Below are 57,671 nucleotides of genomic sequence, written 5' to 3' on the forward strand. Positions count from 1 at the left end.
GTTTTTGAAACGTCTACTTAGATTTGGCGTGATTGAGCAGCCAAAGTTTGACTTGCAACCAGAAGTTATTTTCAAAGAATACGGAGACGCATATTTTGAACGCTAAAATCTTTTTTATGTTTATATTTTTTTCTTTTAACGCATTTTCTAGCACTAATTGTGCATCAGGCCGAGTATGCTTTGAGTTTGATGAAAGAGCCATCGAACTTCCTGAAAGCTACAGTTTGGATACGAGGTACTCAGTAAAAGGTGAAGGTATTCGCTTTAGTAAATATGACGGCGAAATACTCTATAGTTCACCTGTGAGTCAATTCTTAATCTCAACAGTAGCAGAATGTGGAGAAGTATGTGATGTGCTATTTGAAGGATCAGACTTATTCGATAAGTTGCATACATATACAGATGGAAACGTAATTGCCTACTCATGGCAATTGAATAAGCTAGAGCCTGATAATTGGGTTGGAGTGATTTTTACGAAAACAATTGCTATTACTGTCTTTTTTGACAAAGAACAATGGCACAAGTGGGTGACGGAGCTAAACCTTAAAAAAGTGCCACATTGAACATATATATACCAGCTGCAGTACAATAGCGCTCACTGACAGCTTTAGCTCCAGTGAATTTGCGCCTAGTCTGTCTAGAAAATCACATTAGTCAATGGCAGTTACACAAAGCCTGTTGCAGGCTCGGCTATAGTGTAAATTTGGCTAATGATCTGCGTACCCGCCTAAAATGCAATTTTATTCTAGTGGAACATATGTCATATATCCATGGAATAAAAACCAATGCATGAAACAGCATGGAAAGAAATCATCTTATTTTGACTTCTTCATAAACCGTTTCTTTACCACCAAAGTTACCATTTGGGTTACACCATATAAAAAGTATAGGCTCACCACCATAGCCAACGATTTCAGAAAAAACACAACCCAAAACCAAATCGGCCGGCTATCTAAAAGCAACCTGTTCCCAGTTCTAAGGTCTTGCATTTCCTTCATATAAATACCCGACCAAAGCTCTTGTCCAAGCCAATAAACAAGAAAAATACAAATAAATGTCCATAAAAATAGGCTAGGCCGAAGCTTAATTTTCAAAATGAAATTCTCCAGATTAGATTTCAACACGCTTCTCTAGCATATGTCTCCTTAATACCAATGATGAAAATAGGTACTCATTACGTGACCTGGTTTTTTTTATCTCTTGTGCGGAGCATACTTACCTCAGCAAAGCGTGTGAATAAAAGCCCCCACTTATCAACTCGTTTTAGCAAAACATACGAGAAGTTGTCCTGATTTACCTGCGATATCCGCTGCAGCATTAAATCTATTTAACCGAGACACCCTGTTTGAAAAACTTCTTATATAGCCGGTAGCCCAAGTCACCGGCCGAAATAACCATCAAGAAAAAAAGATTGCAATAATCTTTGAGCCCCTAATTTCAACTAATTTTTGTTAAAGGAAAAATTAGGTAATATCCGAGTATATTTTTTATTACCCGCTTGTCCCAATACTCCGCATATACTGATTCAGTTATCGCAATCTCTGTTATATAAATAGTGTTTTTAGACCTTACTAAATCAGAACTATTGAATATTACTGCCTTATCGTACCCTCTTGACCTAATGTCAATTGAAGTCAATGTTAAAACAACAATTCTGGGATTTTTGAAATGTATACACCGGAAATGAACATAGTAAATGATGTTACAACCGTGACTCCACCAATTAGAAATAAAATTTTCTGTTTTGTTGCGCTTAAAACTGAATATCTTTCTTTGATTTCCACCCACTTTTTACTGGTAATAAAGTAACGCCAAGAAATGACGATAAAAACGAAAACTAACCAATGGGATAAGATAATTTCTGGCACTAGAGGGCTGATCCATTGCCCCTTCATCACACTTACTAAATCGGTTAGTAAAAAAATATCAAAGTAATAACACAAGCCGTAAATAAAAAAGTGAATGACAAAAGAAAACATACAAACCGCCCAAACCTCGGGATTTGCGCTAACATACCATGCTTTTTTATCACTGAACTCGTATAGCGAATAAAAAACAGTATCGAGATATTTACTAACCACGGTCACTACTCCTAATAGATAACGTAAGGTGAATTAGAGCGAATTGCGTTGCCCTGTAATTCGGACAGGTAATTAATAGTTTCACCCATAAGTTCTAAACCTCCATTATCTGTTGCAGTTATACCGATTGACATAACAGCGGCTGGTAAGTTAACAATTCCACTGATAGCTATAGTGGTTTTCAGTACAAATGGAGTTGATGTCAGTTCTTCCCGATTCGCATTTTGAATACTACTTGCGAGTCCGACTAAAGTGAAAACGCCACCACCTATTTTTCCCGCTTAGGCGAATGACATTGTTTTCATATGTTGGTTACCAAGCCAACCACTGATGTATGTTCTCAACTCACCAGTAGTAGTGAAACCAAAAGTGTCTGGTTTTAACCCTAAAGCTATAGCTCCTGCGCTTCCAGCCGCGGTAGCGAGAGCTACATCTTCGGCTTTATCACTTTTAGGCTCAGCGTCACTTGTATCACCCTCATATGATACGCCCCCGCACCTTTCTTTATCCTGAAACTTACACATGCCTGTTGGGTCTTTCCCATTAACCGGATCATTCCCCACATAAGCATACCAATTCATCCCATCTTCATAACCAGTGGGGTCGGTCTGCATAAAGCGCCCTAATTCAGGATGATAACCCCGTGCTTTGTAATAAACTACTTTTTAGAATTGAATTCCAACTAAACTTTCTTTAGCGCAACAGCAATTTCTTTTAATAATTGAAGATGCACTTTAAGCATCTCAATAAATCTAGGGTTTTCATTTCTATATTCAATGACAGCCGTTAAGAAAAGCCCTCTTAACTCTGTTTCATCTAAGCCTATCACTTCTTCACTTTCAAAGCAGATTGGAATGGAAAAAGAAAAAGACCACAATAATATATTGCTGAATCCACTTCATTTAGCGATACTGTCTATATATACAGTTTTCGTCTATATGTGAGGCTCACCCATTCACATCTTGGTTTTGTAAAATGCGTAAATTCATTCATATCGACATGGATTGTTTCTATGCTGCCGTGGAGATGCGTGACAACCCGTCGCTGCAGTTTAAACCTATCGCTATAGGTGGTAGTGCGGATCGCCGCGGCGTTATAGCAACTTGCAATTATCCAGCAAGGGAGTTTGGTGTGCGCTCAGCAATGGCAACGGCCACAGCCCTTAGACTGTGTCCCGACCTTGTGCTTGTTAAGGGGAGAATGGACGAGTACAAAAAAGTCTCAGATCATATAAAAGAAATATTCTTGCGTTATACCGACCAGATCGAACCGCTTTCGCTCGATGAAGCTTTTTTAGATGTGACTGATAGTGAGCTCTTCGGTGGAAGTGCAACTTATATTGCAGAAGATATACGCCGCACAATATTTGAAGAAACGGGCTTAACTGCATCAGCCGGTGTCGCGCCGATTAAGTTTGTTGCAAAAGTGGCAAGTGATGAGAACAAACCGAACGGTATATGTGTCATTAACCCTTCGCAGCTCGATGATTTTGTGAAAAAACTGCCATTGAAAAAAATACCAGGCGTGGGCAAAGTCACTTTGGAGAAGTTGAATAAACTTGGGCTTTTCAAATGTGAAGACATTCGTACTTTTCCTATTGAAAAGCTGCACAAGCATTTTGGGAAGTTTGGGGCGTCATTATGGAAGCGAGCTCACGCCATTGATGAGAGGAGATTGTCTACCAATAGAAAGCGTAAATCGATTGGTGTAGAGAGAACCTTAGATAAAGATCTAGTGAGTTTGGATGAATGTAAGGCAGTCATCCTCAAGCTTCTACCAAAATTGTACGAACGAATAGATGCGAAGAAACAGCGACCCATTAAATCGCTAGGTGTTAAACTAAAGTTTGATGATTTTCAACAAACCACTGTTGAGCAACAAAGCGTCGAAGTAAATGAGCAATTATTGATCGATCTTTTGTCTAAAGCTTTCGAGCGGCGAGAAGGCCGAAATGTACGTTTGGTCGGGCTTCACGTGTCATTATCAGAAAAATTAAACACGGATCAATTAGCTTTACCCTTGTTTACCGACGAATAAGTCCTATACTTTGCGAAAAATAATAATAATAAGCTACGTTTAAAAAGGTCTTCCTGTAATTGTGGACGACTTTTTATTCTATATGCATATCCTAACGGAGAAATGAATGCCTTTTCCTCAAGCAGTATTAGAAACAGATATTACCAAATTGACTCACGACTACGATGCCTATGTGCTCGTAAGTAATACATTGTCGAGTCAGCATTACCCCAACATTCAAGCAAGTTTAGAAAGCCAGCAGATTATGGACGCACGTGTTGGCGTTCAGCCTAGCCTTGTAGCTGCTGATGTCGCAGGTAAGCGACTTCTGCATGTTCCTGTTGGTAAATTAGATCGTGACTATGATGATGTGCGTCGCCTTTTTGATGCGACCCGCAATATCGCCCAAACATTATTAGACTCAGGTGTTCGCAAGCCCTTATTAGAAATCAATTTGTTTGGCCTGACAGATGGTCAAACTGCGCAGTTGAAAAATGCTATCGAAGCGGCCTACCTTGGTTTATGTCAAGGTTTGTGGCAGCCACTTGAAGCTCGACAAGCACTTGATGAAAATGAAATTGAGCCAATTGAATTTGTGGGTTTGATGGAAAGTAACGGACAAGTCGATACGCAAAGATTAATTGCCATCGAAGCTGGTAAGCGTGTTGCTAGAGACCTATGTGGCACTGAGCCAGAGCGCATGGCTCCTCCAGGCTTTGCTGACTATTGCGTAGACACGTTCAAAGACTCAAATGTAAAAGTCACTGTCATTTCGGATGACGCGCAAATTCGCCACGAATATCCTTTGTTGCACGCGGTTGCTCGAGCTTCGGTAGAAGTGAAGAGACATCGTCCACGTGTTATCCGCTTGGTGTATCAACCAGAAGGTGAAATCAATAAAACGCTACTATTTGCAGGGAAGGGGATCACCTTCGATACAGGTGGTGCGGATCTAAAAGTCAATGGTCACATGGCTGGCATGAGTCGCGACAAAGGCGGAGCGGCTGGGGTTGCTGGGTTTATGAAGACAGTTTCAATGTTAGCGCCTAAAGGCGTGAAAGTCATTGCTGAAATTGGGGCAGTTCGCAATAGCATCGGTGCAGAAGCCTTTATTCCGGACGAAATAATCACAAGCCATGCTGGTATTAGAGTCCGAGTCGGAAATACAGATGCAGAAGGTAGAATGTTGTTGGCTGATTTGTTATCACACCTGCGTAAGGACGCATTAACAGCGGTGAATCCTGAACTGTTCTCAGTCGCTACTCTTACAGGCCATGCAGCTATTGCTTTAGGTCCTTATACGGCATTGGTTGAGAATAAACCTGCCCGAAACATAGGTGTCTCTCAGAAACTGTTTGCTCAAGGTGAGTTGTGCGCGGATCCTGTCGAGCCATCTTTATCTCGTCGTGAAGACTTTGATTTTATCAAGCCAAGAACAAAAGCTGATGACGTCCTGTCGTCTAATAATGCTCCATCTGTGACAACAATGCGTGGGCATCAGTTCCCAATGGCGTTCTTAACAGTCGCATCGGGTTTAGATAAGCACGAAGCAAATTGTGAACTACCCTTGCCTTATACGCATGTAGATATCGCTGGCAGTGGTGTTGAGAACTTAGATTGGCAGCATGGCAAACCAACAGCTGCGCCAGTTAACGTGTTTGTAAACACTTACTTATAGGTGAACGTTTGAAAACTGGATTATATAGGCACTACAAAGGCAACACTTATGAAGTCATAGGTGTTGCGACGCATTCAGAAGATGAAACAGAGCTTGTCGTATATCGTCCAACTTACGGTGAACGTGGCTTGTGGGTCCGACCGTATGATATGTTCAATGAACAGATCGAAGTAGACGGAAAAGTAGTACAAAGGTTTGCGTTTGTGGGTGACGAGTAGCTTCTATTTTTTACACTGAGCGCTAAGTTCGTTGAAACGAATTGCATAAAAACGAATATTAACAATTGATTATCAAGCGATAAGCCAATAATAACCCAACGATAAACCGAAGGAACAATAGATGAAAAAGATATTGCAAAAAACCTCTATAGCGTTGTCTCTAGCTGCGCTGATGAGTTCAAGTGTATTTGCTCAAGGTCGCTTTGACAATGTAGAAGTCAAAGCTCAAGCCATAGGTGGTTCAGTCCATATGCTTGTGGGTGCAGGCGGTAATATTGGTGTTTCTGCTGGGCCTGACGGTTTGTTAATTGTAGATGATCAATATGCCGATTTAGCTGAAAAAATCGCGACGACCCTCGCAGATATCAGCAAGGAACAAACTCGCTATGTAATCAATACTCATTTTCATGGCGATCATACAGGCTCTAACGCGTTCTTCAGCAAACACAAAAAAGCGACTATCTTTGCTCATGACAACGTACGAGTTCGACTAAGTGCAGGTGAGGAAACGGACCCAGCAATGCTGCCAGTTGTGACATATGATAAAGGCGTTAAGTTTCATATGAACGGCGAAACCGTACATGTGTTTCATTTAGCAAATGCGCATACCGATGGCGATAGCGCTGTGTGGTTTGAACAACCTGACATATTGCACACCGGCGATTTATTCTTTAAAGATTGGTTTCCATTCATCGACCTAAATTCAGGCGGCTCTGTGACTGGTTACATCACGGCTGTTGAAACATTGCTAGGCATGATCGACGGTGGCACTAAAGTTATTCCTGGGCACGGTGCGCTAGCGAATAAGGGCGATTACGAACGCTTTTTGAATATGATAAAGCAGACCTATGCTTATGTTCAGGCCAAAAAGGCTGCTGGCATGAGTGAAGATGACGTGGTGAAAGCTGGCTTAGAAGAAAAGTGGAAGAGTTGGTCTTGGAATTTCATTACTGAAGAAAGATGGATCAGAACCTTATACAAGTAGGTTCTGAGTTAACACTTAAAGCAGCCGCAAGCTCAGACTTTGCGGCTGTTGCCTCCTGGTTTGAGCCCATATCAAGCACTGCTGCAACTCACCTTATTCGCCAATGGGCAGGTCCAAATGTTCCCAAACCCTGTTCCGCTGAACTTTTAGCCGACTACATTTCGTCAGGCAATTACCATTCATATATTCTCCAAGATGAATCCAATATTCTTGGTTTTGGCCAATTTCAATTGGTTAAGCATCGTGTGCATTTGGCAAGACTTGTTATTAGGTCTGAGTTTCGAGGGTTGGGTGTAGCGAAGCGTTTGCTGACCGAATTAATAGAGGCTGCACAAACTTATACTGAGGTAAAAGAAGTCTCTCTATTCGTATACATGGAAAATACTAAAGCGATTCAATGTTATGAAACTTATGGATTTGCAGAGTCTCCAACGCCAGCAGGTGTGAACTTATTGGCTGACTGTCGTTTTATGACTCTGCGTTATTAAGCTAATTCAATTAAGCTATCTCAACTCAGCTATCTCAACTAAGCTATCTCAGTTTCGACGAATTACAATGAGAAAACTTGCTTTCCGTTTATCCATGTTTCGAGAACTTGTGTATCTCGAATGTCAGAAGCGGGTACTTCAAATATATCTCTATCCACAAAGATAAAGTCAGCGCGCTTGCCCACTTCAAGAGTACCAATTTTATCATCCTGGAAGGCAGCGTAAGCAGCGTCCAAAGTGAAGCCACGCAGTGCTTCTTGTCTGCTTACTTTTTCTTCTGGGATCCAACCAGTTTTAGGTTGCATGTTCGCATTTTGACGAGTCACTGCAGCATGAAGTCCATGGAACGCATTTGCTAGCTCGACTGGAAAGTCGGAACCAAATGCGATTCTCGAACCTTGCTCTAAAAATGTTCTCCAAGCATACGCACCTTTGAGCCTTGCTTTACCAATGCGGTCTTCCGCCATGTTCATATCACTAGTCGCATGAGTTGGTTGCATAGAAGGAATAACACCGAGAGTTTTAAATAAAGGAATATCTTCAACGGCAATCACTTGTGCATGTTCAATTCGGTGACGTTCAGTGTTTTCTGGGAAAGTCTTGAAAGTTGAGGCGAAGTGCTGCAATGCTAATCTATTCGCTCTATCACCAATGGCATGGAAGTTTAGCTGGAAGTTTGCACCTAACACTTTATTGAATAAGTTTGGTAGCTCCTCTTGTGGAGTAACCAATAATCCGTGATTGTCTTTATCATCGGAGTAGGGCTCGATTAAAGCAGCTCCGCGGCTCCCTAAGGCACCATCACCGTAGGCTTTTACACTGCGAATACTCAACATGTCATCTTCGGTTCTAATGTGGCCGGTGGCTAACATTGCGTCAATCTGGGGATCAACTGCTGATAACATTGCATAAACTCGCATTCTAAGCTTGCCAGATGCTGCTTGCTGCTGATAAAAGTCATACACCTGTTTGCTGATGCCAGCATCGTGAGCGCTCGTTATGCCTAGTGCAAGTAAATGGTCTGTTGCAGTATCAAGTTGCAGCGACAATTGCTCTAAATTGGGTTTTGGGATCAACCTTGTTACTAAGTCTTCAGCGTTATCTATTAATAAGCCTGTAGGCTGGCCATTTTCATCTTTGACAATTTCGCCGCCAGAAGGAGAGGGAGTGTTAGCATCAATTCCAGCAAGTTCCAGTGCAACGCTATTAACCCAAACTGCGTGTCCATCTACACGGGATAACACCACAGGTCTGTTCTTAATAACGGCGTCCAAACTAGCTTTACTTGGAAACTCTTTACTTGGCCACAATACCTGATTCCAGCCATCGCCGATGATCCATTGGCTTTTATCATCTTTTGTTGAGTCTGCTTCATGCTGGCTAACAAATGCTAAAATACGCTTAACTGCTTCATCTTCACTGCTGCTACCGCGTAAATCAACTTCAAGTAAATTTTGACCAAGACCTAAAATATGGCCATGCGCGTCAATTAAGCCAGGCAACATGACTTTGCCGTTACCATCAATCTTATTTGTAATACCCTTGGGTGCTTGGGGCAAATTAATCCCGACAATAAAGTCGTCTTCAAACGCAATATTTTTGAATGTCACTAACTTGCCATGCTGATTTAAAGTATAACCTTTAACATTTTCAATATACGTCAGTGACTGAGCTGCATACGAGATAAACGTCAGCAATGTGCACAGTAGTATTTTGTGGATCGAATTCATGTACAGTCCTTTTATTCTTGGTTTTGGTAAATTACGTTAAGCATCTGGGTTCATTATGGGCGGTTGCGTCAAGTAGTCTTGCTGCCAAATCTTTTGCATGGAAGCTTGGCTAATATTACCACCTGAAAGTATCACCAATACTTTTTGATTGGCAGGCTTATCGCTTAACCAAGCTGCAACAGCCGCCATAGTCATAGCACATGTTGGCTCTATGTGCAGTTTGAGTAGATGATGCAGCCATTGGGTCCAATAGGCAATTTGTTCTTCTTCTACTTCATAAAAATCATCAATCTGCTGCAGCACTTCAAATGTTAATTCACCAATTGAAGGTGTTGCGGCACCATCAGCTAATGTATTAGGTGTACCTTCTAAACGTTCTATTTTACCGCTTTGCAAACTCCTAGCGGCATCATTTGCATTTAACGGCTCAGCACCTACAACCTCGGCGTTTGGAAGTTTCGCTTTTGTTGCAATAATAGCTCCAGATAGCAAACCGCCGCCACCGCAAGGAGCAAACACAGCATCAGGCGCTACATCAGACGCTTCGAGTTGTTGCAATGCTTCCAAAGTGGCTGTGCCCTGTCCGGCGATGATATCTGGATGATTAAATGGCGGTATCCAAAGTGTACCTTCTTGCTTCCCAGCCTCAGCCACCGCTAGATCTGCTTCATCTCTGGAGGCAAACTTATGTATTTTTGCGCCATAGAACTCAGTAGCAGCAGCCTTTATGGGGGAAATAGTGTCTGCACAATAGATGTCGACAGGTATACCAAATTGCCCGCATGCGAATGCAACTGCTTGCGCGTGATTCCCAGATGAATTAGCAACGACGCGCGATGGTAGTTCATTAGTTTCATGTAGTTTAGCTAGCACGTTCGTTGCACCGCGTAATTTGAACGCACCGGTTCTTTGTAAACATTCAGCCTTGAAAAAGACTTGATGACCAAGCCAGTGATTCAGTAATCTTGATTCATAAATTGGGGTCTGTTTTACGATACTACTAATGCGAGCTTGAGCTGCTTCTATGTCAGCTATAGATACCATCTATGAAAATCCTTCTAAGTAATGAGCTTACGTTATTTCACCTTAGTCTAAACGTATCATCAAGCTATATGAAGAGGGCGACTAAAAAATAAGCATTGCTTGTTTGTGTTCTCCTCCCTATATACGTGCTCAAAACGCTTGGTACATGCTTAATGAAGGGAATTTGTGCATAATATTTGAAAGTTTGTTATTCTTTTCTGAGTTCAACGTTTATAAGGCTAACAGCGTGGGTTTACTTGATGGATTATTAGGCAATGCTTCTGAAGTTGATGTTTCAACCGTAGCAGAAGAGCTCTCACCAATACTTTCTAATTCAGAAACCGTTGTTCAAGCTTACAAAATGGTTCGAGACTTATTTGTGTTTACCGATAAAAGATTAATATTTATCGACAAACAGGGCGTTACTGGCAAAAAGGTCGATTATCTTTCAGTTCCCTACAGAGCCATTACTCAAGTGAAAGTTGAAACTGCTGGCCATTTTGATTTGGATTGCGACCTCAAAATTTGGGTATCAGGACAATCACAACCCATGGAAACTAAATTGAAGTCAGGTTTAGCTCAGGCTGTACAAAAGACCTTAGCTGACATGATGTTTAGTTCGTAGATTAGCACTGGATTATGCAACATTGAGAGACATTTGATGGCAGTTTTGAAAAACAAGTACCTACTATTAGGCACTGTCTTATTTTTGATCTTGTTAGGATCCCTTCTTTCCATAGACGAAGAGTTGAAACCCACAACCCAAGAATGGTTATCTGTATTCGAGCAGAAAATAGATGATGATAACAATGCTTCATTGAGATTGCTGTCGCTTGGAAAGCAAGATTCAGTTCTGTTTGAAAGTATCAAAGACACCTATAACAAAAAGTTAGAGTCTTTCAGATTCGATGGCGTTCTTGTTCACGATAAACCAATGAAGTACCCCAATGTGCTGCAATTTGAAGCATTTTTGGAAAGCCCCCTATTTTGTGACTTTAACCAAGGCGATTGTTTCAGCAAATTGGACGAAGAGTCAGAGTATCTAAATATCGTTATCACTGAATTCCAACCAGAACTAACTGATTTTATGTCGCTAGATGAAGTGGAAAATTTTGAAGCCTTGAACCCTTTTGTTGCTGAATTAAAACTTGAAGATTTCTTCTTTTTGTTCAAATTAAAAGGTACTGAGATCTACTTTGATATTACCAATGGTGAATCGGAAGCAGCTGCAGAAGAGCTCAACAAACTTATTCGAATTAACCGTAAGTTTTTTGCTCAAAGTAATGATTTACTAACGAAAGTTAGTTTTTCAGTAAATACTGAGAATATTTTCCAACCTCTACTGTTGTTATTAAAGAATGAAGGCTACGCAACTCAGCACATATTCGATGATGTTTTGAGCCCTCTTAGCATGGAAGAAATATCAGCTAATAAAATTCAGATTCGTTCGTTTGCAAAGAATGCGAGGTTGATCAAGGCGGGATTAGCTGCTCGAGAGCAAAATAACGCTGGTTCGTTCTCCAGCCAGTTTTGGAATAGCTTAGTGTATAAAGAGAATATGACACTTAATGATATGTTTGATGAGTATCAGGCGATTCTTTTACCGGCGTACGTGAACAAACCATCCTTGCTAGCTTTCTCGAAAAACATTGATAGGGAAATAGAAGCGAAAAGTGCACTCCAAGTTGAGCGGCCAATTCTATATCGTTTTAAAAACATCACTAATGTTGTTGGCGCCTCTTTAAAAGATGTCATTATGCCAAGACAGGTTAATTTATATGAGAGTATCGCTGGCTTAGATACTAGGATGCAATTGCTCCGCCTAATTCTTAATTCTCAAACAGGAGAATTAGCGGGATATATGGAACAAAATGAATACGCTAACTATTATACTGGCGAAAAGCCCTTTTTGTTTGAAGGAAAGGCTTGCCATAAGCTGAATAATGAGAATATTTGCGTAACTGCTAAAGAATAGTCTAAGAGTGAAAATGCAATACTCTTTACGTAAGCATTGATTTCAAAACAACAATCTTAAATTGCGCAAATTAAATGCAGGGGACTTTACTAATCCACTTATTGAATAAGTCTTGATCTATATTTCAAACCCAATCGCATATGTTGCGAATAAATATCTGTTATAGCTTGTGTATAAGCACAAACATCTGCGTTATCATGCCTTGTGCTAAATGCTCAACTTCTGGACGGTTTAAGTAGCTGCGTAAACCAGTAAATTGTACTTGAATAAAACACCCTTAGCTAACCCTAAACTCGAAGCCCTGCGTGAAACTACATTAGCAATAACACGTGAACGCGGTGTAATTAGCAACGAACAAATTGAAAAGTTTTTTGAAGCGGGTTATGGCAAGCAGCAATTGCTAGAAATTATTTTAGGCTTATCTCAAAAAGTGATGAGTAACTACACTAACCACTTGGCTGAAACACCAGTGGACGAAGCATTTCAAAAGTTTGTGAAATAACCACAGTTTTTGGTTAATAAAAGGCAGATTAGAAAATAACTGTTTAGTCATTAATACACTTCTAAGAAGTAGGGTATTGGTGAGGTCTATACATAGAAAACTACTTTAGCACTTTGAATGATTCTAGAACAAAAAAATGCGCCCTCGCAGTGAGGGCGCATCTACTTAATACAATAGTTAATTCAACGCTAGGCGCTTATTTGCTTGCAGGCGCTGTCGTTTGCAAATGCTTGTCAAAGAAGTTCGTGATTGTTTTGTGCAAGTGAATACCCGTATTTTTACCTCGGATACTGTGTTTCTTACCTGGATAATCCATCACTTCAAAAGGTAATGCTAAATCCTGTAGATGCTTGTACAGCATCGTACTGTGCGTAAACAGTACATTATCATCAGCCATACCGTGATATATCAGTAGATCGCCCTTCAGGTCCTTAGCGTAAGGAAATACTGAAGAGTCGGTATAGGCTTGATCGTCCGTTGTTGGATTACCCATATAGCGTTCTGTGTAATGGGTATCATACAAACGCCAATCAGTAACTGGTGCACCAGACACTCCTGCAGCGAAGTAATCGCCCGCTTTGAACATAGTCATAAGAGTCATGTAACCACCATAGCTATGACCATGCACACCTATTCTGTCGGGGTCTACGAAATCCAATGTGCGTAAAAACTCCACACCAGCAATTTGATCGTCAACTTCTACAAAGCCCATCTTTTTAAATAATGGATCTTCGAATGCTTTTCCGCGGTTGTAAGAACCTCGGTTATCAACGGTGAACACTACATAGCCTTTATTGACCCAATGCTGCATCAACAGGCCGCGGTTACCACCCCAGCTGTTAGTGACCATCTGAGCATGTGGACCACCGTATAAATATACGATAACTGGATGCTTGCCTTGAATTTTACTTGGTTTAAACAATCGATAATGCAGTTCGGTGCCTTCTTCTGCCTTAATAGTACCAAACTCAGGCTCTACCCAATCTTCCTTATAAGGGTGAAGAGGGTGGTTTTTATCGACCTTATTTTCTTCAAGCCAAGTTATCATGCTGCCATCGGCTTTGTGTAAACTAACCTGTACCGGTGAATTAACGGTTGAGTGAGAGTTCACATAAACAGACGCATCTGAACTGAATGTTGCACGATTAAATTGATTAGCTTCACTTAGACGAGTGATTTTGGTTCCAGCTAAATCAACTGAATAAACATGGCTTTCGATGGGCGTGTCTTTGCGTCCTTGAAAATAAATTAGGCCTTTGTTCTCATCGATTGCATTAATACTTTCAACAACCCAATCGCCCTTAGTTATTTGACGAACAAGCTCTCCATTGTTGCGATATAAGTACAAATGCTTATAGCCATCGCGCTCAGATGCCCAAATGAAGTGTTTCTTGTCCGCTAGAAAACGAAGATCCTTGTTAAGGTTTACCCAAGTATTGCTTTTTTCCTGCAATAAAATTGATTGTTTACCAGTAAGAATATTCACCGCATTTAAATCGAGAATTTGCTGGTCACGAGACTGTGTTTGGTAAGTCAGAGTAGACTCATTCATCCATTTCGCTCGAGCTAAATAAATATCCTTGTTAGAACCTAAATCAACCCAAGTAACTTTACCTGAAGCCAAGTTAGCCACAGCAAGTTCAATGTGTGCATTATTAGTTCCTGCTTTTGGATATTTTTGTTCAATTGTACTAATTGAATCAGCATAAATTTCAGAGCGCACAATAATGTCGACAGGGCTTTCATCAACTTTGGTGAAGGCAATGTGCTTTTCGTCACTTGACCACCAGTAACCGGTCATTCTGCCCATTTCTTCCTGTGCAACGAATTCAGCCATACCGTACTTGATATCACCACCACCTTTGGTCGTGATCGCTTGTTCTTTGCCGGTGGCTACATTCATCACATATAGATTTTGTTCACGGATGTAAGAAATAAAGTTACCTAAGGGCGAGAATTGAATATCGGTTTCGAAGGCTTCAGTCTCTAATAAACGCTTGGCTTTTTTATCGCCAATCTTAAAGTAATAAACGTCACCTGCTAACGGGAAAAGTAGGGCGCTGCCATCGCTTGACCAATCGTAAGTAATAATTCCGCTTCCATAAACACGCATGCGTTCGCGACGAGCTTTCTCTTCATCAGAGAGAACTTCAGGGCCGGTATGCAAGTCATCTGAGTCAAAGAGTATTTGTGTTTTACCTGTAGGAATGTGATATTCCCAAAGATCATAACGGTCGTAGTCGGCTTCTTTACCTTTCAAGAAGGTAACGCGCTGGCCATCTGGAGACATTTGAATGCCTTTTGGAGCACTTCCTGATAAGGACGGTGATTGATGAATACGTTCTATGCTAAGGGTTTCTGCACTTAGATTTGGGCTTAAGCTGAACCCAAATGCGCATGCTAGAGTAATGATTAGTCTGTTCATAATGAATTATTCGTTGTTCACTTTATTGTTGTTTAATTGTTGTTTTGGTAATGCAAAAGAGTATCAACAGAAAGAGTATCACAAGCTAGGGGAAATATGACTGAAAAATACAAAGCACTCGTTCTTGGCGCGTCAGGTTTAGTTGGCACGGCATTGGTAAATCGCTTATGCCAAGATGATCGTTATTCTCAGGTTACCTGTTTGGTGCGCTCGCCTCTATCAAAAGCGAAATACGATGACCCACAAAACAAAATTCAAGCAATAGTTATCGACTTTGACTTACTCGAAGACTATCAAGGTTATTTTTCGGTGGAGCATGTTTACTGTTGCCTTGGAACGACAATAAAACAAGCTGGATCTCAGTCCAATTTTCGTCGAGTTGATTTTCAGTTCGTACATGCTGCCGCGCAATTAGCCAGAGGTCAAAGAGCTAGAAGTTTTGTGTGGATTTCGTCGGTCGGCGCTAATGCAAAAAGTAAAAACTTTTACTTAAAAGTAAAAGGGGAGTTAGAAAACGCAATCTTTAACATGCCACAATTAGCGAATGCCGCTGCGGTTAGACCAAGTTTGCTATTGGGTGAACGTCCTGAAAAACGAACTGCAGAAAGTATCGGCATTTACTTCGCGAAGTTAATTGCTCCTCTTTTGGTCGGTCCGTTGGCTAAATATCGTCCGGTAAGCGCTTCTCAGGTTGCTTATCAGATGATTCAGTTACAAGTTTTCGGAATTAGCACTGGCGGTTAACTAGCATAATCACTATACTCGCGCCGAATTTTAGCTAAAGTTAAAACTGATTTGCATTGATACACTAAATAGGGACATACTACTTGTGAACCTTTTTGATGTTTATCGGAGGCAATTCGTTATGGCTACAGCTATTCCAACAGATGTTGAAACACTGATAGAAAATATAAGAATTGAGCAGTTCTGGTGGGAAGGGGTACAAATTAAGATCCCCTTTCATTGCGTGTATGCATGCATCCCCAACCCTGTGGCTGATGAATGGAAGATGATCAATGGTGCTAGAGTGCCTTTGATCCGCGTTGACAAGTATATGATCCCACTATGGGATCCCTTCCATAAAAATATAAAGGCGATGCCTAAATTTGCGGTTGTTATTTCGCATCATAAAGGTAACCAGTTTGGTTTGTTTGCTTACCCTGCAGACCATATAGATGAGCAGATAGTGCTTTCTTATGATGATTGGTTTGAAACCCAAGCGTCATTACAATGATGGTTTAAGCCCCTAACTTTTGCTTCTATTCGTGTTTCTCGATAAACCCTAATAAGGGCTAACACGTAATTTTACGGAGAAGACATGCTCCCAATAGCAGAAGTTTTTGGCGCAATAGCCGTTGTATTTAATTTTATTGGCTATCGACAAAGTGATATCAACAGATATCGCTTCATTTCCGCGATCGCTTTACTAAGCGTTAGTATTCACTTTTTTCTTTTAGGAGCAATGGCCGCCGGTGTGGGCTGTATGCTGGCGTGTATTCGTAATATAGTTGCTATCAAATATCGCGGTATGCCGGTCTTAATTACCTTTGTAACTGCTAATTTAGCCTTCTTCTTCTATGAATTACTCTGGCTTGATCACGGCTGGATGATCGTTATTGCCTATGCTTCCTCGCTTATTTTTACTGTTGGCTCTATCTCATTGACTAGTGCCAAAATGATACGCCAGTGGTTTATTCTAGCTGAAGTATTAGGCCTTATTTACGCCATCATGGTGGGGAGCATATTTGGTACTGTATTTAACATTACTAACTTGCTAAGTATTTTCTATACACTATTTCAAGATGTAAAAGCTGAGAAAAAAGCGCTAGTTAATAAAGAACTCGAAGCTCAAGACAGTGACAATAAATAAACGAATAGTAAATTAGTTAAGAATAAACGCCGTGTTAAAACGGTATAGCAAATATAGAATAAATACTAACCCGCCAACTAGGCGGGTTTTTATTTTCGAGAAAGTTAACAAAGAGTAAGTTAACAAACTGGTTATTTACAATACAGATGATAAGGCAATTTAGAAGGCGCCCTCAGCAGAAGTGCTTTTAAAAGCTTAAGACTATTAAAAAGTATGTATGAGATTCAACAAGCAAAAAAAAACGCCGTTCAAAGAACAGCGTTTTAATGTTAACTTTATGCCTTGTTATTTTTCTTTAACAAGTACCGACACTTTCTGAATGCCAGCTAGCTTAACTTGGTCCATAACATTAACTACGATACCGTGCTCAGTATTTTCATGTGCTTGAATTGCAGCGCTGTCTGTATCATTGTTTGCCAAATATGTTTGAGCATTAGCAACAACACGACGAATATCGACAATACGACCATTCATAAGTATTTGCCCTGACTCATCAATTCTGATGGATAAAGACTTACTTGGTGGATTAGGTTGATCACTTTTCGGTGGACGTTGTGGTTCTAAACCTTTCTCAGATGAAAACGTCGTCGTTACGATGAAAAAGATCAGCATGATAAACACGATGTCCAACATTGGTGTCATGTCTACCGCTGCGTCGTCATCACCGGAGGTATGTTTTTTTCTTTTCATTTTTACACTCAGTCCTTCTAGTTCTGCTCTCTAGCAATTCTTCATAGTATAATGGCTTAATAGAAAAAGCATAGAGTTTTGTAAACGAATTTAACAAAAAAATGCGTTTATTCTCTCAAATGCTTTTTATATGCCCAGTAGCTTAGCGAAAACCAGCAATTTAATTAATTTTCTAGTAGCAACTTTACGCGTCAGTGACACTATGATCAAGGGCTTTACCCAACCAATTGAAATAAGTTTTCAATTGAGTGGCAATATCATTAAGTTGAGAGCCGTGCGGATAAATGCCGAGTTTAGCTTCAGCACTTTTCATTGTTCCTTGAACTAAGAATGCATTTTTAATGGATTGGTGTTGTATACAAGCTTCAAAGGACCGTGCCGCAACCTCTTGAGGCCTAGCGTAATAAAAGCTTTTTAGTTGTTGGTCAACAAACACACTCTTCGTCATTAGTTCGCTTGGGGCATTACCCGCTTTATCTAAAAAGATATATCGGAAGCAGCTAGCGAGCTGTTCGTTCAAAGCGTGAATATGCATCGATGCATTTTCGTTCAACCAAATTTCAGAGGCGAATAGATTACTGCCTGAAACTTTAAACATTTTGCTGGCTATATAGTGGTCAAATGCATGAAACCACTCATGTGCTAAAGCGCCGGCTCCTGCATTTTTTGCTAACGAAAGCTGTTTTTTTGCGCTGTTATAGTGTGCAGATGCGTGCTTTTGCCCACCAACGCCAAAGCCAAGGGATAATGTTCCATTTAGGGAGATGACATTCTCTGGAACTTGCAAAATATCCATAAGATCGCAAAGGGCATCAAAAAATAAATTAGCAGCTATGCGTTTCTCTTCTTCTGTAACCCATTTTCCGATCTCAATCGAACGAAATCTAAACAAACGCAACACATCCTGAAAACTCACATCAGCACCTGCGCGATGATCGTCACCATTCCGGTAAAACTCTCTATGCAGTCTACCTTTTTTCAACTCTCTTGCTGGAGATTGTGCTTTTGTTGGATTCATCGGTTATTTATGGTCAGTGATACGGTTTCTATAATAGCTAATTTTGGCATATAAATACTTGTCGTCTCGCTAGTTTATTCATTTTCGGTCCAATTGTTCAAACCTAAACAAAAATACATTGGCATATTCCCATTCTTATGCAAGCATGCCACTAAGCAGGCGTGCACAACCACCTGCACTGAGAGGCGTAAATTTGCGTACTCGAATAAATTGAATTTTCAAAATAGCGCTATTTGTTTCGCTATTTTGTACAGGAAACGCAGTTATGGATTATTCTTCAATTTCAACATTTGTTACTGAAAATATAGAAAATAGTTTAACAATACTTTCTAGTACACAAACATATGTTCAACTCGCAATGTTAGTTGTTATTTACAGTATCGCTTTTGCCGCGGCCTATAAAATACGAAATAGTATCGGCTTAACACAAAATGAACCCGACGATACTGCACACCCTTTGCGAAAGTTTGCTTATAGAGTAGGTGGTGTGCTTTTCCCACTTATAGCAATTTTGCTATTACAAATTTCACGCAAAGCAGGCGAGAACCTAGAGTACTCACCATGGGTAATTCAGGTCGCGTTGTCGATTGCTATTCTTATCTTCTTCAGCTCAATCATTCGTGCATTTGTAACCAATACGTACGCAGCGACTCTATTCAAATGGATAGGTTTGCCTATTTTGTTTTTACATTTGATTGGCGTGTTGCCTGGCATTATTAAAATACTGGAAGAGATATCAATCAGCGTTGGTAACGTAAATGTCTCAGTTTATGGTGTTGCCAGAGTGCTAGTGTTCGGTGGCTTCCTATTTTGGCTTGGACGTGTTTCAAGCAGCTTCGGTAAAGCTGTCATTAAACGTCAGGAGAGTTTAGATATTCCAACAAAGGAAGTCTTTTCTAAGCTATTTGAAGTGACCTTGTTCTGCATTATCGTCCTTCTTTTACTGAATGTGATGGGTATTAACCTTACAACGTTAGCCGTATTTGGCGGTGCTGTAGGCGTGGGTATTGGTTTAGGTTTGCAATCAATTGCCTCTAACTTCATTTCAGGCATCATTATTCTTTTAGATCGCTCGTTAACCGTAGGGGATTTTGTAGAGTTGGGCGACGGACAAAAAGGCTTCGTTCGTGAGTTTAAAATGCGCTATGCCGTGCTTGAGACTTATGATGGTAAAGATATTCTAGTGCCAAACGAAAAGTTCATTTCTGACTTTTTGGTTAACTGGACGCACAAAGATCCAAAGCAACGCTACCGTGTTGATTTTTCGGTTCCTTACGCCACTGATGTGCGTAGTATGGTGGAGTTTATTAAAGTGGCTGTTAGCGAGCACCCGCAAGTAATTAGTGGTGATGAAGTGCCCTTGGAAGAGCGCCCTGATTGTGAAATAGATAGCTTTGGCGACTCGGGTATTAACATGTTCGTCGAGTTTTGGATGGTAGGTGTAGATGACGGTAAAAATCGTGTTGGCGGTGATTTGATGTTAACTATCCTTGAAACGCTGAAAGAGAATGGCATTGAAATACCATTCCCTCAACGTGAAGTTAGGATCCTTAATCCGGAACACCAGGGATAGTTTGATAGTTGGAGGTCCCTTCCTTCGAAGGGACGACGTGTGTCGAAGTAACGGCGAGTGTCGAAGTAACGGCGAGTGTTGAAGTAACGACGAGTGTTGAAGTAGCGACATTTGTCGAAGTGACGCGAGTTTTAAAGGGACGACTAATGAGGTGCTTTCAAAGAATGGTGAATGCTATAGATCCGTAGTCCATTCTTCTAATATTTGTGAACACCACTCGTGGATACGAGTTTCCGTTAGGTCGTACTGGTTTTCGTCATCTAAAGACAAACCAACAAAAAATTCACCATCGTCGCTTAAGGCTTTTGACTCGGTGAATTTATAGCCTTGATTAGGCCAATAACCGATGATGTCACAACCTAGTATAATAAGTTCGTCGTGCAGCATGCCTAAGGCGTCCTGAAACCAATCAGCGTAACCTAATTGATCGCCAAGCCCGAATAGAGCAACGGTTTTACCTTCCAATTCTAGCGCTTTAATATCTTCCCAAGTTGATTCCCAGTCTTCTTGAAGCTCGCCAAAATCCCATGTAGATATGCCATAAATAATGAGGTCGTATTGTGTGGATTTCTCTAAGGCATGTTCCTTAATATCAAACATGCTTATCTCGGCTTGGATCCCTTTTTCAGAAGTAATAGATTCTAATTCGGCTTGGATTTTCTCGCTCGCCATTTCGGTATAACAAGTGGTGGAGCCATAAAAAATGGCAATCTGTTTTGTAGCGGAATTCATTACTATTGCTCTGCCTTAGCGCTCGCTTTTGCTTCTGCCTTTAAAAGCGACTTGGGTTTTGAAAAACTGACATTGCTGCCATCGCTGCATATTAGCGCGCAGTCTACCTGAGTTGCATTGTCATTCAAAGTAAGTAGGCCAATATTGCTCTTATTTACTAAAGTACCACTTTGGCCGCTCGGTTCTCTTTGCCTCACTGACATATTACGACGCTTGGTTAACCAGTTTAGCGGTGAACGATGCCCATAGAACCAACGGTTTAAACGATCAAACCATCGTAATAGACCATCGGGGAATTCGTTATGTAATCCACTGCTTGTAAATTGCGTAATGTGAGGGCTGTTGCGGCGAAAGCGTAAGCTAACATCGTAAACGAATGAATAGTGAACATCGCCTGATAGAATAATGAAATTGGGCGGTGTTTTGATATGTCTAAAGATATTCAGCATAACGCTCGCAGTGCCTCGATGCGCCATCCAGTTCTCGGCATCTACGACTAATGCACCGCCAAAAATTGTGAATATTCTTTGTACAGTTTCAATAAATTTCACACCATAAACGGGTGCTGCAGAAACCATAATTACGGACTCTTTTCCTATAATCGACTGTTGTAATTCACACAAAGCTTCCCAGTCCATCAAGCCAGAGGGCTTATTTAAAGAGGACTCGGAGCGCCAACGTTGAGTTCGAGTATCGAGAACATGCACAGGTGGTTGCGTCGCGATGTTATAGTGCCACTGATCAAAATCAAACAAGGTATTTATTAATTCTTTATGTGAGATATCACTAATCGCTTTCGAGCTAGCTAAGTCTGCTTTTGTAACTAAGTCGTTCGGAGAGAATACTTGGCTGAATTCCTCAAAAAGGTCGCCAAGTTTTTCTCTCGGATTGCCACAGCTCTGACATAAAAAATATGCGGCCATTGCATTACCAACGACACGCTTTGAGAACGGGTGACCATATACTTGCTCCTCCCATCCTCTGGTTAGATTCCAATCATCCGTCACGTCGTGATCATCAAACATCATATAGCATGGTACATGGGCTAAAGCTCGTTGTACTTTACCTAAGCCTTTCTGGAAGTTTTCTATAGCGTGTTTTTCCTTTGCATACACTTCGCGATTCGCTTCATCCAGATCAGGTTTGTCTAAATTCACGAACTTCCATAGAGCAGGAGACCAGCAAAGCATGTACATTGCTAGCATTTCACTCAACGCGATAAGGTGATTTTTCGCGTTTACTGAGGTGAAAACAGGCTTACTTTTGGCGGCAAAGAATGCTTTTGCTAACTTGTCATTGGCCTTAATTTCCGGCAACAAATGCTCGCGTCTGTAAAAGCCATCTTCATGAGCTATGAGTGCCGTTAAATCATCTACAGTAGCACCTTCAAAAAGTTCATTGTGCAGACCCAGCATGTTAATTACTTGATGAATGGCATGTAACATAGGTCCAGCCACATCATCTAAATACACCTGATCGCCAGTCATTAGCATGATATCTGGGCGTTGCGGACTCAAATTGCTTTTATTAGTTCCAGAATGAGCATCAGCCAACTCATTCGCTAACTCATTTGCCACTATTTGATCAAGTTGTGGGAGCGCATCTTCGCCATGAAAGTGTGGCTTGCGGCAAGATCCGTGCGTAACCTTCGTTAAATTATGATTAAAGCGAAAGTTGGGGCGAGAATAGCCTTCGTATGTTAGGCCGAGTGTACGTTCTAGAATGCTTTTTTCAGTATTGTATTCGTCTTTATCGCTAGAAGTATTTTGTGAATGAGCTAACAAATCATAATGATACAAAATACCTGATTCAAGCAGGTTTTGTTCATTGCTTGCTTCAAGCGTAATTAATTGAATAAATGCATTTTGACCAACACAAAACGTTTCCTGATTTGTTTTCGTATTTTGCAAATCTAAAGCTTCGTTTTCAGCATCGGCTAACATCGGTTTTATATCAACTGCAACTGATGTGATCAGCCACCAAACTATGCGTTGACTATCAGTGTGACGTAATATTGGACCTGCAATGAGTGTTGGTAATGATTCAGTCAATTTACTCTATATTCCTTGCGTTTTTTGCCGTTTAGAATGCGTTATAAGTTGATGTTAAAACCTGAAGCTTAGAAAATATACTATCACTTTATACTTCAAAAATTATGCTAAATAATTTTTTCTTCAGCATGTATACTCTGACAGTTTTGAATTACATACAGCTACATTAATGGATATCAGGATATCGAATGAAAAAGCTTAAGGCGATAGTTGTTGCATCGTTAATTGTAACGTTCTGTGTTGCTTGCACCCAAGAACAAGGCGCTCCGATGCCTATTAATCCCGAGCCCAAGTCTGAAAAAAATGAAGTACTTGGGACATGGATAATTGACCTTGATGGCGATGTAATGTTGAACCCGCAAACATCTGGTCTAAAGTATTCCAATGGTTTTTTATATACGGTGTCTGATGCAAGTGCCCACGAGAGCCAAATTTTAAGGCTACATCAAATTTCGATGGGTGATAGCAAAGTTGTCAAAAAATATGCAATAAATGACTATAGTGAAGCTGTTAAGAACTCGTGTTTCTTTACTTATTTGTCAAACAAGCCCGATTATGAGGCCTTAGCGCCACTCCCTGGAGAAGATAATGCTTGGGTTTTTGTCACTGAAGATGCTAGCAGGAATGAGCAGCTAAGTGAGACTTGTCAGCAACAATATGCAGAGTCAGGTTCTACGTTCTACCCCACATTAGTTGTGCGCTTACAACTTCAAGGAGAGAGCTTGGCGCTCACACATGTGCGACCCATTCAGTTTCCAAGTTCTGCTGAAGTAGGTGACTTTCCAAATGATGGGATTGAGGGTTTATCTATTACTCGCGACAACCGTTTGTTATTAGGCTTAGAAAGAGACTCAAAAAAGCAGCCAAGAGTTTTTGAGTTGAAATTGGGAAGTGACTTCTGGCAAGAGTCGGGTTTTGCCAAAGTGCAGGATAGCGAATTACTTTTGCCAACGTTTGAACAGGGTAATCATCCTATAAATGGTATGGATGTGGTTTACCCAAGCTCTGAAAGTGAAGGCTACTTGCTAGCCGCTGCGCGCAACGATAATGAGCTATGGGTTGTAGACTTGGCAAAGAAAAAGCCAACAAAACGAATTAAGTTCGACTTTTTCGCTCCTTCAGACACGAGTCAAAACGACAAAGAGTCAGAGCCAGAATGCGCCGACAAACATTTGATGGATAATTCTTCTATTGAGGGGCTTGCGGTTGTTGCTGATGAGCTGTGGATGGTAAACGACCCATGGAAAGCCAATTATCATAAAAATATTGTATGTCCGGCCGACCAACACAAATATCAAAAAATGGCGCCGTTGTTGTTCAAGATGAAAATTGATAAGGCTTGGTTTGAGTAATTGTTTAGCTTGAGTAAATATATAAATTGAAATACTTATTAAACGTGTCATTTCGGCCTTTCAATATAATCTTTTTCGTTCTAGTCCTGAGCGCTTGCTCTTCACTAGAAAATAATAAAGATAGCAGCTGTGAAAAAAAAGAAATTATGTACAAAGGTGTTCTTTTCGATTTGAATAAAGAGGGGATTGGGGCATCTATCCAACAACTCGATGATACTTTTATAATTAGCGAAATTGTTGCAGGTGGTCCGGTTGATAAGGAAGGCAGTATTAATGTTGGGGATAAAGTCATTGCTATTTCTCCCAATAAAACAGACAGTTTCATCTATGTTCAGTCGATGAGTTTGGTTGAAGTCATAAAAGTAATTCGAGGGTGTGAGACTAGCCCCCTTAGTTTAATGCTAGAAAGAGATGATAAATCGTTCACGGTGGATTTAGCGCGTGAAGCTGTCAGTTTAAAATAGAAGAATCACCTGCTTTTTGATTCAACACTAATAATTTTAAACTTAAGCTTCACTATAATGTTTGTCGTAATTTGAGTAAAACATGCAGTTTTGAACGCAATCTAACTAGTTTTCAACTTACTCACAAAAGTCTTCTTGAACTTCGCAAGTTTCGGTGCAACAACCATATTGCAGTAGCGGTTTTGTGGGTTATTGGCGAAATAATCTTGATGATAATCTTCCGCCTGAAAATAATTATCAAGCGCGACTACTTCGGTCACCACTGGGTCAGGCCAAATCTCAGTATCGACGATTTCTTTGATAATCTCTTCTGCTGCCTGCTTTTGTTCATCGCTGTGATAGTAAACACCGCTTCGATACTGAGTGCCTACATCATCACCTTGGCGATTCAATTGTGTAGGGTTGTGCAGTGCGAAGAATATCTCCAGCACTTCTCGAAGGGATAACTTATTGGTATCGAAGGTCACTTGGACAACTTCAGTATGTCCCGTATTCCCAGTACAGACGTCCTCATAACTTGGGTCATGAGCATGTCCATTTGAATAACCCGAAACGGCTGAAATAACACCTTCAACTGTATTAAATGCTGTTTCTAAACACCAGAAACATCCTCCACCTAAGGTAATTGTTTGCGAACTCATTATTTTCCCGATTTATCACTTAATTATGAATAGATACATAACGTGCGACTAAATAGACTAAAATTCAAGTCATCTTTTCCTAAATAATTCACGTACTAGTTTTATAGACAAACATCTAAGGCGAAAATATGTCATTTATTCTCTTTTACGACGGCCTTTGCCCTTTGTGCGAGAAAGAAGTTAAGCACCTCAAAAAGCGAGATAAAGAGCAACGAATATTATTCGAAGACATCTCTTTACCGGATTTCTCACAACGCTATCCGCATTTGAATATTGAGGACTTAAATGCCCGTATTCATGCTCAGTTGGAGGATGGAACGATAATTACAGGTCTTGATGTCACTCATCAAGCGTGGAGTCGAGTTGGCGTTACTTGGCTATATGCACCGTTGCGTTGGCCGGTTATTCGATGGTTTGCCGATAAGGTCTATCTTCTCTTCGCAAAACATAGATATAAAATATCTTACTGGCTAACTGGCAAAGAGCGCTGTGAAACAAACCGCTGCAATTTGAAGTAATTAAATACGCCACCGCGAAACGATTCCTGTCAATACATAAGGGCACACGCAATTAAAGGAGTACAATTAGGATATGCAAGATTCAGATAACGACAAAAAATACGCACTGATCATCGGCGCCAATGGCGGTATCGGACAAGAAATCGTCAAGCAAGTATGCGCACAACAACGCTTTCATACAGTTTTCACCTTGTCACGAAGTGATGCTGCTTTTTCTGTGGAGGGTAACTCCAAGGTCGTTCACCAAGCTATGGATACGTCGAATGAGACTGCAGTTAAGGCCTTTACTAAGGATTTGAAGAAGCAGGGTGTTCAACTCAGTTTAGTGATATGTGCAACAGGCATATTGCATCAGCAGGCGTCCTCAAATGCTGAGGAGAACACGATCGGTTTGAAACCGGAAAAGCGTTTAGAAGATATCCATGAACAACAACTAAGCGAATACTTTCGAATTAACAGCATACTACCCGCAATATGGTTGCAAAACTTGGTCGATATTGTAGATAAGAAAGGTGCGAGTATCGTCTTCTTTAGCGCGCGAGTAGGTAGCATAAGTGAAAATGGCTTGGGTGGTTGGTACGGATATCGGGCATCTAAGGCGGCGTTAAACATGTTGGTGAAGACTGCGGCTATTGAATATCAACGCAGAAAGCCGAATACGAGCTTAATGTGTTATCACCCTGGCACCGTTGATACGGGGCTCTCTAAACCCTTTCAAGCGAATGTAAAACCAGAGAAGCTATTTACGCCTGAGTTTACGGTTAATCAGCTCTTATCTATTTGTACACAATTAGATCCAGAGAAAAGCCCCTACTATTTAGATTGGGGCGGTAAAACTATTGCGTGGTAACGGTAAATAGGGTATTTATCTTGTTTGTAGAAAGCGGTTTACACCGCTTTTTTTATTGCGTTAAGCTCAAGACTTTTTGTTAAGAGACTGTTAACATCACACTATCAACATCATAAAAACAAAAATAATAAGAAGGATTATTGATGAGTGGTTCAAGGGAGCAATTTGGCTCAAAACTCGGTTTTATTCTAGCTGCTGCTGGTTCAGCGGTAGGTATTGGTAACCTCGTAGGTTTTCCTGTTGGCGCGGCTAAAAATGGTGGTGGCGCTTTCTTATTGATGTACGCCATTTTCGTGGTGTTCATTTGTCTTCCCGTTATGCTGGCAGAAATGTCGGTGGGGCGAAACAGTCAAAAAGATCCACTGGGAGCTTACGCATCTTTGTCAAACCGCTCACGGTTTTGGCAGGCAGCAGGCTGGTTGTCAGTTATTACGCCTTTCATGATCGCAGTATTTTACTTGGTCATCACTATTTGGATATTCGGATACCTCGTGCAGTCTGTCATTGGTAATCTAGATGTTCTTGCTGAAGCCAGCACTTTTGGTGACTTTATTGGCGGTAATAGCATCTTTGCCTATATGGTTGGTGTGCTTTTAGTCGTTTACTTAATTCTGCAAGGGGGCGTTAAACAAGGCATAGAAAAAGCAGCGAAAATTTTAATGCCTGCTTTGTTTGCAATGTTAGTAGTGCTCGTCTTGTTTGTGTTGACTCGCGATAACGCGATGGCTGGTGTTGAGTTTTACCTAGTTCCCGATTTCTCTAAGATTGATGCTACTGTGGTCAACGGCGCACTGTCACAAGCTTTCTTTTCCTTGTCATTGGGCATGGGGATTATGATCACCTATGGTAGCTACATTGATAGCAAAGCAGATGTGCCTAGTTCAGCAAAGTTAGTTGCCTTAACCGATACGGCTGTTGCCTTTACTGCTGGTCTGATGATACTTCCCGCTATCTTTTCGTTTAATCCAGAAATCAATCCAGAAGAATTGAGTGAATCGTCGGTGAGTATGATCTTCTCGTTCTTACCGCAAATATTTTTGGAATTGCAAACGAGCATTGGCTATATCGGTGCGAGTATTGTTGCTAGCATATTCTTCCTATTAGTTTTCTTCGCTGCGATTACCTCTTTGGTATCTATTTTTGAAGTGCCAGTGGCTTCCTTGATGAGTGAAAAAGGGATGGAACGTAAACCTTCGCTACTGCTATGTGGAGCTTTATTAGTTATCTTTTCTGTAATGTGTGCATTATCGTTTGGTCATTCCGAGTTCTTTACGAACTTTATTACTTACGCGGGTATTGAAAACTCATTCTTTCAGGTGATCTATGACGTATTTTACGACACAATTCTACCGTTAAATGGCTTCTTGATTTGTATCTTCGTAATGTATCGCTGGAAGAAACACAAGTTCAACGAAGAACTAGATAAAGGCGCTCCTCAGTTTAAAAAGAGTTTGTTCGAGCGTTACGTTAACGTTTCTGTTGGTACCTTTATTCCAGTAATTTTGCTGGGCATCTTTATCAATACAGTGGCTGTTAAATACTTTGGTTTCTCTTTAATGGCAGAGTTGTTTTAAAGCTTCATTGAAGTCAGAGTAAGCTATAAATTTATATGAAAGCCCTCTTTGTGAGGGCTTTTTTATGGGTGACTAAAAACTTTTATAACGGTTCAAGGCAGCATATCGTAGGGACTAGGGTACTTCAGTCGTATTCCCAAGAGCTCAACGGTTTCTTTAGCATCAATCCATTTGCCATCGACAACTGTTCTATCGTCAGTTGTAAATTCGGGAAGCGGTAGGTTTTTCTGTTTAGCGCACCAAGTATAATAGTCTTCTCTCGAAGGATGCTCAGCACTGCATAAGTTTGCGGAAAAGAAGTTTTCGGTGAAGAGGGATTTGCTTGAGTCCACTAAAGCGCTCTCATTGAGCTTTTGTTGTGTACTAGGTGATTTTGCAGAGCGTAATTGCGTCGGGCCCAATTGTTCCGAGCTCAATTTTGAATCGCGCGGATCTGTGTGCTGCGGATCTCCATTGTGTTTCTGAGCAAAACTCAAAATAGTAATAATTGCCTGAACAACATCATGCTGATGAATAAGATTAACGGGGTTTTTCCCTAAGGCAATATTCGTTTTTCCAGACAATGTATTAATTGGGTGTCTGTCTTCACCAACTAGGCCCGCTAGGTGCAACACTGAAGCGCTAATATCATGCGCTTTGGCCAAGTCCTTCAAATAGATTTCTAGCTCTACATGCGCATTTCCTGACGCTGTATTGGGTGAGAGTTCTGTCTCATTACCTATTCTGCCTTTCATTTCACCAAATACCGACGTAGTGCTGACAAAACAAATATGTTTTACCATATGACTGCAGGCAAAATCGAACAAGGTCTTCATTTGTTTAATAAATGCATCGGGAGAAAAGTTTTTTCTACCTGGAGGAATATTGATAACTAGATAAGCACCCTCTAATGCATCACCGATTGTTGATGGTGCGTCTTGGTCATAAAGATCAAATAAGTAGGTGTCGATACCAGATTGTTTTAACTGGGTGGCTTTATCTGAATCGCGTGTTGTGCCGGAAACAATATGTCCGGCACTAAGAAGCGTTTTTGCAAGTGGGCTGCCTAACCAGCCTAGCCCAATAATAAAGTATCTATGCATTTTTGCCTTTGGCAACGAGATCTACATTCTCAAGGCCCTTAATTTGTTGAACTTTGTTTTCCGAGTCATCAACAATCGTTAGCATTTCACAAAGTTTTTCAGCTTCTTTCTCAATCCCTTTGGTTTGGCTCTCTACTTTGCTTTCAATTTCATCGCCCATTTTATTCATGCGCTCTTCAAATGACTCCATTGAACCTTCGCCGTTCATCATGCTTCTACCCATTTGAACTAGAAACTCGCCCATCGCGTTTTCCATAGCTTCAGAAACGATAAGATCGACTTCCTCTTCAAAGTCAGCGCCAAGTCCAAGGTCCCTTTCTAAAGTGGCTGTATCGAAAGTAAGAGATTCAGGATTTTGATACACATGTTCCTGAAGTTGGCTGTATAAACCATTTAGTTTCGTTTCCAACTGTAAAGCGACTCTGCTATCTGCGCCAAGAAACCCTCTTAGCACCTCAGTCACAGCATAGTTTGCCAGCTTCATGCCTTCAGAGGCAACTGTCATTACTTGAGGGATGCTTTGTTGTATGCTGTCATAATAGTCTTTGACATATTTCGTTTCTTCATTCGATAGCGAAAGTTTTTCACCATCTAGATAAACAACATAAGAGTTAGTAATTTTAACCTGCTCGTCTGCTCTAGTTGTTATTGTTAGCGTGTTGTCAGCAAAATTTAATTCACCATTAAGATTAATATCGCAACGATCTGAATGATCTTGACCGGCATTGACATTAAAGGTGGATATTGCGCAAAGACCTATTGTTGTGATGAGTAGTTTTTTCATTTCTGATAATCCTTTTGGTGATGTCAGTAGTGTAGTGTTTGTACGTGTCTTTGCAAAGTCTGTTCCCGATTATATATTTCTTTATAATTCATATGGTTAAACTTATTCACGAGCAAAATCTAATAAAACAACATTATTGTATTAGGAAATTTACCTAAGAGTTAGGCATATTGACCAAGATCAAGTTCAATAAAAATATTTAAGTCAGGCATGTAACATTTTTTCAGATTAGTGCATAATACCGCCGTTTTCTGCATTCACTTTAGGAATATTATGAACGGTATACTTAGCGGCTTTTTATTTGGTGCAACAGTGGTAGCACTGGTTTTAGGATTAACCTGTATCGTTATGGCATTCTTGACCGGAAAATCAGGTGCGGAAGGAATGCGCGAAAAAATTGAATATGGATATATGGGTGTAACTGGCTTAACGTTAACGTTCTTGTTAGCTTATGCTGCTTCCTAAGATTTTTGTCAAAGATTAAACGTCTTATTCACCATAGTTAGATTAATAGTAAAAGCTAATACAGCAATTGCTATTAATAAGAAAAACGCGCTACTGCGCGTTTTTTTGTGCCTGTTCATTATGGCTAGATACCCGCTGATAAGCTCGCAATTTGAATACAGGCAGTATTGCTAGCACGTGATCAAAAATGTCAGCTTGAATCTGTTCATATGCCACCCAGTTTTTCTCTTTACTAAAGCAATAAATTTCTAAAGGAATACCAATTTCAGTAGGCTTTAATTGACGAACCATGCACGTTAGATCTTGGTTAATCATTTCATGCTTTTTCAAATAAGACGTAAGGTAGGCTCTAAACGTGCCGAGATTGGTTAAGCGTCGACAATTGAGGATATCTGTTTCTTCAATTTCTTTCAGTTTTCTATCTTCAACTAGCTCTTGTTTTTTGTCTTTCAAGTACTGATTCAAGAGCTTCATACCTTCCCATTCTTCAAGTAGTTCGGCATCTGCAAACGAGACTGAATGGATGTCGAGATAAACGGATCGTTTAATTCTTCGTCCACCTGACTCCGTCATACCACGCCAGTTCTTTACCGCATCAGTAGTCAGTGAATAGGTTGGCAGTGTCGAAATGGTCTTGTCCCAATTTTGTACTTTCACAACGTTCAGACCAATTTCGAGTATTTCACCATCCACTTCATACTTCGGCATGGCAATCCAATCGCCGGTGTTGAACATTCTGTTTGCTGCTATTTGAATGCCAGCCACAAAACCTAAAATAGTATCTCTGAATATCAATAATAATACTGCTGCGATTGCGGTTAAGCCCGACAGTAAATAAATAGGACTTTTGCCTAATAGTAGTGATAGCAGCAAGAATATTAAAACAAGGGTAAGTAGCAACTTTGTGACTTGAATAAAGCCAGTTATAGGGGCTTTTTTTGCGAGTAGGCTTCGACTGTAAATATTTTCAATTGCTGTTAATGAGCCACTCAAGGTTCGCCATGCAGTAAATAGTAGATAGATTGCGCTGAAGTTCGCCAACAAGGAGTAGAGCTTATCTTCAGGCTCAAAGAATAAACTGTAGGTTGTGTAAACAACGATCCCTGGGACAATTCTGGCGATACGCCTAAAAACGCCAGCTTCCATCAAACAGTCGTCCCAAGTATTATTCGACCTAGAAACAAGCCTCAAGACTTTGAAATGTAAAATCAGTTTAGCGAGAATAAAAGAGGCGAAAGCAACTAAGAAAATACTGCCCAAGGCAAATAACTGGTAGGACATACTGCCTTGCTCTAGCTTCATACCTAGATATTGACCGGCTTCAATTAAGAACTCTACAAGATCGGCAACAACTTGGCTGCGCATTGGATTGGCAGTAGCAGCAGTCTCTGAAGCAGATACGCTCGTTGAAAAAAACGCTGAATAAAACATCATTAAATAACTCATATTATTGTGCCTTTAATCCCTTCATCCATTCTTTCATCCGTTCATCTTTGCTTTCCCAAAGTCTATTCAACCACACTTGGAAGTTTTCTCGAAAGCTAGGGTTTTCAAAATAATCGCCAATGATTTCTTCAGACACTGGCAGCACACACACGTCGATGACAATATGCGACATCTCCCCACTTAACATATCCATCATAGGATGGCCTGAATTTTCAGGGTAAGCGATGGTAACATCTAAGACATTACTAAACTGTTCGCCCATAGAGGCTAACGTGAACGCAATACCTCCAGCCTTGGGGCGAAGCAGGTGCGCAAACGGACTTTTTCGCTCTTGCGCTTTGATAGGCGTAAAACGTGTTCCCTCCACAAAATTAATGACAGAGGTTGGACTATCGATGAATTTTGCACAAGATTGGCGCGTTGTCTCAATATCTTTGCCTTTTAAATGCGGGTGTTTCTCAATAAATGCTTGCGAATAACGACGCATAAATGGCATATCTAGTGCCCATGCGGCGATGCCCACAAAAGGTAACCAAATGAGTTCTTTCTTAAGGAAAAACTTAGGAGGCGAGGTATGTTCTGCGCAAAATCGGATGAGTAAGGCAATATCTAAATAACTGATATGGTTTGCGATGATCAGATACCACTTTTCTTTGCTCAGCGCTTCATCTACTCTCATTTCAACATTTACTTTATTGAAGAACTTGATCATCGCAACTGCAAAAATACTGTAGGTGAAATAAAGGAAGTGCATTAATTTTAGAAGAGCACGGCTGATAAGTTTTATTGGAATAATAAAGCGAACTAGGCCGAAACAAAATATCAGTCCTCCCCACAGGGCCAAATTGCTCATCTGTAATATAAAATGGATGGGTAATATTATATATGATTTTATAGACTTCATTTACTGCTTTGCTCCATCAGCTCAAGCTGAATGTTCTTTTCATTCCACAATTGGTTTAACCACTGTTGAAACGCTTCTCTTTGGTTTGGGTCGTCGAAATAAGTCGGAGAAAATACGCCATTTTTGAATAAATCGTCAATCAAAATGGTTCTTATACTGACATTTATCTTGGACACTTTGCCTGTCACAAAATCCCAATAGGAGGGGGTTCCTTCAGGATAGTGAATAGTTACATCAACAAGTTTGGTTAGTTGCTTTCCCATAGCACTTAATACAAATGCGATACCGCCGGCTTTTGGTGGTAGAAGTTTGGAATACATTTGCCCAGACTGTTGCCATTTTTGTTTTGTAAAGCGAGTGCCCTCGATGAAGTTCATGACGCTCACTGGTTTGAACTGGAATTTCTCACAAGCTTTTCTAGTTGTTTCAAGATCCTTGCCTTTTAAATGCGGGTGCTTTTTCAAAAATGTCTTGCTATATCTGCGCATGAAAGGAAAGTCGAGTGCCCACCATGCTATGCCAAGAAATGGCACCCAAATGAGCTCTTTCTTTAGGAAGAATTTTAAAAATGGAATTTTGTGATTGAGTACTCGTTGCAAGACTAATATATCAACCCAAGATTGATGATTCGAAATAACTAAATACCATTCTTTGTTGCTTAAGCCCGCACCACCTTGCGTTACAAATTTGGTTCTGGAGAATATATTTTGATTTAAGTTATTAATACTAATCCACGCACTTGCACATCCATCCAACGGAAATGAGACAATTTTTTGCCATGGCTTAATAGGTATTACCTTTAGTAAAGATAAAAAAACGATAGGGAGAACCCAGAATAGGGTGTTAATCAGATAACCCAGAGCCGAAATACAGCCATTAAGAAAATGAAATAAAGCGCGCATAACCCAGTTTTATTGAGACTAAAACGCTAAGTATATACGAACTAGACTCTTGTGCCGAAACAAATAAAGCCTAAATTAACGGACTACTTTGAGGAAAAGGGCTTATTCGGGATCAATGGTGACAATCGACAGCTGATTTCGGCCATTATTTTTGCATTTATACAGCTCTTCGTCGGCAATATTGATGATTTCATGGAGGCTCAGTTGGCTATTTCCTAACAAGCTGCAAACACCAATGCTAACGGTTAATCTAATGGGCACCTTAAGATCTTTAACTTCTATTCTCATATTCTGCGTTTGTATATGAATATTATGTATGAGTTGATGATGCGCTCTCACGTCTTTACTGGACATTAATATGACAAACTCTTCACCACCGTAACGACCAATAATATCGGTTTCTCTTTTACAATTGTCCTGCATTAAAGCTGAGAAAGCCTTTAGGCATTCATCACCCACTATATGTCCGTAACTATCATTGATCAGCTTGAAGTGGTCAATGTCGATAAGTGCTAGGCTAATGGGTTGCTGAAGCCTTTGATTTGTTTTGATTGCATTGTAAGCGATTTCGTCAAAACCATTTCGATTTAGTAAATGTGTTAGGCCATCTTCTCTTGCTTGGGCTGCAAGCTGCAGGTTCATTTGTTCAAGCTGTGTTGTTTTCTCTGATACTTGCTGTTGCAATTGATCTTCGAAGTCGCGTAATAAATTATGCGATTTACGTAATTTTGAAGCAACTTCATTGATCTCTTGGCTTGAAGTTGCACTGAGTTCATTTTCAAAGTTAGCAATGTAGTTATCTGAATTATTGCCTAATAATTTTACGAGTGGAGAGGTTATTCTTTTTGCGAGCTTATGCGCAATCAATAGGAATAAAAGTATTATCAATACAACCGTCATTGTCAGTACTAAAAGGTGATGACTGAATAGTTCAACAAGTTCATCAGGGTGTTTTATGACGTAGATTTTCCAAGCGAAACTGTTGGTAGCCATGTTGTATGGATGACCTCTGCCTTCGATGCTTAACATAGGGAAACCGGGGGAAAATTTACTCTCGGTAACTGTTAAATTAAATTTTGAAAGGCTTTGCAGTCCTGTCGATGGCGAAGCATAGATAACCTTGTCTTCCGCGTCTGTAATTATTAAGTAATCTGAATTAAGCGTTGATTCCATCCGTTCTTGAAGGTTTGCAATAAATTGTAAATTCATTGCTCCCAATAATACACCTTGGAAGTTACCGTCTATAAGTATTGGGCTAGATAGAGCAATCATAGGCGCGGAAATCATACCTCTACTCATCATCACACCAGAGATGAAGGGCGTTTTAGTATCGCGTGCATGTTTAAAGTAAGCGCGGTCATTTACATAGCGAAGGTTTCTCGGCAGGTTTTCCAAGTCGTCATTAAATCTTCTGGGTGCAAAAAAAGATGTGTAACCATCTTCTTGTATGTAGGTCAGGTTAAAGAAGTCTGGATAATCCATTTGAGCGTCAAGCAGTAAGTTTTTTCGTGCATCCTCATCACTGACTCTGGATAAAGCTCTCGCCAGTTGCTTGACCAATGTAAAATGCTCATCAATAAAACGCTCAGTCGTTAAGCTAACGGTGTTGGTTTGAGAGCGAAGTATTTTCATTAGCTGTTCTTCGTTTCGTTCACTTGCGGTACTTGCTAACACTAATGAAATGGTCACCAAGGGCAAGATCAGTGTGAGCGCGCTAAGTGCGAAAATATTCGAGGATAAGCTTCTATTTGCAGAGCTACTATCGTCTGAAAGCCATTTTGTAGGAGTGAGTAAATACAGCATAGCTGCCAATGAACCATTAAATAGGCCATTTAAACCTTGCATTGACGCAAAAATAAAACTGAATTCTTGACCACTTCCACTAGAAGGAGCCATTGTTAAGAAGAGCCAATAAAAAGGTCCACCAATAATTAACCAAAAAGAAAGGGAAGCTATAATTACGAAAAATCGTTTGTGAATAAGTAGAGCAATGATAAAAAATTCAGCTACATGAACGCCAGTACTCAAAATAGAGTGCCCTGTTGCATACATTGATGCGAGGGTGATAATAAGTGTTATTAATGCTGCTCGGCCCCCAAAACTGATTAGCACATAAATGCATAGTCCCATGCCCCAAGAAAGGGTGAGGGCTCCGTAAATAGGAATTGATAGAAACGAGTTAGCTAGAGCCGCCAAAACACCAAGCAGCAGTCCTTGCAATATATCGTAATTGGGGCGTTTAGCCATTTTTTGCGGCATATAAACAGAGGTTGATTTTTAATCGATTTAAATTACAACACTAGCCCTATTCAACTTGAATGTCTAGGTTCTAAAAAATATACACGATAAAAATTTAAGTGAATTAAGTCGTTTGAAAATTGTTATTGAATGTAGATAGATATTTTATTTTTACCGGTGCGTTTGCTTTTATAAAGCTGCTCATCAGCAGACTTGATTAAGCCCTCGAAACTCATTCCGAAGTTACTACTTAAGCTGCTTACACCAACACTGATTGTCATTTTTATGATCACATCATCGTTTCTTATTTGTGTTGCTTTAACCGCTTTATGAATACGCTGGGTTAATTCATGGTGCTCTTCTATCACTCCACCGCTTAATAAAATAATAAACTCTTCTCCGCCATAGCGGCCGAGCAAGTCGGTATTACGTTTACAAAATTTATTCAGAGTTTTCGCAATAGAGACAATGCATTTATCTCCGAAAGGGTGGCCATATGAATCGTTAATTTGTTTGAAGTCATCAATATCAATTAATACCATCGACATTGGAATATGATTTCTTACACAGTTGCGGAAAGTTGAGTTTGCAAGATCATCAAATCCAGAACGGTTGAGCAATGAAGTTAGACCGTCTTTTTGAGCTAAGTTGTACAACTGTTGATTGAGAGCCTTTAATTGCTTCGTTTTGTCTTCAACTTGCTGAGTCAGCTGTTGTTGAAAATTCAACATTAAATGTCGAGAGTTAATTAGCTTATCTGTGACTTTCACCATCTCATCACTAATAATAGCTTCTTTAGCGATATCTTCCGGAAAGTTATTGTCACTAAAATGCTCTGCTAAGCGAACTAGAGGTAAGGTTATTCGTTTACTTAATAAGTTGGCTATGGCCGAGAATACAACTAGAGTAAATAGCAAACCTGCGGCCAAAATATAAAAGTTTTTCGATATAATTTGAGTGACAATTGTAGGCGGTGCTAAAACGGTTATCGTCCAATCATGTTCTGTTGTTGTTTGGTAATATAGGTACTTGTCATTACGTAACGATAGGACTGGTATCTCATGTATCAAGGGCGTTGTGCTGGGGATGTAGTCAAATTGAGAAAGTGTTGGTAGTTCCAAACTTGGCGATGAGATAATGACTTTATTGTTTCTATCTGTAATGACATATTGCTGAAAACCATTGTCGTCTATATGCATCTTCTTAAACGTCGAAAAGGTTGAAAGCCTGATTGCGCCTTGTGAAATTCCATAAAAATCGCCACCAAATACAATAGGGGCCGAAACAGTAATTAGGGGATCATTGCCAAAACCAACGCCGGCTATAGCCTCTGATAATTGTGCTTGTAATGTACTTTTAGCGTCTTGGAAGTAACGACGAGTATGCAAGTAATGTTGCTTTTGCGCGCCCAGCATCTGTGCATATTTTTTTGGCGTTGCATACATTATTTCACCTTCTTCATTCGACACCAACATACTTATGAAGAAGGGTTGATTTTCAGCTGTTGCATCTAACACGCTTTGAACAGGCACAGAAAAGCTAGATTTAGATAGCGTCGCAGAAAGCGTTTTTACTGCTGAAATATGATTATCTACAAAGGTTTCACTCATATACATGAGTTGCTCACCCTGTCCAGCAAGCATTTCAGCGATGTCTTTTTCTTTTTGGGTAGTATTTTGCCAAGTAAAAATCAAAGATAATGCGATGGTTGGTAAAGTTATTGTGAGCATACAAAGTGAAAAGATTACGGTCGCAAATTTTGGTGGTTTTACTTGGTAATTTCTATAAACACTTTGAACAGGAATAAATGAATAAACCAAGGCGGCCACTGAAGCACAAAAAATGCCGTTAATGCTAAGTGTCAAACCTGAAATAATAAGAAGCTCGGTAGAGTTAGCGCTAGTAATCGCGAGCAAAAACATTGCTAAGGGAATGCCAACGAGTAGCCAGTACATGGCGTCTGAAAATAACAGTACTTTGCCGTTCCTTAGAAACATATGAACGGTAAAGGTTTCACTCACTAAAATGATAAATAAGAAGGGATCATTAAGATTAATCGCGAGAGCGGTAGCTGATACTACTGATGAAATGATTCCTGCGTTTAGGCCTCTTGTTGTTAGACAAAGGAATACGAAAATTTGACCAAAGTACAGTGAAAAGTGACCATAAAACGGTATGCTCAGAAAATAATTCGTTAAGGCCCCGAGAGCACCAAAATTCAAGCCCACTAATAGCGTGCTTGCCGAGAAAACAGATTCTCTATGTTGGCGATGTTGGGAGAATGATTTATTAATTTAGAAATCCTTTTCTTCTAACTGAATTATTATACTTGAGAGGTCAAATTTACAACACATTGATGTTAGACCTTTATCCAGCGAGATCAAGAAAATCAAGCGAAAAGGTGATGTTTTAGTGCTCAAGAGATTGATTTTTAAACAGTGGTTAATTTTAGAAATTGGTGTGTACTCAATTAATAAGGAACCACCCTTAATTTTTCGATAAAGGATTTTGCTGATTTGATTTATCTTGCAAGTATTTTGAATTGAAAGAGAGTGCTCAAATAAGAGGAAATCGAGAGTGTTGTTTTTTTAACAATTAACGAGCTTGTCGAGTTGATACATAGAAAAAGAGTCTTGGCATATTTGAGCACTTTCATTCAAGTATCAAATTCTAATAATCAACTAACGTTTTATCCATTAATGCAGTAAAAATGACGCAAATGTCCGCTTATCATTTTGGCTTTAAATTTAGCGCTAACTGTTAACTAACTGGCCTGCACGTCAATATATTCATGACATGGCTTTGAATCCTCAAGCTATAACCCTCAACTTTCGACGCATCGAATTGACATAAATTAGGGTATTTTTTTCTATATCTTAATCAAGTCAAGAATACCCCTTTTCGAACTCAAGGGGCATTATCTAAGGTAATATGTAGATCGTTTTTTAAACAACACAAGTGTAAATAACTTAAAAATGAAATTTGCTTACCTACTTATACTAATTGTCATTTCTACTGCGACTAACGCAGTTGAATTGCGTATGAGTAAATTGCTAAGCAATGTTAATTGGGTACCTCATAATTTAGCTTTCCAACAAAATAACCCATTTCAATTAACCCAAAGCATTCCTGCTTCATTTAAGTCTTTCGATATCTTGGATTCATCATCGGCAAATACACTTGTTATTGCAGCAAAGTCATTGAGTGATATTGATCTTTACAGTCATTACACTGACTTACAATCCAATGCAAAGTCTTCTATATATAGTCACTATGCTTATTTCACAGAATTTCAATTAGCCATTAAAAGTGATTTGATGATCACGGGCCAATGGACACGACTTCACGAGTCATATAATGACGGTTATGATAGTAATCGTCTTCTACGCCCTGTAGAGTGGAGCTTAGTAACAGAGTCAAGAACATCAGCCGCAAGAGAAGTTGGGCTAAACTGGACTGTTTTCGAAGGTTTACAAGCTTTCGCTAAATTACAGACAGTGAACAGTTCAGCTTGGATTCCTCAGGTTTCAATCCCTCGGTTTGTTACCCAAGATACAGAAAACTGGACGTTAGCAGCAGTTGAACTGGTCTATACTTTCTAATATTAATTTAGGCATCTTAAACTTATGAATTTACTTAAAAATGGATTATTTTGTAAACGTGGCGTAGTACCGCTACTATTTGCATGCTCCTTGCTGGCGCCAATATCTTTTGCGAATGCAGGTATTATTACGATTGGGCAATTTAGTCCGGGTGCACAGCTTAATCAAGAGGATTTTGAGAGAATAGCGACTCCTATTAACGGAGAAATTCTGACAAATCAATTTGCTGCAAATGGTCTCAGATTTGTGTTAAATAATGGAATAAACGCGAGTTTGTTCAACAACCGCTATTGCGACCCAGCATCAACTGCATTGACGGGGAATTCATATATTGGTATCGGTACGTCAACTTCTTGCAGACAATCTTCAAGCATAACTTCGATCTCTATCTTCTTTGAGCAGCTGACAAGTGCATTCTCATTTAGCTTCGCAAGCAATGCTAGAGACAACTCAAAGTTTAAATTTGAGCTATTAGCCGAGGGTAACTTGCTTTCGACAGTCAATTTAGATTTGTTTTCTTTGCGGAATAACAGCACCGAATTGTTTCCAAACATCACTTTTGACGAAGTGCGAGTAACAGAGTCATCCGAGTTAAACTGGTTTTGGGCAGATAACTTTGCGTGGAACTATTCTCAAGTGAATGCACCAGCGACAGGCTTATTGCTTTTGGGTGGTTTGGGCTTGGTCATGCTGCGCCGACGCACTTAGTTATTTGTTTTGTTTAGCTACAGTAAAACCCGTATAATTAAGCATTGATTTAGCCTTTCAGACAAAAGGCTAAGCACATTTATATCTCAAAGGTTTTACAACTGATTTTATGATTTCACACAAGTTCTCAGTCGCCCCAATGCTTGATTGGACCGACCGCCATTGCCGCTTTTTTCTTCGACTATTATCCAAACATACCGTGCTGTATACAGAAATGGTAACCACTGGCGCCATCATTTATGGCAAAGGTGATTATTTAGAATATAGCTCGGAAGAGCATCCACTTGTGTTGCAATTAGGTGGTAGTGATCCGCAAGCAATGGCCCATTGCGCAGCAATTGCAGAGCAACGTGGCTATGATGAAGTGAATATCAATGTAGGTTGTCCTTCTGATCGTGTTAAAAATGGCAGCTTTGGCGCTTGTCTAATGGCTATGCCCGATACTGTTGCTGAGTGCGTATCGGCGATGCGTGCTTCAGTTAATATCCCCGTTACCGTCAAATGCCGCATCGGTATAGATGACATGGATGACTATGAAGGTTTAAGTCGATTTGTTTCAACGGTTGCTGGTGCAGGGTGCGAGCACTTTATCGTGCATGCTAGAAAAGCCTGGTTAAAAGGCCTGAGTCCAAAACAAAATCGTGATATCCCTCCTTTGAATTATCAGCGTGTGTACGACTTAAAGCAGGAGTTTTCACAACTGCAAATATCGATTAATGGTGGCATAAACACCTTAGATAATGCTCAAGCACATTTAGAACTCATTGATGGTGTCATGATGGGACGTGAGGTTTACTCAAATCCATATATCCTGAGCAATGTTGACTCCACTATATATGGCGCTGAACGCCAAGCCATCAGTAGAGAAGAAGTCGTTATTCAAATGACTGCCTATATTAAAGAGCAGGTGTATCAAGGTTCAAAAGTATGGCATATCGCAAGACATGTATTGGGGCTCTTCCAAGGTCAAGCCGGTGGACGCATTTGGCGACGATACTTGAGTGAGAACGGCACAAAACGAGACGCATCCACAGATATTTTGCTTCACGCTTGCGAAAAAGTAGTTGAAGCTCAGACAAAAGCTCGCGATTTTCAGGCAAGTAAGGTTGAGTGCTAGTCTAGTGTTTCGCCTTTAAACTTCTATAAGTCATTCCATTTTCAAAATTTGGTTAATTTTACCAACACAAGTGGTTAAATTAACCACTCAACCCCCGTTATTTTCCGAACTATTCTTTCTTTAGAATCACTGATATTTATATCTTATTGATATTTATAAATAAAATATTTTTTCTCAAAGTTGGCACAACAATCGCTATGTCTAAGTGTCCTTGCCGAAAAGGCATATAAATTTAGGTTTCGTAGCAGTAAGCGTAACCAACACTATTAACATTTTGAGGGAAATATCATGTCAATTAAGAAAACTGCACTAACTACTATATTCGCTACTGCTATTGCTTGCACCGCTTCAGTACATGCTCAGGAGTCACATGTTGAACGAGTTTTAAATTCTGTGGTTAATCAAGCTATGCAAACAGTAACTCAGGAAATAAACGAAGAAGTTCAAAAGTCGATTTTAACTTCAGCATATAACTTTACGTTTGCAAGTCCTGTTGATCCAGATGCGCCAGTGACATCAGTAACTATCACCGACATCGCAAGTGTTAAGAGCGACAAAAGCACAACAGAGAAAACTGAAGATTAATTAACGGACAAGTCGTATAGCGACTTGTCTCGTTCCTTAGGGAGAAGTTTATGTTAGGCCATATCAGCCTTATAGGCATACTAGCAACACCTATTCTGTTTTATATAGGTAGCGCTACTGTCGTTATCTGCCTTGAGCACTTTAATTTAATTGCTACTAGCAAAAGCTGAACAAAAAATACGTCAACGTTGACAATTTACTTTTAAAGACGCACAGAATACATACTAAAGAGGTACTTACAATGAAAACAGTTATCAATGATAAAAGATTATTTAGAGATGCTAATCGCGCTATTATTTCTGGTGTTTGTGCTGGAGTAGCGAGATATTTCGACGTCGATCCACTTTGGGTTCGAGCCGGTGCAGTCATTAGTATGATATTTTTAACTTTCCCAACTGCTTTGGCGTATGTTTTAGCGATCCTTTTGTTGCGGTATAAGTAGGTAGCCTTGTACAATAAAGCTTCGAAGGGTTAAGTTGTCGTTTTCAACCGCTTTTGCGGTTACGAGTTTTTCTGCTCAAGTTAAGCAAAGTCAAAGGATATTTATGGCACAGTTTCTTTCTACCAAAACAGTCTCTGCGGGAATTATCACTATCGTATTGTTGTTTACAATACTCGGATTTTGGTGGAGCTTTGCACCGGACACATTTGATGTTCGAAAGAATGCCCATGATATGGCATCAGCTCAAGGCCATCAGGTGGTCACGGGCTACACAACAACCTCAACCTTGATTAAAGTCACCGAGCTTATGCTGGGTAAAAATGGCGGCTACTTAACGAATGATGTTATGCCTCCTGGTATCTTCATGGACAACATTCCTGCTTGGGAATTTGGCGTGTTAGAGATGAGTCGCGATTTAGCTTTGTCGATGCGTAAAGACTTTAGTCGCTCACAATCTCAATCTCTTGAAAACCCACAATTAGTTCAAGCGCAACCTTACTACAACAATGACAATAATCGCTGGATTTTGCCATCCTCTGAATCTCGCTATGAAAAAGCCGTTGAGCAACTATACTTATATCAAGCAGAGCTTGGTAATATTACCAATTCAAATACGCAGTTTTATGCTAGAGCCGATAATTTACGCGATTGGTTGAAACAAGTGGAAAAACGTTTAGGCAGCTTGTCTCAAAAGTTGAGCGCGAGTGTTGGTTCAGATGTTATTAATACCGAATTGGCAGGAGATTCAGAAGCAAGACAGTCTACGCCGCAAACTCCTGTTCTCAGAAATAAAACTAGTTGGTTTAAGTTAGATGATAATTTTTATGAAGCACGTGGAGCAAGTTGGGCACTTCTACATTTTTTAAAGGCGGTTGAAATTGACTTTAAAGATGTTCTGGAGAAGAAAAACGCGACTGTCAGTTTGCGCCAAATTATCCGTGAATTGGAAGCGACTCAAGAAACTGTATTTACGCCCGTTATACTAAATGGAGATGGCTTTGGTATGTTAGCTAATCACTCGTTAGTAATGGCGAACTATATTTCAAGAGCAAATGCTGCTTTAATCGAATTATCAGAATTATTAAATCAAGGATAAAATATGAAAAAGTCACTTTTGGGTTGTGCTTTATTAGCAGCAACGGCTGTTGTTCCGGCGCAAGCCGATACGTTGTTAGGCGCATATGTTGGGGCGCAGGCTTGGAATATGGGCGTAGAAGGGGGTTTTTCTAATCAAGAGTCATCGTTAACTGACTTCTCGTTTGATGACAAAACAAACGGCTCTTTTTATGTCGCTTTAGAACATCCAATCCCACTAATTCCAAATATTAAAGTAAATAGAACGACACTTGACTCATCAGGTGTTACGACACTTACGGCAGAATTTGAGTTTGATGGCACTTTGTATAGTGAGAATACTAATCTAAATACTGTAATTGATATGACAGCAACGGATTTCATTTTGTATTATGAGATCCTCGATAATGACTTACTAACTATCGATCTTGGTATTAACGGTAAATACCTAGATGGCATCATTTCAGTCGCTGAAGTTTCAGGCAACAGGCAGGCTGCTGAAGAATTCTCGGGTGTGATACCAATGGCCTACGCAAAAGTGCAAGTTGGTTTACCGTTTACAGGTTTGGGTTTGCATGCAGAAGGTAGTTTTCTAGCAATTGAAGATAGTACCGTTTCTGACTTTCAGGCTGCTATAACCTACAGTTTTGTTGAAACTTTGGCATTAGATATGACGCTACAAGCGGGTTATCGCTCACTGACAGTCGAGCTAGATGACTTAGATGATATTTATTCCAACCTTGAATTTTCAGGAGTATTTGTTGGATTAGAATTCGATTTCTAAAATCTTTCACTCAAATTGAAATTTCTTAAGTCTAAAAAGTAATAAAAAATCTGATTTAATTCTTTCAGGTTATGTAAGAAAGTCGTTAACCTTAGTGCAGTACTAGCTAAGGTTAACGATAAATGACTTCAAATAACGGCAATAAAAACTTCTCAGCGTTGACTGAGCAGCAAATGCAGCTGCTTTCAAGCACTGCGTCTTCCCTATCCAAAGAGCAACTTATTTGGGCAAGCGGCTTTCTAGCAGGCTTGGCGGGATCAGTCAGTGCGCTGCCTATTCCTTCTTCAGCTCAATCTGTACAAAATATTGCGACCCAAGCTACTTTAACTATTCTTTATGGCTCACAAACGGGTAACTCTAAAGGCGTTGCGAATAGCTATAAAGCATCGGCGCTTGAAAAAGGTTTCAATTGTAACCTTGTCAGTATGAGCGACTATAAACCCCGTCAGCTTAAAAACGAAACCCATTTGGTGGTTATTGTTAGCACTCATGGTGAGGGTGATGCACCCGATGATGCTGTTGAGTTATATGAATTTTTAGCAAGTAAAAAAGCACCAAAACTACCCAATTTGAAATTCGCGGTTGTTGGTTTAGGAGATACAAGCTACGAATTCTTCTGCCAAACAGGTAAAGATTTCGAATCTCGCTTATTGGCTCTTGGTGCCAAACCTATCGTTGAGCGACTCGATTGTGATGTGGATTACGAAGCTAGTGTGGCGGCGTGGGCTGAATCTTTAAATGCTAAGCTTAAAGATGAATTGGTACCAGTGGTTAGCTCACAAACAGCTAGCTTAAATCCGGCAGCTAGTGCCGTTTCTCAATCTTTATATAGCAAGAAGAAGCCATTCTCAGCGACGCTAAATGAAAGCTTAAAGATCACAGGACGTGATTCCGTTAAAGACATCCGTCATATTGAAATCTCCCTTGAGGACAGTGGCATAGCATATCAACCCGGCGATGCCTTAGGCGTTTGGTTTAATAATGACGAAGCGCTAGTTAAAAGAATTCTTGCAGCAACCTCGACTAAGGCCGATGACAAAGTTAGTTTGGCTGGCACTCAACTTAGCTTGATGGAAGCATTGGTAAGCAAGCTAGAACTCACACTCAGTTATCCAGGTTTTGTAAAATCCTACCAGGCAGCGACTGAACATGCAGAGCTAGGCAATCTATTGTCTGATAAAGCAGCTTTGAGAGAATATTTATCGATTTCTCAGATTGTTGATATTGTCGAAAAGTATCCAGCGAAAATTGACGCACAGTCTTTGGTGGAGGCACTTCGACCCATCACTCCGCGTTTGTATTCTATTGCATCGAGTCAAGCTGAGGTTGAAGATGAGGTTCATCTAACCGTTGCGCATATCGAATATGAAATTAATGGACAGGTGAATCAAGGAGGCGCTTCAGGCTTCCTTTCAACTCGCTTACAAGAGGGCGAAAAGGTAAACGTATACGTTGAAAATAACGACAATTTTAGATTGCCTGCAGATCCAAATACACCGATTATCATGATTGGGCCAGGTACCGGTATTGCTCCTTTCAGAGCATTTATGCAAGAAAGAGATGCGCTAGAAGCAGAAGGTAAAAATTGGTTGTTCTTTGGCAATCCAAATTTTACGCAAGACTTCCTGTATCAAACTGAATGGCAGGGATATTTAAAATCTGGTCTATTGAGCAAAATCAGTTTAGCTTTTTCTCGTGATCAAGCTGAGAAAGTCTATGTGCAAGACAGACTAAGAGAAAATGGGAAAGAAGTGTTTGCATGGCTGGAGCAAGGCGCGCACATATATATCTGTGGTGATGCGATGAGAATGGCCAAAGACGTTGAGACGACATTATTAGCGCTAGTTGCAGAACACGGTAATCAATCAGCCGCCGAGGCAAAGCAGTATGTAACTAATTTACGCAAGTCAAAGAGATACCAGAAGGATGTTTACTAATGAGCGATGACAACAAATATAAAGTTGAAGGTAAGCTTTCTGACAACGAAAGATTGAAAGGCGCAAGTAATTTACTGCGAGGAACTATCGCTGAGGATCTTAAAGATGATGTGACTGGTGGATTTAACGGCGATAATTTTCAACTTATTCGCTTTCACGGCATGTATCAGCAAGACGACCGAGATATCCGTGCCGAGCGCATGAAGCAAAAGCTAGAACCTCTGCATAACGTAATGTTGCGAGCGCGACTACCTGGCGGCGTAATTAAGCCAGAGCAGTGGTTAGTAATCGATAAATTTGCATCAGATTATACAATGTATGGCAGTATCAGACTGACCACTAGACAAACTTTCCAGTTTCATGGTGTCTTAAAGCCGAATGTTAAAATGATGCACCAGACCTTGAATAAAGCTGGAATTGATTCGATTGCGACGGCTGGTGACGTGAACCGAAACGTACTTTGTACTTCTAATCCAATTGAGTCAAAAGTACATAAGCAAGCATGGGATTGGGCTACTAAAATAAGTGAGCACTTACTGCCTAAAACCAATGCTTATGCAGAAATTTGGTTAAACGGTGAGAAAGTTGAGTCGACGCAAGAAGACGAGCCGATCTTAGGCAAAACGTATTTACCACGCAAATTCAAAACAACGGTTGTGATCCCCCCACAAAATGATGTTGACGTGCACGCCAATGATTTGAATTTTGTCGCGATAGCGGAAAACGGTGAACTTGTTGGCTTTAACGTGCTTGTTGGCGGTGGTTTAGCGATGACGCATGGCGACCATACCACTTTCCCACGTAAAGCAGACGACTTTGGATTTATAAGCTTAGATAAGACACTCGATGTTGCAGCCGCTGTGCTTTCTACTCAGCGTGACTGGGGGAATAGAGTTAATCGTAAAAATGCAAAAACCAAATATACATTAGAGCGCGTTGGCGTAGATACTTTCAAAGCGGAAGTTGAGAAGCGTGCAGGCATCAGTTTTGCTCCGAGTAAGCCTTACGAATTCACTAGTAGAGGCGATCGTTTCGGTTGGGTTGAAGGCATTGATGGCAAGCATCATCTCACCTTGTTTATTGAAAATGGCCGTATTTTAGATTATCCAGGCAAAACCTTAAAAACAGGTTGTGCAGAAATAGCTAAAATTCACCAAGGCGATTTCAGAATGACGGCAAACCAAAACCTCATCATTGCAGGCGTGTCAATTGAGCAAAAAGCCCAAATTGAAGCGCTTGCTGTTCAGCATGGTTTAATGGAAGCAAGTGTCTCAAACCAGCGTAAAGATTCGATGGCCTGCGTTTCATTACCCACTTGCCCTCTAGCTATGGCTGAGGCAGAACGTTATTTACCTGACGCAGTGACTGAAATTGAAAGTTTACTAGCGAAACACGGAATGCCGGAAGAAAGCATCATTTATCGAATTACTGGTTGTCCTAACGGTTGTGGAAGAGCGATGCTTGCCGAGGTAGGTTTAGTCGGCAAAGGACCAGGTAAGTACAATTTTCATATTGGTGGTGATCGTCAAGGTACTCGTATTCCAAGAATGTACAAAGAGAACATAACCGACACTGAAATCATGAAGCACTTGGATGATCTTATTGGGCGCTGGTCGAAAGAGCGTCATGACAATGAGGCTTTTGGTGATTTTGTTATCCGAGCAGGCATTATTGCGCCAGTCATTGACTCGGCTAAGGATTTCTATGATTAGTCTAGCTGAGCAAATCACTGAAGAAGGCATCATCGAATTAAACATCGATGTGCACGAACTTGAAAACTTAAATCAAAGTCTTGAAGCAATGCCTGTCCTTAAAAGGGTTGAGTGGGCTTTGGATAATTTACCTGCTAATCATATGTTGTCTTCTAGCTTTGGCGCGCAATCAGCAGTAATGCTTCATTTAGTAAATGAAGTAGCACCAGGTATTCCGGTTGTATTAACTGATACTGGCTATTTGTTTCCTGAAACCTATCAATTCATTGATGAAATGAGTGAGCGTTTGAATCTTAACTTGCATGTTTACTCTGCAAAATTGAGCGCCGGATGGCAAGAAGCTAGGCACGGTAAACTATGGGAACAAGGTACTGAAGGACTTGAGAAATACAATAAGCTGAATAAAGTGGAACCTATGCAGCGAGCAATTAAGGACTTAGATGCTAAAACATGGTTCGCTGGTTTGCGAAGAGATCAATCCGATTCGCGTGGCAAACTGAAAGTGCTACAAAAGCAAGGCAAGCAATTTAAAGTTCACCCGATCTTAGATCAATCAAATAAACAATTGCATGAATACTTAACCAGCAACCAGTTACCTTACCATCCGTTATGGGAAAAAGGTTTTGTGTCTATTGGCGATTGGCATACTACTATCGCCTTACAAGAGGGGATGTCAGAGCAAGATACACGTTTCTTCGGCTTAAAACGTGAGTGTGGTTTACACGAATTTGGTGATGGTGACGGTATATAACTAAAGCAAATCCCTGCTTGATATACTTTGTTACACTTATACTCAATGAAATAAGGAAAACCAGCATTTACTGCTGGTTTTTTGTACGAATCTCCCTATAGTAGAAACCTTATTGAACGCTCGCTTTGAAGATCAACTTTTGGGGGTTAGTGATTTTATGTTGGCAAACGAAGAGCTGATATTAGGTTTAGAAGCAATCAATTCAAAAGCTACAGGCTTTGACTCTAGCGCCTCCGTTACTGACTATCTCAATTCGCAGCTAAGCAAAATTAATGAAATCTGTGGTTTGGCCGGCGGTGCTTTTTGTATTTCTAGAGCTGGTCATTTGATTGGAAAAGACAGTGATGACTTGTATGTCATCGGTGCAATCAATCGCTTTCAGGCGATTCTAAGAAAGCAGGCCTTGCCAAGTTTACCAAAAAAGTTAGCAAAGCTAACGCAGCACTGTCTCAAATCGAAAAGCCACTACTACCTTTCAAGTGATAATCTACTGTATCTGAATTATTCAGGGCTTGAATCAGTTGTCTATTTCGAATCTGAAACAGCACTAGATTATACGTCTCAAAAAATCGTGGAAACACTTGCTTCGCAAATAGCTATCGGCCTAGACAACGTAAATTTATTTCAAAAATTAAAACGGACATCGTTCAATGATTGGCTAACTCATTTACCTAATCGAAATGAGTTCATTAATTTAATTAGCATCATGAAAATAAACTCAAGTGTTAGGCAAAACCTTGCTTTAGTCGACCTAAGCCACTTTTCTGATGTGAACGATGGATTGGGTCAGGATATTGGAAATTCATTGTTAGTAGCGGTAGCAACAAGGCTTGCAAGTTCTGTCGGAGAAAACATCAAAGTAGGCCGGATAAGTGGGGATGTCTTCGGCATTATTGGCGATGCCAGGTTTGTTGACCCCAATATTATTAATGACTTGTTTGTGCAGCCTTTCATAGTCAGTGAGCACGCTCTCAAGTTAAATATAAACATTGGTTTTTGCAAAATTCAACATGATGTTGATGCCATTTATCAACTTAGATGTGGCAATGTAGCTTTGAATCATGCAAAAAAGAGTATTTCCACAAATTGGGTTTTTTATACTCCCGCAATGGATGAAGAAATCCGCGAGCGATTAGACATAATTCGCAACTTGCAAAGAGATTTTGAGCAAGAAAAACTCGAGGTTTGGTATCAGCCTCAAATTGATCTCATCAGTGAAAAAACGATAGGCGTAGAAGCACTGTTACGTTGGCGCGACGGAAGTGGAGAGTTCCTGTCGCCCGAGATTTTTGTTCCTTTAGCTGAATATTCAGGATTGATTGTTGAAATTGGGAAATGGGTACTAGCAGAGTCAGTGCGTAGGCTTAAAATCTTGATTGCCGATGGCCGAGCAAATATTCGAATGGCGGTGAATGTTTCTGTGCTGCAGTTCAGAGATCCTGACTTTGTCGATTATGTTAAATATATTATTGATTTACACGATATTCCACCGCATTTACTGGAGTTGGAAATTACTGAGTCGGTTGTTATGGATGAACCGGAAATTGTGATCCGAGCGTTGGATAAATTAAAGGAATATGGAGTATTGATCGCTATTGACGATTTTGGAACGGGGTTTTCGTCAATGAGTTATATTCAAAAGCTCCCATTAGATCGGCTTAAAATTGACCGTATATTTGTTGAAAACATTGATACAGAGAAGGATTCATTTATTGCTCAAGCAATTGTGAATCTTGGTAAGCAGTTAGGACTGACGACAATTGCTGAAGGTGTTGAAAATAGAGCTCAGGCAAGCAAAATGCTTAAGTTAGGGACAGATGAAGCGCAGGGATTTTTGTTCGCCAAAGCATTACCTTTCAAAGAACTGAAAGACTTTTTGAGTGTGAATGGGTAAATGATCAGGGGATCAGAAATCTCAGGAAGCAGAGATTTCTGTTTTCTTCCCTTGTTTAATTAGAAGACTCGATTCAATCCATTAAGTGCGGCGACTCTATAAGCTTCCGCCATGGTAGGGTAGTTAAATGTGGTATTTACAAAATACTCTATGGTATTGCCAGGACCGTCTTGCTGCATAATAGCCTGACCGATATGCACAATCTCTGAGGCACGCTCACCAAAACAATGTATACCAAGGATTTCTTTTGTTTCGCGATGAAACAACAATTTCAAACTACCAACAACAGTGTCTGCTATTTGAGCGCGAGCTAAATGTTTAAACTGTGCGCGACCCACTTCATAAGGAATTCGCAATTCAGTGAGTTCTTGTTCGGTTTTTCCGACGGAACTAATTTCTGGCAAGGTATAAATACCAGTAGGAATATCTTCAATGAGCGCTTTATGACAAACACCAGAGAGCATCGCTTCTGCTGCAAAACGACCTTGATTATAGGCTGCTGAAGCTAAACTTGGATAACCGACAACGTCGCCAACAGCATAGATATTTTCAACTTCAGTTTGGTAATTAGCATTCACTTTAACTTGCCCTCTGCTATCAGCTTTTAAGCCAACATTTTCGAGTTTCAATTCTTTCGTGTTACCAGAACGACCGTTTGCGAATAACAGACAATCTGCCCTCATTCGTTTACCAGATTTTAGGTTTAAAACCACATAATCATCGTGAGTTTCAACCGATTCATACTCTTCATTATGCCTAATCACTACACCGTTGTTCCACAAGTGATAGCTCAGTGCGTCAGAAATTTCCGTATCCAAGAAAGACAAAAGCCGATCTCGCATGTTGACTAAGTCAACTTTCACGCCCATCCCACGGAATATAGAGGCGTACTCACTACCTATGACTCCGGCACCATAAACGATTATTGTGCGAGGGTGATGTTGTAATGAGAGTAAAGTGTCACTGTTATAAACGCGCGGATGAGTGAAATCTATGTCCGTTGGGGTGTATGGGCTGGAGCCAACAGCAAGAACGAACTGCTTGGAAGTAATTGTTTCAATAGACCCATCATTTCGACTGATACTCAGCGTGTTCTTATCAACAAAACTCGCTTCACCTGTTATTACAGGAACATTGTTACGCTCATAAAATGAAGAGCGTAATCTAGATTGTTTGCGTATAACACCGCTGGCATGTTGCATGATGTCAGCAAATGTCAGGCTTCTGGTTGTGTTGTTATCGTTAAACAATGGGTTTTGATTGTATTCAACCAAGCGACTTACGGAATGTCGTAAAGCCTTGGATGGAATAGTGCCCCAATGCGTGCAACCACCGCCAACCGATTCGTAGCGTTCGACAGCTGCTACTCTTTTGCCTGCTTTCGACAACTGCATTGAAACACCCTCACCAGCTGGTCCGGTACCGATGACAACTGCATCGAAATCAAAGGCTTGTTTTTTACTTTTTTTGCTTGGCATAAGGTCTTCTCAATGTGTTTACAATAGTTTATCAATAATTAAGAAATAAAAAAGGATGCCGTAGCATCCTTGTTCATTTATTTTATAGACTAAGCCGTCTGAGGTTCTAAATAAAAGGAGTACATTGTACGCCATTTTTGCTTTTGAACCTCTAAAGTATGCTTCAATTCTTTGTATTTAAAATCTAGCTCTAAGCGCTCATAGCTCGCTTTAAGATTTTTCTTCTTCATATTTACCAAACGTTTCTTTGTTGCATAATATTCAGCCATGCGATGCATCAAAACGTCGTATTCATGCTGAATTTTCGCAGCAATTTCTTCTGCATTTGGTAACGCTATTGCTCTGTCGTGAGCATATTTTAACTGCATTTCTAGTTTTGCTTTCTCAATACGCTCTTCAGGGCAGGTTCTGAGTTTCGAAGTTAAGCCCACATATGACAAACTTTTGATCAACCATTTGGTAGGATCAAACTGCCACCATTTCACGCCGTTTCTGTAGTCGTATTCGAAGATGTGATGGAAGTTATGATAACCCTCGCCAAACGTGAAGAAGGCTAAAATGCCATTGTCTCTGGCAGAGTTTTTGTCGGTGAAAGGACGTGAACCCCACATGTGAGCGAGAGAGTTAATGAAGAACGTGACATGGTGCACTAGCACAAGTCGGGTGACGCCAGCTAGTAAGATCATGCCCAAAATGCTACCGTTCAACCAACCCAACAGCGCTGTAATTCCAAAGTTAGAGATCAACACAATAGGCAAATAATATTTATGTTGCCACATGACTATTTTGTCTTTTTGTAAGTCTTTACAATTTTCGTAATCGGAATATCGAGTCGCTTGGTATTCTCTCAGCATCCAGCCAATATGAGAAAACCAAAAACCACGTTTCGCGGAATAGGGGTCTTTATCATTCACGTCTACATGTTTGTGATGCACGCGGTGATCGGAAGACCAATGTAATATACTATTTTGCAATGTCATTGCACCACCGACAGCTAGAATAAAACGTACAACAGGGTGTGCATTGTAAGTCTTGTGCGACCAAAGGCGGTGATAGCCAGCTGTAATCGACATGCCAGTAAAGTAGAAAAGGAAGATGGAAATACCTATTTCGAACCCGTCGAATCCGTAGGTGAGTGCCCAAATTGGTGTCCCTACCAATGCTATTAATGTAAGAACACTAAAAACCAAAATGTTGGTTAATATGATGGGTGGTTTGTTCAAGAGTTGCCTTAAAAGTTCAGCTTACAAGTGTACGCTAATCTAACTTTTGTTGACCTATTTGGCAAGAAATAAAGTTCTTAAATTCTCAATTTATGTTGTACCCTATGCACATATGAATAGACAAGAACAAAAACTCCAAACTAGACAACGCATTGTAGATGCGGCTTTTAGCTTATTGGACGAAGACAAAAGCTTATCGGCTATGAGCTTACGCGAGGTTGCTCGTGAAGCTGGAATTGCGCCTACATCCTTTTATCGACACTTTAGCGATATTAATGAGTTGGGTCTAACACTTGTAGATGAGGCTGGATTAGCATTACGCCAGTTAATGAGGCAAGCTCGCCAGCGTTTTGAAGCAGGTGGTGGCGTGATTGATATCTCGGTTGATACTTTTATGGAGTTTATTACCGACAATAAGAACGTATTTCGCCTCTTATTGCGCGAACACACTGGGACATCTGCTGCTTTTCGAGCTGCTGTGGCAAGAGAAATTCAACATTTTACTGAAGAACTGAGTGATTATGTTGTTTTACAGCTTCGCTTGCCTCGGCACATAGCCACAATGCAAGCAGAAGCGATGGTCAAATTGGTCTTTAGTGCAGGTGCAGAAGCACTAGATACGGATAAAATCTCAGTTGCGGAAACCGCTAAACGAGTGAAAGTACAACTTCGATTTATTCAATTAGGTGCGGTGCAATACTCTCTTCGCTAAAGCTTAACGTTTCACTAAATACACACCACTTTCGATATGTTCCGTAAAGGGAAACTGATCAAACAAAGCTGCGCGCCTAACATCATGAGTTTTATGTAACTTTTCCAAATTTTCGGCAAGCGTTTCAGGATTACATGAAATATAGACAATGTTTTCGAACTGCTGAATCAACTCAATCGTTTTATCATCGATGCCCGCGCGAGGTGGATCGACAAGTACCGTTGAAAAGTCGTACTGGCCTAAATCGACATCTCTTAGGCGATGAAATTCACGAACGCCAGTCATAGCTTCAGTAAATTCCTCGCTTGAAAGTCGAACAATCGTGAGATTTTCAACATTGTTCATTTCAATGTTAAATTGCGCAGCGCTCACCGATGATTTAGATATCTCAGTTGCCAGCACATTTCTAAAGCAACTGGCCAAAGGCACTGAAAAGTTACCCGAGCCACAATATAGCTCAAGTAAATCTCTCTCTGTTTCACTGGCTTGGGCCATAGACCATTCGATCATGTGGCAGTTAACTCGTGCATTTGGTTGCGTGAAACTATTTTCTATTTGTTTAAATTTGTATCTTTCGCCTTTGATGCTCAGTTCTTCAATAACATAATCGTTTTCCAATACCACTTTCTGTTTTTTTGAACGGCCAATAAAGCTAATTTTCAAATCTTTCGGTAGTGAATCTTTTAAGCGCTTAATTTCAGCTTCCCATGTTTCATCTAATGGTTTGTGATAAACCAGCGTGATCAACAGTTCATCAGTTAAGGTGCTCAAATAATCAACTTGGAATAGTTTGCGACGCAATATCTCATTGCCTTTGAAAGCCTCATTCATCAAATTCATACCGACATTGATTATTTCGCTTGCAGCTTCCAATTGATCGACGCGATATTGCTCTTTATTCACCTTGTCGAACATGATGTGGTAAGTATCTAAGCCGTCATGCCAAATCCGAAACTCTGCTCTCATCCTAAAATGGTGTGGTTGAGACGCATAAATATCAATATCTGAATCATAAAAAGAAGAGAGTAAGTTTTTGACTCTATTCGTTTTTTCATCAAGTTGTAGTTGATATTTTTCGGAGATATTTTCTGACATGAATAACCTAAATGTTGATTGTAGAGAGTGAATTGTAAAGTTTTTTAAAAATTTACCAAGTTAAAGCTAAAGGTTTTATTTTCACGTGCCGATAAGGGTGTTGAGGATAGAGAGGTATTTGCAATGAATTTAGGTGAAATTAAGACAGTTCCAACAGAGCAGCCAAAAGTGGTTCGCCCTGATGTCGCACTCAACAAACAACTGCAACAAGACGGATTGAAGCAAGCTAAAGAGCTTCAACAGTCTTTTGCAAATGCAAATCAAGATATTTCGGACAATCGAAAGGTGGCTGCACGCGTTCTAGGTGTGTCTATTAGCCAGACTTTAACGATTGAAGGGCGAACGTCCGATGTCACTTCAAAAACTGAAGATGATGAGATGAAGGTCAAAAAGCCTCTCTTTGATTTTGAAGAGGTGGCTCGCAATGTTCTCAACTTCGTGGGCAGCGTTATCAAGAAGGCCGCTTCAGATGGTGCGCCTGATGACAAACTGAATTCTTTATTCGAACAAGCTAGATATGGTGTATCAAAAGGTATCGAACTTGCTGAAGAAGAGCTTGGTGCAAACGCGACTGAAGAAGTCAAAGAAGGTATAGCAAATAGCAAAGCGTCTATCTTCGATGGTATTCAAAGGCTCGAAAACAAAATTTTCGATAAGAGCGAGAAGAGCGGTGAGCTTAGTGGAGAATCATTGTCACTTCAAAAAGCAGAGCTAAGTGAGTTTTCTGTTCGCACTAGAGACGGAGATGAGGTTCAAATTCGTTTTGGTCTCAGAGAAAATACAAGTAGAGAAAGTTTTAGTTCTGAAAATGGTGACTCACAAACGAGCTTGATTTATCAGCAAACGACCAATTTTTCACTTCAGGTGAAAGGTGATCTGGATGAAGATGAGCTGAAAGCCATTGGTGATTTGGTCGCGCAAGCAGATGATGTAGCAAATACTTTCTACCGCGGTGATATTGAACAGGCATATAATCAAGCCTTGGAAATTGGCTATGACAATACTGAGTTAGCGAGCTTTGCTTTACAGCTTACCAAAGTAGAGAGCTCACAGAAAATACAAAAGTACGGTGAAGTTCAACAATACTCTGAGAAACCGAGTGCTGACCTGAAGTCTCCGAAAGCTGTTGCGCAATACTTGAATAAAGTCTTAGATGGACTGAATCAGGCAACGGAGCAATTAGGCTCGGCAGAAGACTTTAAATCAGTCATTAATAGTTTAGTGAATGAGTTGAAGGATGTTCAGGTGCCGGACATCTTAAGTGCAATCAATAGATTTCATACCTTCAATGCCAAACTCTTGGAAGGCTTAAATATTGAAGAACAAACTGAAGCTCGAAATGAAAAGCCCGCTGAATAGCGGGCTTTTTAGTTGTTTCAAAAAGTATTAAAAACTAAGCCACTTTATCCTTAGCGGGTCTTACTTTTATTGTTCTTTCTTGGAACTCTGAATCATTTAGCTTTTCTATCATTGAATCAGCTTCATGTGCAGCGACCTCAACAAACCCGAAACCTTTACGTTTACCAGTTCGTTTATCTTTCATTAATCTTACCGATCTAACATAGCCAAAGCTTTCAAAATGTTCTTTTACTATTTGTTCGTTAGCACGATAAGGCAGATTACCTACGTATAAAGTGGAAACGTCTTCATCAGAAACGTCATCACTTGATACAGATGAACTGCTTGCTTCGTATGATGCAGATGAAGAGACATTAGTAGAAGCTTTAGTTTTAGTCATACTGCTTAATATAAATATTAGAACAGCATTAAGAATAACCCCAACTGAAAACATCGACTTTTCAATACTTGTTGATCCCTCACCAAGTAATTGACCTGCGATAAAAAAGCCAATCACAGCCAACATGATTGAAGCCACGAATAAAAGTGGCGCTTTAACGGATACCATAACCTTTCCTTCTCTTATTTTTGTTAATGTTATGTAAAAGGCACCTACAATATGACGCTTTTATAAAATTTTTGCCAGTAATCTATTCATTGAAAGGTGTTTTTATTATTTTTTGTTTGTATTTTAGACGAATTGAGCACTAATAGAGCAAGTGAACGAGCCAAGGCTGTTTTTATCACTTTTTTTGACAAAAACACTTGAACATATTTTTTTTATCTCTAAAATGCGCGCTCTGTTCAAGGGAGGCAGCCAAACATTAGTCTGTAGCGTCACCAGAACGATTAGCTTTAGTATACTTTGCATTGGTTTTATATAGCCTCAAAGCTAAGCAATAAATTCAAAGAAAAATCTAAAAACGCTTGACGATAACACTGGT

At 40.2% G+C, this 57,671-nt stretch carries 53 protein-coding genes and 2 pseudogenes; 32 read left to right on the forward strand and 23 right to left on the reverse strand.

Features of this window, described 5'->3' with window-relative positions; genetic code table 11:
• Positions 1–95: 95 nt before the first annotated feature.
• Positions 96–563 (forward strand): hypothetical protein, encoded by a 468-nt coding sequence (locus ACKLNX_RS10700; RefSeq protein ID WP_412972356.1) that lies wholly within the window; start codon positions 96–98, stop codon positions 561–563.
• A gap of 1,077 nt (positions 564–1,640) precedes the next feature.
• On the opposite strand, the gene ACKLNX_RS10705 is transcribed toward ACKLNX_RS10700, so the two are convergent.
• The 4 genes and pseudogenes from ACKLNX_RS10705 to ACKLNX_RS10720 all read right to left on the reverse strand — a co-directional run bounded on the left by ACKLNX_RS10705 (position 1,641) and on the right by ACKLNX_RS10720 (position 2,958).
• Complete coding sequence (locus ACKLNX_RS10705) at positions 1,641–2,081, reverse strand: hypothetical protein (RefSeq protein ID WP_412972357.1); 441 nt, start codon at positions 2,079–2,081, stop codon at positions 1,641–1,643.
• Between the two features lie 11 nt (positions 2,082–2,092).
• Complete coding sequence (locus ACKLNX_RS10710) at positions 2,093–2,215, reverse strand: hypothetical protein (protein WP_412972358.1); 123 nt, start codon at positions 2,213–2,215, stop codon at positions 2,093–2,095.
• Positions 2,216–2,362: 147 nt separating this feature from the next.
• Positions 2,363–2,731 (reverse strand): annotated as a pseudogene (locus ACKLNX_RS10715) (RHS repeat-associated core domain-containing protein); the annotation flags it as partial.
• A gap of 32 nt (positions 2,732–2,763) precedes the next feature.
• Positions 2,764–2,958 (reverse strand): hypothetical protein, encoded by a 195-nt coding sequence (locus tag ACKLNX_RS10720; protein ID WP_412972359.1) that lies wholly within the window; start codon positions 2,956–2,958, stop codon positions 2,764–2,766.
• 98 nt (positions 2,959–3,056) lie between these two features.
• Here ACKLNX_RS10720 and dinB point away from each other — a divergent pair, with 98 nt between their 5' ends.
• The 5 genes from dinB (at position 3,057) to ACKLNX_RS10745 (ending at position 7,466) form a co-directional block, all read left to right on the forward strand.
• Positions 3,057–4,118, forward strand: coding sequence for a DNA polymerase IV (dinB, locus tag ACKLNX_RS10725; protein ID WP_412972360.1), 1,062 nt, complete (start codon positions 3,057–3,059; stop codon positions 4,116–4,118).
• A 106-nt stretch (positions 4,119–4,224) separates the two neighbouring features.
• Entirely contained in the window at positions 4,225–5,775 is a 1,551-nt protein-coding gene (locus ACKLNX_RS10730; RefSeq protein WP_412972361.1) for a M17 family metallopeptidase, read from the forward strand.
• A gap of 8 nt (positions 5,776–5,783) precedes the next feature.
• On the forward strand, positions 5,784–5,993 hold the full coding sequence (locus ACKLNX_RS10735) for a DUF1653 domain-containing protein (protein ID WP_412972362.1): 210 nt from the start codon (positions 5,784–5,786) through the stop codon (positions 5,991–5,993).
• Positions 5,994–6,114: 121 nt separating this feature from the next.
• Positions 6,115–6,978 (forward strand): MBL fold metallo-hydrolase, encoded by an 864-nt coding sequence (locus ACKLNX_RS10740; protein ID WP_412972363.1) that lies wholly within the window; start codon positions 6,115–6,117, stop codon positions 6,976–6,978.
• Positions 6,954–7,466 (forward strand): GNAT family N-acetyltransferase, encoded by a 513-nt coding sequence (locus ACKLNX_RS10745; protein WP_412972364.1) that lies wholly within the window; start codon positions 6,954–6,956, stop codon positions 7,464–7,466. The genes ACKLNX_RS10740 and ACKLNX_RS10745 overlap by 25 nt, the downstream gene beginning before the upstream one ends.
• Positions 7,467–7,528: 62 nt before the next feature.
• Here ACKLNX_RS10745 and ACKLNX_RS10750 read toward each other — a convergent pair whose 3' ends face one another.
• Entirely contained in the window at positions 7,529–9,196 is a 1,668-nt protein-coding gene (locus ACKLNX_RS10750; protein WP_412972365.1) for an amidohydrolase, read from the reverse strand.
• A 36-nt stretch (positions 9,197–9,232) separates the two neighbouring features.
• Positions 9,233–10,240: a serine/threonine dehydratase gene (locus tag ACKLNX_RS10755; protein WP_411695139.1), complete on the reverse strand. Its 1,008-nt coding sequence runs from the start codon at positions 10,238–10,240 to the stop codon at positions 9,233–9,235.
• 226 nt (positions 10,241–10,466) lie between these two features.
• Between ACKLNX_RS10755 and ACKLNX_RS10760 the strand changes: the two genes are divergently transcribed.
• The 3 genes and pseudogenes from ACKLNX_RS10760 to ACKLNX_RS10770 form a co-directional block, all read left to right on the forward strand.
• On the forward strand, positions 10,467–10,844 hold the full coding sequence (locus ACKLNX_RS10760) for a PH domain-containing protein (RefSeq protein ID WP_411695138.1): 378 nt from the start codon (positions 10,467–10,469) through the stop codon (positions 10,842–10,844).
• Between the two features lie 36 nt (positions 10,845–10,880).
• The gene (locus ACKLNX_RS10765) at positions 10,881–12,194 is read left to right on the forward strand and encodes a hypothetical protein (protein ID WP_412972366.1); all 1,314 of its coding nucleotides are present in this window, start codon (positions 10,881–10,883) and stop codon (positions 12,192–12,194) included.
• A 262-nt stretch (positions 12,195–12,456) separates the two neighbouring features.
• Positions 12,457–12,696: pseudogene (locus tag ACKLNX_RS10770) on the forward strand (carboxymuconolactone decarboxylase family protein); the annotation flags it as partial.
• A gap of 196 nt (positions 12,697–12,892) precedes the next feature.
• Here the strand turns inward: ACKLNX_RS10770 and ACKLNX_RS10775 are convergent.
• Positions 12,893–15,121 carry a DPP IV N-terminal domain-containing protein gene (locus ACKLNX_RS10775; RefSeq protein WP_412972367.1) on the reverse strand — a complete coding sequence of 743 codons (2,229 nt, stop codon included), beginning with the start codon at positions 15,119–15,121 and terminating at the stop codon, positions 12,893–12,895.
• A 96-nt stretch (positions 15,122–15,217) separates the two neighbouring features.
• Between ACKLNX_RS10775 and ACKLNX_RS10780 the strand changes: the two genes are divergently transcribed.
• From ACKLNX_RS10780 to ACKLNX_RS10790, 3 genes are all read left to right on the forward strand, one after another.
• Positions 15,218–15,865, forward strand: coding sequence for an NAD(P)H-binding protein (locus tag ACKLNX_RS10780; RefSeq protein ID WP_412972368.1), 648 nt, complete (start codon positions 15,218–15,220; stop codon positions 15,863–15,865).
• Between the two features lie 121 nt (positions 15,866–15,986).
• Positions 15,987–16,355: a hypothetical protein gene (locus tag ACKLNX_RS10785; RefSeq protein ID WP_411695132.1), complete on the forward strand. Its 369-nt coding sequence runs from the start codon at positions 15,987–15,989 to the stop codon at positions 16,353–16,355.
• A gap of 84 nt (positions 16,356–16,439) precedes the next feature.
• A complete protein-coding gene (locus tag ACKLNX_RS10790; protein ID WP_412972369.1) occupies positions 16,440–16,991 on the forward strand; it encodes a YgjV family protein in 552 nt (183 codons plus the stop codon).
• 285 nt (positions 16,992–17,276) lie between these two features.
• Here the strand turns inward: ACKLNX_RS10790 and ACKLNX_RS10795 are convergent, their stop codons facing one another.
• Positions 17,277–17,681 carry an ExbD/TolR family protein gene (locus ACKLNX_RS10795; RefSeq protein WP_411695128.1) on the reverse strand — a complete coding sequence of 135 codons (405 nt, stop codon included), beginning with the start codon at positions 17,679–17,681 and terminating at the stop codon, positions 17,277–17,279.
• Positions 17,682–17,865: 184 nt separating this feature from the next.
• Complete coding sequence (locus tag ACKLNX_RS10800; protein ID WP_412972370.1) at positions 17,866–18,699, reverse strand: CLCA_X family protein; 834 nt, start codon at positions 18,697–18,699, stop codon at positions 17,866–17,868.
• Positions 18,700–18,964: 265 nt separating this feature from the next.
• On the opposite strand from ACKLNX_RS10800, the gene ACKLNX_RS10805 reads away from it, so the two are divergent.
• Positions 18,965–20,272 carry a mechanosensitive ion channel family protein gene (locus tag ACKLNX_RS10805; protein WP_412972371.1) on the forward strand — a complete coding sequence of 436 codons (1,308 nt, stop codon included), beginning with the start codon at positions 18,965–18,967 and terminating at the stop codon, positions 20,270–20,272.
• A gap of 174 nt (positions 20,273–20,446) precedes the next feature.
• On the opposite strand, the gene fldB is transcribed toward ACKLNX_RS10805, so the two are convergent.
• Complete coding sequence (fldB, locus tag ACKLNX_RS10810; RefSeq protein ID WP_412972372.1) at positions 20,447–21,004, reverse strand: flavodoxin FldB; 558 nt, start codon at positions 21,002–21,004, stop codon at positions 20,447–20,449.
• A 2-nt stretch (positions 21,005–21,006) separates the two neighbouring features.
• Entirely contained in the window at positions 21,007–23,055 is a 2,049-nt protein-coding gene (locus ACKLNX_RS10815) for an alkaline phosphatase family protein (protein WP_412972373.1), read from the reverse strand.
• A 188-nt stretch (positions 23,056–23,243) separates the two neighbouring features.
• Between ACKLNX_RS10815 and ACKLNX_RS10820 the strand changes: the two genes are divergently transcribed.
• Both ACKLNX_RS10820 and ACKLNX_RS10825 read left to right on the forward strand, forming a co-directional pair.
• Positions 23,244–24,407, forward strand: a complete 1,164-nt coding sequence (locus tag ACKLNX_RS10820) for a hypothetical protein (RefSeq protein ID WP_412972374.1) — start codon at positions 23,244–23,246, stop codon at positions 24,405–24,407.
• A 146-nt stretch (positions 24,408–24,553) separates the two neighbouring features.
• Positions 24,554–24,871, forward strand: a complete 318-nt coding sequence (locus tag ACKLNX_RS10825; protein ID WP_411695122.1) for a PDZ domain-containing protein — start codon at positions 24,554–24,556, stop codon at positions 24,869–24,871.
• Positions 24,872–24,972: 101 nt separating this feature from the next.
• Here the strand turns inward: ACKLNX_RS10825 and msrA are convergent, their stop codons facing one another.
• The gene (gene msrA / locus ACKLNX_RS10830) at positions 24,973–25,512 is read right to left on the reverse strand and encodes a peptide-methionine (S)-S-oxide reductase MsrA (protein WP_411695121.1); all 540 of its coding nucleotides are present in this window, start codon (positions 25,510–25,512) and stop codon (positions 24,973–24,975) included.
• A gap of 128 nt (positions 25,513–25,640) precedes the next feature.
• On the opposite strand from msrA, the gene ACKLNX_RS10835 reads away from it, so the two are divergent.
• From ACKLNX_RS10835 to ACKLNX_RS10845, 3 genes are all read left to right on the forward strand, one after another.
• On the forward strand, positions 25,641–26,030 hold the full coding sequence (locus ACKLNX_RS10835) for a thiol-disulfide oxidoreductase DCC family protein (protein ID WP_412972375.1): 390 nt from the start codon (positions 25,641–25,643) through the stop codon (positions 26,028–26,030).
• 73 nt (positions 26,031–26,103) lie between these two features.
• Entirely contained in the window at positions 26,104–26,880 is a 777-nt protein-coding gene (locus tag ACKLNX_RS10840) for an SDR family NAD(P)-dependent oxidoreductase (RefSeq protein ID WP_412972376.1), read from the forward strand.
• A gap of 143 nt (positions 26,881–27,023) precedes the next feature.
• Positions 27,024–28,454, forward strand: coding sequence for a sodium-dependent transporter (locus ACKLNX_RS10845; RefSeq protein ID WP_412972377.1), 1,431 nt, complete (start codon positions 27,024–27,026; stop codon positions 28,452–28,454).
• A gap of 92 nt (positions 28,455–28,546) precedes the next feature.
• Here the strand turns inward: ACKLNX_RS10845 and ACKLNX_RS10850 are convergent, their stop codons facing one another.
• Positions 28,547–29,536 carry an NAD-dependent epimerase/dehydratase family protein gene (locus ACKLNX_RS10850; RefSeq protein WP_412972378.1) on the reverse strand — a complete coding sequence of 330 codons (990 nt, stop codon included), beginning with the start codon at positions 29,534–29,536 and terminating at the stop codon, positions 28,547–28,549.
• Positions 29,529–30,320, reverse strand: a complete 792-nt coding sequence (locus ACKLNX_RS10855; protein WP_412972379.1) for a YggN family protein — start codon at positions 30,318–30,320, stop codon at positions 29,529–29,531. Before ACKLNX_RS10855 ends, ACKLNX_RS10850 begins: the two co-directional genes overlap by 8 nt.
• Before the next feature lie 273 nt (positions 30,321–30,593).
• Here ACKLNX_RS10855 and ACKLNX_RS10860 point away from each other — a divergent pair, with 273 nt between their 5' ends.
• A complete protein-coding gene (locus ACKLNX_RS10860; protein WP_412972380.1) occupies positions 30,594–30,785 on the forward strand; it encodes a hypothetical protein in 192 nt (63 codons plus the stop codon).
• 90 nt (positions 30,786–30,875) lie between these two features.
• Here the strand turns inward: ACKLNX_RS10860 and ACKLNX_RS10865 are convergent, their stop codons facing one another.
• The 5 genes from ACKLNX_RS10865 to ACKLNX_RS10885 form a co-directional block, all read right to left on the reverse strand.
• Entirely contained in the window at positions 30,876–32,231 is a 1,356-nt protein-coding gene (locus tag ACKLNX_RS10865; protein WP_412972381.1) for a mechanosensitive ion channel family protein, read from the reverse strand.
• Position 32,232: 1 nt separating this feature from the next.
• Positions 32,233–33,135 (reverse strand): acyltransferase, encoded by a 903-nt coding sequence (locus ACKLNX_RS10870; protein WP_411695112.1) that lies wholly within the window; start codon positions 33,133–33,135, stop codon positions 32,233–32,235.
• The gene (locus tag ACKLNX_RS10875) at positions 33,132–34,037 is read right to left on the reverse strand and encodes an acyltransferase (RefSeq protein ID WP_412972382.1); all 906 of its coding nucleotides are present in this window, start codon (positions 34,035–34,037) and stop codon (positions 33,132–33,134) included. Before ACKLNX_RS10875 ends, ACKLNX_RS10870 begins: the two co-directional genes overlap by 4 nt.
• A gap of 102 nt (positions 34,038–34,139) precedes the next feature.
• Entirely contained in the window at positions 34,140–36,284 is a 2,145-nt protein-coding gene (locus ACKLNX_RS10880; RefSeq protein ID WP_412972383.1) for a diguanylate cyclase, read from the reverse strand.
• Between the two features lie 134 nt (positions 36,285–36,418).
• The gene (locus ACKLNX_RS10885; RefSeq protein ID WP_412972384.1) at positions 36,419–38,503 is read right to left on the reverse strand and encodes a diguanylate cyclase; all 2,085 of its coding nucleotides are present in this window, start codon (positions 38,501–38,503) and stop codon (positions 36,419–36,421) included.
• 747 nt (positions 38,504–39,250) lie between these two features.
• On the opposite strand from ACKLNX_RS10885, the gene ACKLNX_RS10890 reads away from it, so the two are divergent.
• From ACKLNX_RS10890 to ACKLNX_RS10940, 11 genes are all read left to right on the forward strand, one after another.
• Positions 39,251–39,877, forward strand: a complete 627-nt coding sequence (locus tag ACKLNX_RS10890; RefSeq protein ID WP_412972385.1) for a hypothetical protein — start codon at positions 39,251–39,253, stop codon at positions 39,875–39,877.
• Positions 39,878–39,901: 24 nt separating this feature from the next.
• The gene (locus tag ACKLNX_RS10895) at positions 39,902–40,585 is read left to right on the forward strand and encodes a hypothetical protein (protein ID WP_411695106.1); all 684 of its coding nucleotides are present in this window, start codon (positions 39,902–39,904) and stop codon (positions 40,583–40,585) included.
• A 109-nt stretch (positions 40,586–40,694) separates the two neighbouring features.
• Positions 40,695–41,702, forward strand: a complete 1,008-nt coding sequence (gene dusA, locus ACKLNX_RS10900; protein WP_412972386.1) for a tRNA dihydrouridine(20/20a) synthase DusA — start codon at positions 40,695–40,697, stop codon at positions 41,700–41,702.
• A 288-nt stretch (positions 41,703–41,990) separates the two neighbouring features.
• The gene (locus ACKLNX_RS10905) at positions 41,991–42,287 is read left to right on the forward strand and encodes a hypothetical protein (RefSeq protein WP_411695104.1); all 297 of its coding nucleotides are present in this window, start codon (positions 41,991–41,993) and stop codon (positions 42,285–42,287) included.
• 241 nt (positions 42,288–42,528) lie between these two features.
• On the forward strand, positions 42,529–42,729 hold the full coding sequence (locus ACKLNX_RS10910) for a PspC domain-containing protein (protein ID WP_411695103.1): 201 nt from the start codon (positions 42,529–42,531) through the stop codon (positions 42,727–42,729).
• A gap of 103 nt (positions 42,730–42,832) precedes the next feature.
• Positions 42,833–43,825 (forward strand): DUF2333 family protein, encoded by a 993-nt coding sequence (locus ACKLNX_RS10915; protein ID WP_411695102.1) that lies wholly within the window; start codon positions 42,833–42,835, stop codon positions 43,823–43,825.
• Between the two features lie 3 nt (positions 43,826–43,828).
• The gene (locus ACKLNX_RS10920) at positions 43,829–44,587 is read left to right on the forward strand and encodes a TIGR04219 family outer membrane beta-barrel protein (RefSeq protein WP_411695101.1); all 759 of its coding nucleotides are present in this window, start codon (positions 43,829–43,831) and stop codon (positions 44,585–44,587) included.
• Positions 44,588–44,709: 122 nt separating this feature from the next.
• Positions 44,710–46,524 (forward strand): assimilatory sulfite reductase (NADPH) flavoprotein subunit, encoded by a 1,815-nt coding sequence (locus ACKLNX_RS10925; RefSeq protein ID WP_412972387.1) that lies wholly within the window; start codon positions 44,710–44,712, stop codon positions 46,522–46,524.
• On the forward strand, positions 46,524–48,236 hold the full coding sequence (cysI, locus tag ACKLNX_RS10930) for an assimilatory sulfite reductase (NADPH) hemoprotein subunit (protein ID WP_412972388.1): 1,713 nt from the start codon (positions 46,524–46,526) through the stop codon (positions 48,234–48,236). The genes ACKLNX_RS10925 and cysI overlap by 1 nt, the downstream gene beginning before the upstream one ends.
• Entirely contained in the window at positions 48,229–48,987 is a 759-nt protein-coding gene (locus tag ACKLNX_RS10935; RefSeq protein ID WP_412972389.1) for a phosphoadenylyl-sulfate reductase, read from the forward strand. The genes cysI and ACKLNX_RS10935 overlap by 8 nt, the downstream gene beginning before the upstream one ends.
• 157 nt (positions 48,988–49,144) lie before the next feature.
• Positions 49,145–50,881: an EAL domain-containing protein gene (locus tag ACKLNX_RS10940; protein ID WP_412972390.1), complete on the forward strand. Its 1,737-nt coding sequence runs from the start codon at positions 49,145–49,147 to the stop codon at positions 50,879–50,881.
• Positions 50,882–50,940: 59 nt separating this feature from the next.
• Here ACKLNX_RS10940 and sthA read toward each other — a convergent pair whose 3' ends face one another.
• Positions 50,941–52,359, reverse strand: coding sequence for a Si-specific NAD(P)(+) transhydrogenase (sthA, locus tag ACKLNX_RS10945; RefSeq protein ID WP_412972391.1), 1,419 nt, complete (start codon positions 52,357–52,359; stop codon positions 50,941–50,943).
• Between the two features lie 89 nt (positions 52,360–52,448).
• A complete protein-coding gene (locus ACKLNX_RS10950; RefSeq protein WP_412972392.1) occupies positions 52,449–53,582 on the reverse strand; it encodes an acyl-CoA desaturase in 1,134 nt (377 codons plus the stop codon).
• Between the two features lie 112 nt (positions 53,583–53,694).
• On the opposite strand from ACKLNX_RS10950, the gene fabR reads away from it, so the two are divergent.
• Complete coding sequence (fabR, locus tag ACKLNX_RS10955; protein ID WP_412972393.1) at positions 53,695–54,294, forward strand: HTH-type transcriptional repressor FabR; 600 nt, start codon at positions 53,695–53,697, stop codon at positions 54,292–54,294.
• A 3-nt stretch (positions 54,295–54,297) separates the two neighbouring features.
• Here the strand turns inward: fabR and trmA are convergent, their stop codons facing one another.
• Complete coding sequence (gene trmA / locus ACKLNX_RS10960) at positions 54,298–55,389, reverse strand: tRNA (uridine(54)-C5)-methyltransferase TrmA (protein WP_412972394.1); 1,092 nt, start codon at positions 55,387–55,389, stop codon at positions 54,298–54,300.
• 123 nt (positions 55,390–55,512) lie between these two features.
• On the opposite strand from trmA, the gene ACKLNX_RS10965 reads away from it, so the two are divergent.
• Complete coding sequence (locus ACKLNX_RS10965) at positions 55,513–56,748, forward strand: DUF5610 domain-containing protein (RefSeq protein ID WP_412972395.1); 1,236 nt, start codon at positions 55,513–55,515, stop codon at positions 56,746–56,748.
• A 34-nt stretch (positions 56,749–56,782) separates the two neighbouring features.
• On the opposite strand, the gene ACKLNX_RS10970 is transcribed toward ACKLNX_RS10965, so the two are convergent.
• Complete coding sequence (locus ACKLNX_RS10970; protein ID WP_412972396.1) at positions 56,783–57,295, reverse strand: RNA recognition motif domain-containing protein; 513 nt, start codon at positions 57,293–57,295, stop codon at positions 56,783–56,785.
• Between the last annotated feature and the right edge of the window lie 376 nt (positions 57,296–57,671).

The organism is Glaciecola sp. MF2-115 (genome assembly GCF_047250385.1).
Taxonomy (GTDB): Bacteria; Pseudomonadota; Gammaproteobacteria; order Enterobacterales; family Alteromonadaceae; genus Glaciecola.

Excerpts from the sequence above, each read along its gene's own strand:
- ACKLNX_RS10710 (WP_412972358.1), bottom strand. The coding sequence starts at position 2,215 with ATGTCAATCGGTATAACTGCAACAGATAATGGAGGTTTAGAACTTATG.
- dinB (WP_412972360.1), top strand. The coding sequence starts at position 3,057 with ATGCGTAAATTCATTCATATCGACATGGATTGTTTCTATGCTGCCGTG.
- ACKLNX_RS10730 (WP_412972361.1), top strand. The coding sequence starts at position 4,225 with ATGCCTTTTCCTCAAGCAGTATTAGAAACAGATATTACCAAATTGACT.
- ACKLNX_RS10740 (WP_412972363.1), top strand. The coding sequence starts at position 6,115 with ATGAAAAAGATATTGCAAAAAACCTCTATAGCGTTGTCTCTAGCTGCG.
- ACKLNX_RS10745 (WP_412972364.1), top strand. The coding sequence starts at position 6,954 with ATGGATCAGAACCTTATACAAGTAGGTTCTGAGTTAACACTTAAAGCA.
- ACKLNX_RS10750 (WP_412972365.1), bottom strand. The coding sequence starts at position 9,196 with ATGAATTCGATCCACAAAATACTACTGTGCACATTGCTGACGTTTATC.
- ACKLNX_RS10755 (WP_411695139.1), bottom strand. The coding sequence starts at position 10,240 with ATGGTATCTATAGCTGACATAGAAGCAGCTCAAGCTCGCATTAGTAGT.
- ACKLNX_RS10765 (WP_412972366.1), top strand. The coding sequence starts at position 10,881 with ATGGCAGTTTTGAAAAACAAGTACCTACTATTAGGCACTGTCTTATTT.
- ACKLNX_RS10775 (WP_412972367.1), bottom strand. The coding sequence starts at position 15,121 with ATGAACAGACTAATCATTACTCTAGCATGCGCATTTGGGTTCAGCTTA.
- ACKLNX_RS10780 (WP_412972368.1), top strand. The coding sequence starts at position 15,218 with ATGACTGAAAAATACAAAGCACTCGTTCTTGGCGCGTCAGGTTTAGTT.
- ACKLNX_RS10785 (WP_411695132.1), top strand. The coding sequence starts at position 15,987 with ATGGCTACAGCTATTCCAACAGATGTTGAAACACTGATAGAAAATATA.
- ACKLNX_RS10790 (WP_412972369.1), top strand. The coding sequence starts at position 16,440 with ATGCTCCCAATAGCAGAAGTTTTTGGCGCAATAGCCGTTGTATTTAAT.
- ACKLNX_RS10795 (WP_411695128.1), bottom strand. The coding sequence starts at position 17,681 with ATGAAAAGAAAAAAACATACCTCCGGTGATGACGACGCAGCGGTAGAC.
- ACKLNX_RS10800 (WP_412972370.1), bottom strand. The coding sequence starts at position 18,699 with ATGAATCCAACAAAAGCACAATCTCCAGCAAGAGAGTTGAAAAAAGGT.
- ACKLNX_RS10805 (WP_412972371.1), top strand. The coding sequence starts at position 18,965 with ATGGATTATTCTTCAATTTCAACATTTGTTACTGAAAATATAGAAAAT.
- fldB (WP_412972372.1), bottom strand. The coding sequence starts at position 21,004 with ATGAATTCCGCTACAAAACAGATTGCCATTTTTTATGGCTCCACCACT.
- ACKLNX_RS10820 (WP_412972374.1), top strand. The coding sequence starts at position 23,244 with ATGAAAAAGCTTAAGGCGATAGTTGTTGCATCGTTAATTGTAACGTTC.
- ACKLNX_RS10825 (WP_411695122.1), top strand. The coding sequence starts at position 24,554 with ATGTACAAAGGTGTTCTTTTCGATTTGAATAAAGAGGGGATTGGGGCA.
- msrA (WP_411695121.1), bottom strand. The coding sequence starts at position 25,512 with ATGAGTTCGCAAACAATTACCTTAGGTGGAGGATGTTTCTGGTGTTTA.
- ACKLNX_RS10835 (WP_412972375.1), top strand. The coding sequence starts at position 25,641 with ATGTCATTTATTCTCTTTTACGACGGCCTTTGCCCTTTGTGCGAGAAA.
- ACKLNX_RS10840 (WP_412972376.1), top strand. The coding sequence starts at position 26,104 with ATGCAAGATTCAGATAACGACAAAAAATACGCACTGATCATCGGCGCC.
- ACKLNX_RS10845 (WP_412972377.1), top strand. The coding sequence starts at position 27,024 with ATGAGTGGTTCAAGGGAGCAATTTGGCTCAAAACTCGGTTTTATTCTA.
- ACKLNX_RS10850 (WP_412972378.1), bottom strand. The coding sequence starts at position 29,536 with ATGCATAGATACTTTATTATTGGGCTAGGCTGGTTAGGCAGCCCACTT.
- ACKLNX_RS10855 (WP_412972379.1), bottom strand. The coding sequence starts at position 30,320 with ATGAAAAAACTACTCATCACAACAATAGGTCTTTGCGCAATATCCACC.
- ACKLNX_RS10860 (WP_412972380.1), top strand. The coding sequence starts at position 30,594 with ATGAACGGTATACTTAGCGGCTTTTTATTTGGTGCAACAGTGGTAGCA.
- ACKLNX_RS10865 (WP_412972381.1), bottom strand. The coding sequence starts at position 32,231 with ATGAGTTATTTAATGATGTTTTATTCAGCGTTTTTTTCAACGAGCGTA.
- ACKLNX_RS10870 (WP_411695112.1), bottom strand. The coding sequence starts at position 33,135 with ATGAAGTCTATAAAATCATATATAATATTACCCATCCATTTTATATTA.
- ACKLNX_RS10875 (WP_412972382.1), bottom strand. The coding sequence starts at position 34,037 with ATGCGCGCTTTATTTCATTTTCTTAATGGCTGTATTTCGGCTCTGGGT.
- ACKLNX_RS10880 (WP_412972383.1), bottom strand. The coding sequence starts at position 36,284 with ATGGCTAAACGCCCCAATTACGATATATTGCAAGGACTGCTGCTTGGT.
- ACKLNX_RS10890 (WP_412972385.1), top strand. The coding sequence starts at position 39,251 with ATGAAATTTGCTTACCTACTTATACTAATTGTCATTTCTACTGCGACT.
- ACKLNX_RS10895 (WP_411695106.1), top strand. The coding sequence starts at position 39,902 with ATGAATTTACTTAAAAATGGATTATTTTGTAAACGTGGCGTAGTACCG.
- dusA (WP_412972386.1), top strand. The coding sequence starts at position 40,695 with ATGATTTCACACAAGTTCTCAGTCGCCCCAATGCTTGATTGGACCGAC.
- ACKLNX_RS10905 (WP_411695104.1), top strand. The coding sequence starts at position 41,991 with ATGTCAATTAAGAAAACTGCACTAACTACTATATTCGCTACTGCTATT.
- ACKLNX_RS10910 (WP_411695103.1), top strand. The coding sequence starts at position 42,529 with ATGAAAACAGTTATCAATGATAAAAGATTATTTAGAGATGCTAATCGC.
- ACKLNX_RS10915 (WP_411695102.1), top strand. The coding sequence starts at position 42,833 with ATGGCACAGTTTCTTTCTACCAAAACAGTCTCTGCGGGAATTATCACT.
- ACKLNX_RS10920 (WP_411695101.1), top strand. The coding sequence starts at position 43,829 with ATGAAAAAGTCACTTTTGGGTTGTGCTTTATTAGCAGCAACGGCTGTT.
- ACKLNX_RS10925 (WP_412972387.1), top strand. The coding sequence starts at position 44,710 with ATGACTTCAAATAACGGCAATAAAAACTTCTCAGCGTTGACTGAGCAG.
- cysI (WP_412972388.1), top strand. The coding sequence starts at position 46,524 with ATGAGCGATGACAACAAATATAAAGTTGAAGGTAAGCTTTCTGACAAC.
- ACKLNX_RS10935 (WP_412972389.1), top strand. The coding sequence starts at position 48,229 with ATGATTAGTCTAGCTGAGCAAATCACTGAAGAAGGCATCATCGAATTA.
- ACKLNX_RS10940 (WP_412972390.1), top strand. The coding sequence starts at position 49,145 with ATGTTGGCAAACGAAGAGCTGATATTAGGTTTAGAAGCAATCAATTCA.
- sthA (WP_412972391.1), bottom strand. The coding sequence starts at position 52,359 with ATGCCAAGCAAAAAAAGTAAAAAACAAGCCTTTGATTTCGATGCAGTT.
- fabR (WP_412972393.1), top strand. The coding sequence starts at position 53,695 with ATGAATAGACAAGAACAAAAACTCCAAACTAGACAACGCATTGTAGAT.
- trmA (WP_412972394.1), bottom strand. The coding sequence starts at position 55,389 with ATGTCAGAAAATATCTCCGAAAAATATCAACTACAACTTGATGAAAAA.
- ACKLNX_RS10965 (WP_412972395.1), top strand. The coding sequence starts at position 55,513 with ATGAATTTAGGTGAAATTAAGACAGTTCCAACAGAGCAGCCAAAAGTG.
- ACKLNX_RS10970 (WP_412972396.1), bottom strand. The coding sequence starts at position 57,295 with ATGGTATCCGTTAAAGCGCCACTTTTATTCGTGGCTTCAATCATGTTG.